This window comes from Lutibaculum baratangense AMV1 (genome assembly GCF_000496075.1).
Taxonomy (GTDB): domain Bacteria; phylum Pseudomonadota; class Alphaproteobacteria; order Rhizobiales; family Tepidamorphaceae; genus Lutibaculum; species Lutibaculum baratangense.
Window position 1 is genome coordinate 55731 of sequence record NZ_AWXZ01000017.1, and the last position, 55692, is coordinate 111422.

A 55692-nucleotide genomic window follows, 5' to 3' on the forward strand; every position below is an offset into this window, starting at 1 on the left:
ACACCCAGGCGAGCGGCCGTCCCTTCACGACGTAGTCGCCGGAGCGTCGGTCGAGCCGGATGACGAGATCCTCGTCGCGCGCGAGATCGAGCAGGTAGCCGTGATCGACGAAGCGCACGTAGCCGTTCACCGGTGAGGGCACCGGCAGAGGTTCGCCTTGGGCCGCCTCTGCGGCCCTCTCGCGATCCGGCGCATCCTCCTGCTCCTGCGTGTCCTCCGGGAAGAGACCGGCGATCTCCTTCAGGAGCTGGTTCCCCGTGTCGGAGACGATCCTCATGAGCCGGATCGATTCCGGCGCGTGGTGGAAGAAGAACAGGAGCGCCATCACGCAGGCGACCGCGGAAGCCAGAGCGATCAGCACGGACAGGCCGGGCACGGAGTCCTCCCCGACCAGGCGAAGCACGAGCACGCAGTAGAGGAAGGTCGAGGAGAAAATGCCGAGGACGACCTGGTTCGCACGGTCGCGCATGAAGTTCGAGAGAATCCGGGGCCCGAACTGGCCCGACGCGAACACGAAGGCGGCAACGAGGATCGAGAAGGACACGCCGGCGACGCTCAGCATCGCGGTGGCGACGGTCGTGAGCACGGCGCGGGCGCTGTCGGCGCCGACCGTTTCCGCGAGGCCGAGCCGGGCCAGCGCGTCGTAGTCGCCCGTCGCGTCGAGATAGGCCGCGACGAAGGCGGTCGAGACCGCCGCGAGCGACAACGCCGCCGGCCAGAACCAGTAGCTTTCCCGGATGCGGTCGACGAGGTTCGCGATCCGGGCGCGCGCACCCGTGAACCGGCGGCGCCTTCGGCTCATCGCCCGCTCACAGCATCGAGGGCAGGATGCGGTTCGGCGGGCGGTGGCCGTCGGCGAAGGTCTTGATGTTGATGATGACCTTCTCGCCCATGTCGATGCGCCCCTCGATCGTGGCGGAACCCATGTGCGGCAGGAGAACCACCCGCTCGTTCTTCAGGAGCTTCGGGTTCACCGACGGCTCGTGCTCGAAGACGTCGAGCCCCGCGCCGGCGAGCTCCCCCGCCTCGATCATGCGCGCGAGCGCGTTCTCGTCGATCACCTCGCCGCGCGCCGTGTTGACCACGTAGGCTTCCGGCCGCAGCAATTTCAGCCGCCGCGCCGACAGGAGATGATAGGTCGCCGGTGTGTGCGGACAGTGGATCGAGATCACGTCCATCCGGGCGAGCATCTGGTCGAGGCTGTCCCAGTACGTCGCCTCGAGCTCCTCCTCGGTTTCGGCCGCCACCCGGCGCCGGTTGTGATAATGGATCTGCATCCCGAAGCCGCGGGCGCGCCGCGCGACGGCCTGGCCGATTCGCCCCATCCCGATGATGCCGAGACGCTTGCCGTTGATGCGGTGGCCGAGCATCCAGTTGGGCGCCCAGCCCTTCCACTTGCCCTCCTCGAGGACGCGCATGCCCTCCGCGAGGCGCCGCGGGACGGCCAGCATCAGCGCCATCGTCATGTCGGCCGTGTCCTCCGTGAGGACGCCGGGGGTGTTGGTGACGGTGACGCCCTGGTTGTTCGCGGTCTCGACGTCGATATTGTCGACGCCGTTGCCGTAGTTCGCGATGAGCTTGAGCCGGGGCCCCGCGTGCCGGAGCACCGCGGCGTCGATGCGGTCGGTGACCGTCGGCACGAGCACGTCCGCCTGCCCCGCCGCCTCGATCAGCTCATCCTGCGTGAGCGGGCGATCCTCGATGTTCAGCCGCGTGTCGAAGAGCTCCCGCATGCGGGTCTCCACGACGTCCGGCAGCTTGCGCGTCACGATGACCACCGGCCTCGTCTTAGACATCAGCGCCGCGCCTCTTCCCGCTGTTCACACACCGTTTACCCTACTCGCGCTTATGTGGCCTCGATGTTCAGGCACGCGTACCGCTACTCCTTAGCAGACCGGAATCCGAACGCAAATGACCGCCGCAGCGGGGGCGCGGCATCCAGGACGAACTGGATCCATCGCACCCGCACGGCAGAGACGGGAACGATGTCAAGCCGCGTCACACGACTGATCCTCGCCGCCCTGGTGGCGGCGGTGCTCGCACTCCCCGCTGTGCCTGCCGCGGCCCAGGATGGCATGCGCACCGGTCCGAGCGGGCTGCCGCTGCCGCGCTTCGTGAGCCTGAAATCGGATCGCATCAACCTTCGCGGCGGGCCGGGCCAGGACTATCAGGTCGAGTGGATCTACAATCGCGAGGGCCTGCCCGTCGAGATCGTGGCGGAGTACGACAACTGGCGCCGGATCCGCGACAGCGAGGGCGACGAGGGCTGGGTGTTCCACTCGCTCCTTTCCGGGCGCCGCACGGCACTGATCACACCCTGGATCAGGGACAAGGAGACCCGCGCCGAGCTTCACCGCTCCGCCAGCAACACCGCGAAGCCGACGGCGATCCTCGAGCCGAACGTGCTCGTCGACGTGCGCGAATGCGACGGCAGCTGGTGCCGGGTCAGGGTGCAGGACGTCGAGGGATGGATCGAGCAGGAGCGCCTGTGGGGCGTCTATCCCGGAGAAACGATCAGGCCCTGAGGCTCAGTCGTCCTCGCCGGCCTCGGGCGCTCTCGCGCCGGGGACGTCCTTCGAACGCCGCAGGCGCACCACGACATCGACGAAGGTGACCTCCATGCCGTCGGGCGCGTCGGGCACGCCGCTGACGCTGATCTGCCCCCCCTCGATGTCCATGAGGTGGTTGTCGTCCTCGACGTAGAAATGGTGATGGTCGGACGTGTCGGTGTCGAAGTAGGACTTCGTGCCGTCGACGGCGACCTCGCGCAGGAGCCCGGCCCGCGTGAACTGGTGCAACGTGTTGTAGACGGTCGCGAGCGAGACCGGCACCTGTGCCCGCACCGCGCGCTCGTGCAGTTCCTCGGCGCTGACGTGGTGGTCCTCGCCGGTGAACAGGAGGCTGGCGAGCGCCTGCCGCTGCCGCGTCGGCCGCAGCCCTGCCTCGCGCAGAAGCGTCGTGATGTCGGTGTGGTCTGGCCGCGTCAAGTCTCGAAACCTCGCCGCATGCGGCCTTCCTCAAGGTCATACGAGAGGCCAGCATGAAGAAAATGCTTATGCGGCAGGAATATATGCATCCCCACTCGCTGCGGCAAGCGGCACCTCGCCCTTGACTCCGGGCCCGCCCGCCCTCTTTCGACACGGGAACGGCTGTGTTACCTAACCGCGCCCGCCGCTGCAGCGCAGGCCCAACCCCCAACACCTCCCGGACGAGAGATCAGGTGTCTTTCCTCCGGAGACAGCAGAAGGGACCGCAAGGGAAAAGGGAATGAACGAGAGGCAATCCAGCTACGAATATGAAGAGCTTCTCGCCTGCGGTCGTGGTGAATTGTTCGGGCCGGGCAACGCCCAGCTGCCGCTGCCGCCCATGCTGATGTTCGACCGCATCTCCGAGATTTCCGAGGAGGGCGGCCCTCACGACAAGGGTCTGGTTCGCGCGGAGCTCGCCATCCGCCCCGACCTCTGGTTCTTTCCCTGCCACTTCAAGGGCGATCCGGTGATGCCCGGCTGTCTCGGGCTCGATGCGCTCTGGCAGATGGTCGGCTTCTTCCTCGGCTGGGGAGGCGGCAAGGGCCAGGGTCGCGCGCTCGGTGTCGGGGAAGTCAAGTTCTCCGGTATGGTGCTTCCGAGCGCCAAGCGCGTCGAGTACGGCGTCGACCTCAAGCGCGTGATCCGCCGCAAGCTGACGCTCGGCGTCGCCGACGGCTGGCTGAAGGTCGACGGAGATGAAATCTATCGGGCGCTGGACCTCCGGGTCGGCCTGTTCACGCCGGAATCGGCGGAGATGAAGGTCTGAGGCGGCAGTCGCCGCCATCGCAGCAGGAACGCCCGGCCCAGTGGAGAAAGACCCTTCGATGAGACGTGTCGTCGTGACTGGCATTGGCATCGTGTCGAGCATCGGCAAGACGGCCGACGAGGTCACCGCATCGCTGCGCGAAGCCAGATCCGGAATCGTGTTCGCGGAGGACTACGCTCAGCGCGGCTTTCGCTCGCAGGTGCACGGCGCTCCGGCGGCGGATGCGGCCGATGGCGTGGACCGCCGGGCGCTGAGGTTTCACGGCGGGGGCACCGCGTGGAACCATGTCGCGATGGAGCAGGCGATCGCGGACGCCGGCCTCGAAGACGGCGACGTGAAGAACGACCGGACCGGCATCATCATGGGCTCGGGCGGCCCCTCCACCCGCACGATCGTCGAGGCCGCCGACATCGTGCAGGAGAAGGGCAGCCCCAAGCGCATCGGCCCCTTCGCCGTCCCCAAGGCGATGTCGTCGACGGCGTCCGCGACCCTCGCGACCTGGTTCGGGATCCGCGGCGTCAACTACTCGATCTCATCCGCCTGCGCGACGTCCTCGCACTGTATCGGCAACGCGGCCGAGCAGATCCATTTGGGCAAGCAGGACATCGTCTTCGCCGGCGGCTGCGAGGAGCTCCACTGGAGCCTCTCGATGCTGTTCGATGCGATGGGCGCGATGTCCTCGCACTTCAACGACACGCCGGCGACGGCGAGCCGGGCCTATGACGCCAATCGCGACGGGTTCGTGATCGCCGGCGGGGCGGGCGTCCTCGTCGTCGAGGAGCTCGAGCACGCGAAGGCGCGCGGCGCGAGAATCTACGCCGAGCTCCTGGGTTATGGCGCGACCTCCGACGGCTACGACATGGTCGCGCCGTCCGGAGAGGGTGGCGAGCGGTGCATGCGCCAGGCGCTTGCGACGCTGAATGGCCGCAAGATCGACTACATCAACCCTCATGCGACCTCCACCAAGGTGGGCGACGGGGTCGAGATCGAGGCGATCCGCAACATCTTCGGCGCCGGCGAGTCCTGTCCGCCGATCTCGGCGACGAAGTCGCTGACCGGCCACTCCCTCGGAGCGGCCGGTGTGCAGGAGGCGATCTACTCTCTGCTCATGATGCAGCACGGCTTCATCTGCGAATCAGCCAATATCCAGGAACTGGACCCGGCCTTCGCGGACGTTCCGATCGTGCGCGAGCGTCGGGACAATGCCGAGATCAACACCGTCCTGTCGAACAGCTTCGGCTTCGGCGGGACGAATGCCAGCCTTGTGTTCGGCCGCCTCGACGGCTGATCGTGCGGCGTATTGGAGGTCGCTATGGCTGAACGACTGATGGAAGGTCGCCGCGGCGTCGTGATGGGGGTGGCCAACCACAACTCCATCGCCTGGGGGATCGCGAAGACGCTGGCCGAGCACGGCGCGGAGATCGCCTTCACCTATCAGGGCGAGGCGTTCGGCCGCCGCGTCAGGCCGCTGGCCGAATCGGTCGGGGCGAAGATTCTCGTTCCGTGCGACGTCGAGGATATCGGCACGGTCGACAACCTCTTCGCCACTCTCAAGGAGGAATGGGGCTCGATCGACTTCGTCGTCCACGCCATCGCCTTCTCCGACAAGTCGGAGCTGAAGGGGCGCTACGCCGACACGACGCGCGAGAACTTCGTCCGCACGATGCTGATTTCCTGCTTCTCCTTCACGGAGATCTCGAAGCGGGCGGTCGAGATCATGAACCCCGGCGGCTCGCTCCTCACCCTGACATACGCCGGCTCGACACGCGTCATGCCGAACTACAACGTGATGGGCGTCGCGAAGGCCGGACTGGAGGCGAGCGTCCGCTACCTCGCCTCGGATTTCGGGCCGAACGGCGTGCGTGTGAACGCGATCTCCGCCGGACCCGTCCGGACGCTCGCCGGCGCGGGCATCACCGACGCGCGCACGATGTACACCTACCACCGCCAGCACGCGCCGCTGCGGCGCGCCACCTCGCTCGACGATGTCGGCGGCGCGGCGCTCTACCTCCTCTCGCCGCTTTCCGGCGGCGTGACGGGAGAGGTCCACTTCGTGGATTCGGGCTACCACGTCCTCTCGATGCCGAAGCCCGAGCATCTGCGCTCGGAGGCCGTGCAACAGGAGCTGAAAGCGGCCGAGTGAGCGCGCCTCCTCCGCGGAGGGCGGCTCAGCGCGTGATCGTCCGGCACAGCTTCCGCAGGCCCGCAACCTGCTCCGGCGGCACGTCGGCGGCGCTACGGATGACGGTCGAGACGGTGACGGCCCGCGGGAGTTCCGACACTTCGCGCATGGCCGGCGTCACCTTGCTCTCCGGCAGAAGCGATATGCCGAGCCCCGCTTGCACGGCAGACGTCGCGCCAGCGAGGCTGCCGCACTCCAGAACGACCTCGAGGCGCCGGCCCGTCTCGCGCAGGGTGGTCTCGGCCCAGTCGCGATAGAAGCACTCGCGGTCGAACGAGACGTAGGGGATCTCGTCCTGGACGCCTCCCGGGGAATCGGCGGAAGCGACCCACACGAGGCGCTCCTCCCACAGGGTCTCATCCCCCGGCTCGAGACGATCCGTGAATGCCTGCAGGAGAGCCAGGTCGAAGCGACCCTCGCGCAGCCCCTGCGCGAGCAGCTTGCTCGTGTCGACGCGGCACCGCACGTCGACCTGGGGATAGAGCCGCCGGTACTGGCCTAGGACGCCCGCCAGATCCCCGCTGACGATCGCTTCTGTGAGGCCGAGTTCCACGACGCCGCTATAGGCGCCGCGTTGGAGGCTCTGCACCGCCTCGTCGTGGAGGGCGACGATGCGCTCCGCATAGCCGGCGAGGTCCGCACCCGCCCCCGTCAGCGACAGGGGACCATGGCCACGGAGCACGAGCGTCTGCCCGATCGCCACCTCGAGCCGCCTCAACCTGTGGCTGACCGCCGGTTGCGTGAGATGCAGCCGGGCCGCGGCGGCGGCGAAACCACCCGCGTCGCGCAGCGTGATCAAGGCCCTCAGTGACTCCACGTCCAACCGCAGGGGTTTCTCCTGATGCTCGTCATCGACGCGAACATGACAGTTCGTCATGCAACACGGGCAGATTGTCATTTGATGTCATGTCGGGCGCGGGAGCACAATCCCTCAATAGCCAAGGAGGTGGTGATGAGAACTCTCGTACCTGAAGACGCTCTGATAGGCCGTCAGCGCATCGCGCACGGGGTTCACGGAAGCGGCCACCCGCTCGTGCTGATCCACGGCACGCCGTCCTTCTCCTACGCCTGGCGCAAGGTCTTGCCGAAGCTGACCGGAGCGGGCTTTCGCCCGTATCTCTTCGACCTGCTGGGCTACGGACACTCCGAGCGGCCGCTCGATCCCCTGGTGGACACATCGGTCTCGGCCCAGGTGCCCATTCTCCTCGAGCTTCTGGACCATTGGGGGCTCGAGCGCGTCGACATCGTGGGCACCGATATCGGCGGCGCGATCGCCATGCGGCTCGGCGTGTTCCACCCGGAACGCGTGCGCAGCCTGACGATCATCGACACGGTCAGCTACGACAGCTGGCCCTCGCCGCGGACGCGCCGGCAGATCGCCGATGGCCTCGATGCGATCCGGGAGGCGCCGGAGGATCGCCACCGGGTGCACTTCGCGGAATGGCTGCGAACGGCCGTCCGGGAGGGGGAGACGATGCCGGAGGCAACGCTCGAGGCCTATCTCGCGATGATCTCGGGGCCGATCGGCCAGGCGAGCCTCGTGCAGCACCAGATGCGCCACTACGACGCTCGTCACACGATGGAGATCGTCGGCCGCCTCCACGAGCTGGGGGCGATGCCGGTCCAGTTCATATGGGGCGCCGACGACGCCTGGCAGCATGTCGACTATGGCAGGCGGCTGAACGCCGACGTCCCCGGCTCGGTGCTGCACGTACTCGAGGACTGCGGCCATTTCGCCCTCGAGGATCAGCCGGAGCGGATCGCGGAGCTGATCGAGGGCTTCTTGCCCCGCGAGTCCTGAGGCCTCGGGAGAGAGGCTCCCTCAAAGAAATCGGGCCCGGAGTCGCCTCCGGGCCCGGAATTCGCGCGACCAGGCGCGGGCGTCAGCGGCGAGCGATCACTCGGCCGCTTCCTCGCCCGGCTTGACCTCCTCGCCGGTCTCCTGGTTCACGACCTTCATCGAGAGGCGGACCTTGCCGCGCTCGTCGAAGCCCATGAGCTTGACGTAGACCTCGTCGCCTTCCTTGACGACGTCCGTCGTCTTCTGCGGCCGGCCGGTGGAGAGCTGCGAGATGTGCACGAGGCCGTCGCGGGCGCCGAAGAAGTTCACGAAGGCGCCGAAATCGACCGTCTTCACGACCTTGCCGCGGTAGATCTCGCCGATCTCGGGCTCCGCCACGATCGACTTGATCCAGTCGAGCGCCGCCTTGATCGCCTTGCCGTCCGCCGACGCGACCTTGATCGTGCCGTCGTCCTCGACATTGATCTTCGCACCGGTCTTCTCGACGATCTCGCGGATCACCTTGCCGCCCGAGCCGATCACATCGCGGATCTTGTCGACGGGGATCGTGATGACCTCGATGCGCGGCGCGAACTCGCCGAGCTCGGCGCGGGCGCCCGAGATGCCCTTGGCCATCTCGCCGAGGATGTGCATGCGGCCGCCCTGAGCCTGGCTCAGGGCCAGCTTCATGATCTCCTCGGTGATACCGGCGACCTTGATGTCCATCTGCAGCGAGGTGATGCCGTTCTTCGTGCCGGCCACCTTGAAGTCCATGTCGCCCAGATGGTCCTCGTCGCCGAGGATGTCGGAGAGGACCGCGAACTTGCCGTCCTCCTCGAGGATCAGGCCCATCGCGATGCCCGCGACCGACTCCTTCAGCGGCACGCCGGCATCCATCAGCGCCAGCGACGTCCCGCAGACGGTCGCCATCGAGGAGGAGCCGTTCGACTCCGTCACCTCGGAGACGACGCGCAGCGTGTACGGGAACTCCGTCGCCGCCGGAAGCATCGGCCGGATCGCCCGCCAGGCGAGCTTGCCGTGGCCGATCTCGCGGCGGCCGGGAGTGCCCATGCGGCCGGCCTCACCCACCGAGTAGGGCGGGAAGTTGTAGTGGAGCAGGAAGCGCTCCTTGTACGTCCCCGTCAGCGCGTCGACATACTGCTCGTCCTCGCCGGTGCCGAGCGTGGCGACGACGAGCGCCTGGGTCTCGCCGCGCGTGAAGAGCGCCGAGCCGTGGGTGCGGGGCAGGAAGCCGACCTGCGACTCGATCGCGCGGACGGTCGAGAGGTCGCGGCCGTCGATCCGGCGACCGGTCTCGATGATCGAGCCGCGGACGACCTTCTTCTCGACCTTCTTGAACGCGCCGGAGACGAGCTGGGGGTCCTCGCCGGACCCATCCTCGGGGCAGAGCGCCTCGATGACCTTCTTCTTGGCGGCCGCCACGGCCTCCTGGCGCTCGGTCTTCTGGGCGATCCCGTAGGCCGCCTTCAGCTCCTCGGTCGCGAGCTCGGCCACCTTCTTCTCGACCGCCTCGGTGTCGGGCAGCTTCAGCTCGCGCGGCTCCTTGGCGCAGCGCTCGGCCAGGCGGATGATCGCGTCGATCACCGGCTGGAAGCCCTTGTGGCCGGCCATGACGGCGCCGAGCATGACGTCCTCGGACAGCTCGTGGGCCTCGGACTCCACCATCATCACGGCGTCTTCGGTGCCGGCGACGATCAGGTCGAGCTTGGATTCCGGCAGCGAGTCGACTTCCGGGTTGATGACGTACTCGCCCTCGATATAGCCGACGCGCGCGGCGCCGATCGGCCCCTGGAACGGAATGCCGGAAATCGTCAGCGCGGCGGAGACGGCGACCATGGCGACGATGTCGGGATCGTTCTCGAGGTCGTGCGACAGGACCGTCGCGATGACCTGCGTCTCGGACTTGAAGCCGTCGACGAAAAGCGGGCGGATCGGGCGATCGATCAGGCGCGAAGTGAGGGTCTCCTTCTCGCTCGGCCGCCCCTCACGCTTGAAGAAGCCGCCGGGGATCTTGCCCGCAGCATAGGTCTTCTCCTGGTAGTGGACCGTCAGGGGAAAGAAATCGAGGCCGGGCTTGGGCTCCGGTGCGGCCACCACGGTGGCCAGAACCGTGGTGTCGCCGTACTGGGCGACGACGGAGCCGTTCGCCTGGCGGGCGATCTTGCCGGTCTCGAGCACGAGCGGGCGCCCGGCCCACTCGATCTCTTCTCTGTGAATCTTGAACATTGCTAGCCCTTCATATGGCTTGAGGAGCACCAGCCATGGGCAAGATGGCGGGGTTCTCCGGCGGGCGCGGAGAAACCGGCTATCCTCCCCATGGCGTGGCAGGTCTCCTTCTCAAAGTTTCGGCGCGGTCGACTTTCGACCGCGCCGGAGGAGTTCACGTCAGCGGCGGATGCCGAGACGCTGGATGAGGTCGCGGTAGCGGCCCTCATCGTGCTTCTTGATGTAGTCGAGCAGGCGACGGCGCTGGCTGACCATCTTGAGAAGCCCGCGCCGGGAATGGTTGTCCTTGGCGTGGGACTTGAAGTGCTCGGTCAGGTTCGTGATCCTCTCGGTGAGGATCGCGACCTGCACGTCCGCGGACCCGGTGTCGCCGTTTCCGCGGGCGAATTCCTTGATCAGTTCCTGCTTGCGCTCGGGAGTGACCGACATCGATGGGATCTCCAAAGATTGAAAGCCCGGGGGTTACCCAGGCAGGTTGAACACGCGCTTTGGGTGCAGTTCGCCCCGTTCGGCCTCGGCGAGGGCTACGAGCCTTTCGCCTGACGTCGCATAGACGAGACCTTCGAGAACGGGCGCATCCCGCCCGCGCAGCAGCACCGACTGCCCGTTTCGCAGCCGTGCCGCATCCGATGCCGTCACGGCCAGCGCCGGGATGTCGTCCAGCGCGGTCTCGACGGGTCGGAGGGAAGCGGCCAGGTCCTCCTGGCCGCCGGCACTATGGCGCAACTCCTCGAGCCGCGCCAGAGAAATCATGTCGCTTTCGGCAAAAGGACCGACCCTCAGCCGTCTCAACGCGACGACGTGCCCGCGACAGCCGAGCTTGCGGCCGAGGTCGCGGGCGATGGCCCTTACGTAGGTGCCCTTGCCGCATTCGCAATGGAACTCGGTGACCCCGTCGGCGGTCGGCCCGGTGCGCTCGAGCGTGAGGATCTCGACCTGGCGCGAGCGCAGATCGAGCACCTCGCCTTCGCGGGCGAGATCGTAGGCGCGCGCGCCGTCCACCTTCACCGCGGAAAACTGCGGCGGCACCTGGTCGACGATGCCGATGAAATCCGGCAGCTCACGGTCGATCTCGTCGTCGGTCGGCCGGAGCTCGGAGGTCGCGGTGATCTCGCCTTCCGTGTCGTCGGTCGAGGTCTCCTCGCCCCACTTCACGGCGAAGCGATAGGCCTTCTCCCCGTCGACCACGTAGGGAACGGTCTTCGTCGCCTCGCCGAACGCGATCGGCAGGCAGCCGGACGCGAGGGGGTCGAGCGTTCCGGCGTGCCCCGCCTTGCGGGTGCCGAACAGCCGCCGCGCGCGCGACACCGCTTCCGTGGAGGTCAATCCGGCCGGCTTGTCGAGCACGAGCCAGCCATGCACCGTCGCCTTCTCGCGCCGTCCCATGATGCGCCGTTCAATCTCCGTCTTGATCGAGATCGCGCGCGACCTTGGGCGAGCGCAACAGGTCGTCGATGTGCTGCGCCTCCTCGAAGCTCGGATCGAGCTCGAAGCGCAGGTCCGGCATGTACTTCACCTCGACCTTCTTCGCGAGGAGGCCGCGAAGGTAGGCCCGGTGACGGATCAGCGCCTGCACGACGGCCTCCTGGTCGCTGCCCCCGAGGGGCATCACGTAGGCGGTCGCGTGCTTGAGATCGGGACTCATGCGGACTTCGGGGACCGTGACGGGATGCGTCTCGAGCACAGGATCGGGGATGTCGCCCCGCTGCAGGATCTCGGAGAGCGCGTGCCGCACCAACTCGCCGACGCGCAGCTGACGCTGGCTCGGGCCGCCGCCGGCCCGGCTCGGGCTGCGTGCTGCCATGTCTCAATTACCTCGGAATATGGCGGCTCCGGACGTCGTGCGCCCGGAGCCTCGTCACTATAGCGTGCGCTGGACTTCTTCGACCGTGTAGCACTCGATCACGTCGCCAGGCCGCATGTCCTGGTACGACTCGAACGCCATGCCGCACTCCTGGCCGGCATTGACCTCGCGCACCTCGTCCTTGAAGCGCTTGAGCGTCGAGAGCTTGCCCTCGTGAACCACGACGTTGTCGCGGATCAGGCGGACATGGGCGCCGCGCTGGACGACGCCGTCGGTCACGCGGCAACCGGCGACCTTGCCGACCTTGGAGATATTGAACACCTCCAGGATCTCGGCATTGCCGAGCATCGTCTCGCGGAGCGTCGGCGACAGCATGCCGGAGAGGGCCGCCTTCACGTCGTCCACGAGGTCGTAGATGACGTTGTAGTAGCGGATCTCGATGCCCTCGCGCTCGGCCGCCTCGCGGGCCTGCCGGTTGGCGCGGACGTTGAAGCCGACGATGATGCAGTCGGACGCCTGGGCGAGCGCCACGTCGGACTCGGTGATGCCGCCGACACCCTGGAGGACGACGCGTGCGGCGACCTCCTCGTTGCCGAGCGCCTCGAGCGCGCCGGTGATCGCTTCCGCGGAGCCCTGCACGTCGGCCTTCACGACGAGCGGGAACTCCTTCGTGCCGGCCTCCTTGATCTGGCTCATCATCTGCTCGAGCGTCGTGCGCGACCCGGCCCCACGGGCCTGCAGCCGCTCGCGCCGCTTGCGCTGACGATAGTCCGCGATCTCGCGGGCGCGGGCCTCGCTGTCGACGACGGCGAGAAGATCGCCGGCTTCCGGCGTTCCGTTGAGACCCAGCACCTCGACGGGCGTCGAGGGGCCGGCTTCCTTCACGTTCTCGCCCTTGTCGTTGATCAGCGCGCGAACCTTGCCCCACTCGGCGCCTGCGACGACGATGTCGCCGACCCGCAGGGTGCCGCGCTGGACGAGCACGGTGCCGACCGGGCCGCGGCCCTTGTCGAGCTGCGCCTCCACGAGCACGCCCTCGGCGGAGCGGTTCGGGTTCGCCTTCAGCTCGAGAACCTCGGACTGCAGCTGGATCGCCTCGAGAAGCTCGTCGAGGCCGATATGCTTCAGCGCGGAGACCTGGACCTCCTGCGTGTCGCCGCCCATCGCCTCCGTCACGACCTCGTAGCGCAGGAGGTCGTTGCGGACGCGGTTGGGATCGGCATCCGGCTTGTCGATCTTGTTGACGGCCACGATCATCGGGACGCCCGCCGCGCGGGCGTGGTTGATCGCCTCGATCGTCTGCGGCATCACGCCGTCATCGGCCGCCACGACCAGGATCACGATGTCCGTGACCTTGGCGCCGCGGGCGCGCATCGAGGTGAAGGCCGCGTGGCCCGGCGTGTCGATGAAGGTGATCGTCTCGCCGTTCGGCGCCTGCGCCTGATAGGCGCCGATGTGCTGGGTGATGCCGCCGGCCTCGCCCTGCACGACCTTCGCCTTGCGGATGGCGTCGAGCAGCGACGTCTTGCCGTGGTCGACGTGGCCCATGACGGTGACGACCGGCGCGCGCGGCTTCAGATCCTCATCGCGGTCGGCCTGGCCCACGAGCCCCTCCTCCACGTCGGATTCCGAGACGCGCTTCGGGGTGTGGCCCATCTCGGCGACGATCAGCTCGGCGGTGTCGGCGTCGATGACGTCGTTGATCTTCATCATCTGCCCCTGCTGCATGAGGAGCTTGATGACGTCGACCGCCCGCTCGGCCATACGGTTCGCGAGCTCCTGGATCGTGATCGTATCCGGGATCGTGACCTCGCGCGTGACCTTCTCCTGAGGCCCGCTCTGGACGCCGCGGCGGTCGCGCTCGCGGCGGCGCTTCATGGAGGCGAGGCTGCGGCCGCGCGCGTCGTCTCCGCTCAGGGCGTTCGACACGGTCAGCTTGCCCCGGCGACGGTCATCGCCGCGACGTGCGGGCTTCGCCTCGGCGGCGCCGCGGCGCTTCCCGCGCTCCTCCTCGTCGGTGGCCGCCGCGCCGCGCGGCGTCGTGCGGGCCGCGAGGGCGCCCTTCGCCGGCGCCTCGTCGGCAGCCGCCGGCGCCGCGGCGGCCGGAGCCTCGCGGCTCAGGCGCTTCTGCGCGGTCTCCTCGGAACGCTTGCGGGAGGCTTCCTCGGCCTGACGGCGGGCTTCCTCCTCCTGGCGGCGGCGCTCGGCCTCCTCACGCTCGCGGGCGAGGCGAACCTCCTCCTCGGCGCGACGCTTCGCGTCGATCTCCGCCTGGCGACGCTCCTCGACCTCGCGGACACGGGCCTCAGCGAGCGCCCTGGTGCGCGCGTCCTTCTCCTCGTCGCTCAGCGACTTCAGGACGACGCCACCGCGTCCGCCCGGCTGCTGGCCGCCACGGCCGCCACGGCGCGGCTGTTCCTGCCGGCGCGGCTGCTGCTGACGATCTCCCTGGCGCATCACGCGCTCGGGCGCCTGCGGCGCCACGCGGGACGAGGCCTGCGGCTGCGAGACGGTCGGCTGCGCGGGCCGCGCGGCGGCGGCCGGGGCCTCAGGCTTCGGCTGGGGCGCGGCTGCCGGCTCCTCCGCGGGCTCGGCCTCGACCTCGGGCGCCGCCACGGGCGCCTCGGCCACGGGCTCCGCAGCCTTCGCCTCCGGCTCGGCCGCGGCGCTGGGGGCCTCGGCGGGCGCCGGTGCCGGCGCCTCCGCCTCGACCTGCGGTGCGGGCTGCGGCGCGGCCTTCGCGGGCTCTGCCGGCTCCTCCGCCACGGGCTCGGGCTGCGGCTGGGCCGCCTCGCCCGGAGACATCAGCGTGCGCCGCTTCTTCTTCTCCACGACGACGGACTTCGAGCGTCCGCGCGGGAAGTTCTGCTTCACCGTGCCGGACTCCACAGTCCGGCGCAGGCTCAGCGTCTTGCGCGATCCCAGGCTCAGAGTCTTGTCTTCGGGCTCTTTGGTATCCGTCATTCCGTCCGTCCTGCGACATCGCGCGCGACGCCGCGCTCTTCTGTGTAATTCTCGAACAGGCGGGTGCGCGCCACGACCGCCTCGCTGCCCGGGCTCGCTTCGAGGGCAGCATGTATCACATTCCCTCGACCGAAGGCCAAACTCATTTCCCGCGCGGTAAACGAGCGCGAGACGAAAGGTGTGGTCCCGCCGCTATGGGCGGCCTGATCGAGCTTCCTGATCCCGTCCGCGGCCGCTCCCGCCGCATGAAGGAGGAGCACCGCCCGCCCCTTCCGGAGTAGCGCCTCGCAGTCGGCGAAGCCCACAGCAAGCCGCCCCGCGCGCCTCTCCAGCCCGAGCGCCCCCAGAGCGGCGCCAGCCAGCCGGTCCCGGACCTGGTCGTCGAGATCCGCGGGCGGAACCGACCTGGCCTTGAACGCTCTTGCAAAATGGTTCTTTCGCGCGGCGATTGCAACCGACTCCGCGCGCGCCTCCACCCAGGCACCCCGTCCGGGCAGGCGCCGCTTGAGATCGAAGACGACGGCTCCGTCCGGCGCGCGGACGAAACGCAGCAGGCCGTCCGCCGGACGGCTCTCCCGCGTCACGATGCAGCGCCTGAACGGACCGCGGTCCGTCGGGCCCTCGTCGGTTTCGACGGCGTCTTCGATGTCGGTCTCGGATTGCGTCACGCTTCTCCCGCTTCGTCCACGTCGTCCGCTTCTTCCTCGTCCTGCGCGGCGGCCGCTGCGAGCTCCTCCTCCGTCACCCATCCCGCCTTCAGGCGGGCGGCCATGACGATGGCCTCCGCCTCGTCGCGCGACAGGTCGAAGCCCTCGAGGAAGCCCGGCTCCCGCTTCGTCTCGCCGTTCACGCGCTCGGTCCACCCGGTCAGGTCGTCGGTGGCGCAACCCGCCAGGTCCTCGAGCGTCTTGACGTCGTTCTCGCCGAGCGTGACGAGCATCGCCGTCGACAGGCCCGGGACGTCCTTCAACTCGTCGGCGACGCCGAGCTCCTTGCGCTTGGCGTCGAGCTCGGCCTCGAGATGCTCGAGATATTCGCGCGCCCGCGTCTGGATCTCCTCGGCCGTCTCCTCGTCGAAGCCCTCGATCGCCGAGACCTCCCCGAGGGGCACGTAGGCCACCTCCTCCATCGAGGAGAAGCCTTCCGACACGAGGAGCTGGGCCACGACCTCGTCGACGTCGAGGCCTTCCATGAACATCTCCGTGCGCTCGGCGAACTCCTTCTGCCGCCGCTCCGACTCCTCCTGCTCCGTCAGGATGTCGATGTCCCAGCCGGTGAGCTGCGAGGCGAGGCGCACGTTCTGGCCGCGCCGGCCGATGGCGAGCGACAGCTGGTCGTCCGGCACCACGACCTCGATGCGGTTCGCGTCCTCGTCGAGCACGACCTTCACCACCTCGGCGGGCTGCAGCGCGTTCACGATGAAGCTCGCGGCGTCCGGCGACCACGGGATGATGTCGATCTTCTCGCCCTGGAGCTCGTTGACGACCGCCTGGACGCGGCTGCCGCGCATGCCGACGCAGGCGCCGACTGGGTCGATCGAGGAATCCTTCGAGATGACGGCGATCTTCGCGCGCGACCCCGGATCGCGGGCGACCGACTTGATCTCGATGATCCCGTCATAGATCTCCGGCACCTCCTGGGCGAAGAGCTTCGCCATGAACTGCGGATGCGTGCGCGACAGGAAGATCTGCGGCCCCCGCTGCTCGGAGCGCACGTCGTAGACATAGGCGCGCACGCGGTCGCCGGGGCGGTAGGTCTCGCGCGGCACGAGCTCGTCGCGGCGGATGATCGCCTCGCCGCGGCCGAGATCGGTGATCACGTTGCCGTACTCGACACGCTTGACGACGCCGTTCACGACGTCGCCGATGCGGTCCTTGAATTCCTCGTACTGGCGCTGGCGCTCGGCGTCGCGCACCTTCTGCACGATGACCTGCTTGGCCGACTGGGCGGCGATGCGGCCGAAGTCGAGCGGGGGCAGCGGCTCGGAGATGAAGTCGCCGATCTCGGCGGCCGGGTTGCGCTCCTGCGCCTCCTCGAGCGAGATCTCGGTGACCGGGTTCTCGACCGCCTCCACCGTCTCGCGCAGCCTGTAGAGCCGGATCTCGCCCGACTTCGGGTTGATCTCCGCCTTCACGTTCGTCTCGCTGCCGTAGCGCGAGCGCGCGGCCTTCTGGATCGCGTCCTCCATGGCCGCGATCACGATCTGCCGGTCGATCACCTTCTCGCGGGCCACCGCGTCGGCGATCTGCAGAAGCTCGAGCCTGTTGGCGCTGACAGCCGTTGCCATACGTCTAAGCCTTCCCGTTCTCCGCCCCGTTCTCGGGCGCGTTTTTCTCGCGGGCCTTGCCCGCGCGGAGTGAATCCTCGACGAGCGCGTCTGTCAGCACCAGCCGCGCCTCGGACATGTCCTCGATCAGCAGAATCGCCACGGGCGGCTCCGAGCCCGACGGCAGGATCAGCGCGACCGCGCCGCCCTCGATGCCCCGGACGTGCCCGCGGAAGCGCTTGCGCCCCTCGACCGCCACCGCCATCTCGACCTTCGCCTCGTGTCCCGCCCAGCGCTCGAAATCCGACGCGCGCACCAGCGGGCGGTCGATCCCCGGCGAGGAGACCTCGAGATTGTAGGCCCCCTTGACGGGGTCCTCCACGTCGAGCGCGGGCGAGAGCGCCCGGCTCAGCTTCTCGCAGTCATCCACCGTGAAGGTGCCGTCCGGCCGCTCGGCCATGATCTGCACGGTGCAGCCCTCGCGGCCGCTGATCGTCACGCGCACCAGACGGAAGCCCAGATCCTCGGCCACGGGCTCCGCGATGGCGGCGACGCGCGCGGCGAGGCCCGTCTCCGTCACGAGCCGCGGTTCGTCCTGGTCGAGGTCCTGAATCATCAACTAGCCTCTTGCCGGCATCCTGTGGCGCGCCCAAGGCGGCCGCGACCGCTGGCACAAACAAAAAAGAGCGGGCCCGGCAGGCCCACCCCCCACGATCGATCCGAGAGAGTACCCGAACCGACGATGACGGTTCGGATGCCACGTATATACGCGCTTCACCCCGAACGGCGCAAGAGGCGGCTACCCCCGGCGGAAGGTCAGGTAGGCCGGAATCCGCCCCGCCGCCCCGGCCTTCGCCTCGTAGCGGGTGCCCGGCCAGCCCTCCCACGGCTCGCGCCAGTCCGACGGCCGCTCGGCCGTCCACTCGAGTTCCGGCACCCGGGCGACACGCCTGAGCGTCCAGTCGGCGTAGTCGGGGATGTCCGTCGCAAAGCGCAGCTCGCCGCCGGGCTTCAGGACGCGCGCCATGTGCGGCGCGGTGTCCTCGTTCAGGAGGCGCCGCTTGCGGTGCCGCGTCTTCGGCCAGGGGTCGGGGTAGAGCATCCAGATCCGGTCGATCGACGCGTCCGGCAGCCCGGCCAGCAGCAGCCTCGCGTCGCCGTCGGAGACGCGGACATTGTCGAGTTCCCCCTCCTCGACGGCGACCAGGAGCTTGGCGACGCCGTTCACGAAGGGTTCGCAGCCGATGAAGCCGACGTGGCGCTCCGTCCGGGCCCGGTGGGCGAGATGCTCGCCGCCGCCGAAGCCGATCTCGAGATGGACCTCGCTCACGGCCCGCGGAAAGAGGTCTGCGAGATCCCCGGGCAGCCGGTCCGGCTCGACGCGAAGCCGCGGCAGCAGGTGGTCGATGAGATCCTGCTGCCTCTGGCGGAGCGGGTGGCCCTTGCGGCGTCCGTAGAAGCGCTGGCGCTGTTCGGTCTGGTCTGAGCTCACGGGCGCCGTGCTTGTCTCACCCGAAGACCCGCTTCAGCTCGTCGACGAGGTCGGTGCGCTCCCAGGAGAAGCCGCCGTCGGGCTCCGGCGCCCGCCCGAAATGGCCGTAGGCGGCCGTGCGGGCGTAGATCGGGCGGTTCAGGTGGAGATGCTCGCGGATCCCCCGAGGCGACAGGTTCACCATGTCGTAGAGGACCTTCTCGAGCTTCGCCGCGTCGACCCGGTCGGTGTCGTGGCAGTCGACGTAGAGCGAGAGGGGCTTCGAGACGCCGATCGCGTAGGAGACCTGGATCGTGCACTTGTCGGCGAGGCCGGCGGCGACGACGTTCTTCGCGAGGTAGCGGCAGGCATAGGCGGCCGAGCGGTCGACCTTCGTGGGGTCCTTGCCCGAGAACGCGCCGCCGCCGTGCGGCGACGAGCCACCATAGGTGTCGACGATGATCTTCCGCCCGGTCAGGCCGCAGTCGCTGTCGGGGCCGCCGATGACGAAGCGACCGGTCGGGTTGACGTAGAACTCCGCCTCATCGCACATCCACCCTTCGGGCAGGACATCGAGGACGTAGGGCCGCACGATCTCGCGCACCTCGTCCGTCGAGAGATCGGCGCTGTGCTGCGTCGACACCACGATCGAGGTCGCGCAGACCGGCTTGCCTTTCTCGTAGCGAAGCGTCACCTGGCTCTTGGAGTCGGGCTCGAGGCCCGGCTGGGCGCCCGAATGGCGCGCCTCCGCCAGCGCCTTCAGGATGTTGTGCGAGTAGTAGATCGGCGCCGGCATCAGGTCCGGCGTCTCGGTGCAGGCATAGCCGAACATGATGCCCTGGTCGCCCGCACCCTCGTCCTTGTTGCCCGACGCGTCGACGCCCATCGCGATGTCGGCCGACTGCTGGTGGACGAGAACGTCGACCTTCGCCTTCTCCCAGTGGAAGCCTTCCTGCTCGTACCCGATCTCCCTCACCACGCGGCGCGCGACGTGCTCGATGTGGTCGGCATCGATCGAGGCGGGGCCCCTCACCTCGCCGGCGATCACGATGCGGTTCGTCGTGGCCAGCGTCTCCACGCCGCAACGGGCATCCGGCTGCGCGGCCAGGAACGTGTCGACCACGGCGTCGGAGATCTTGTCGCACACCTTGTCGGGATGGCCCTCCGACACGGACTCGCTCGTAAAGAGGTAGGAGGCTCTGGCCACGACCGTTTCCTTCACGGATATAAAGAAAAGCGAATGTCTTTCTATCGCTCTTCTGACAGCGCGCGCGGAGACCGTCAAGCGGTATGACCGCCGTCTTCGGGGGTAGGTCGAGAAGGGGTCCGGGGGCGTCACCCGCTCTTCGCGGCGAGGCTCTCCACGAGGTCGATGATGCGACGCCTCACGCGCGGGTCCTCGATCGCCATGAAGGCCTTCATAAGCTGCAAGCCTTCGCGGCTGCCGATGAAGTCGGAGACGTAGGTGTCGCCGTCCGCCTCCGCGAGACCCGCGGGGCTCGGTTGGCCTGTCTCTGCCATTTCACCGTAGAAGAACGAGACCGGCACGCCGAGCACCTGGGCGGCCTCCCACAGCTTGCTCGCGCTGATGCGGTTGGTGCCCTTCTCGTATTTCTGGACCTGCTGGAAGGTGATGCCGAGATGCTCGGCCAGCTTCTCCTGGCTGATGCCCATCAGCATGCGACGCAGGCGCACCCGACCCCCGACATGGATGTCGATGGGGTTCGGAGCCTTCTGCGGCGTTTCGGAGTCGGCGTTCCTCTGAGGCATCCCCGGGAGACCCTAACGGCATGCAATGGCTTCTACATATACTATTTTCCGTGAGACGCAGCCCCAAAGGAGCCGCTTCGAGCGGCGATCTCAGCGCCGCCGTGCGACGGCGCCCGCGGCTGCCACCAGGAGACAGAAAGCCATGAGGCCGAGGAACGGCATCTCGCGGTAGCGTGCGTAGAGCGTCGGCGGGGCCGCGGCTGGCAGGCCCGCGTCGATGACGCCCTTCTCGCCGAGGCCCAGCCGTCTCACGACCCTCCCCTTCGCGTCGATGACGGCCGAGATGCCGGTATTCGCCGCTCGCACGACCGGCAGCCCTTCCTCGACCGCCCGCACGCGCGCCTGCCGCAGGTGCTGCCACGGGCCCGGGCTGTCGCCGAACCAGGCATCGTTCGTGACGTTCAGGATCCACGCGGGTCGGGGCAGGTCGGGCCCGACGAGCCTGCCCGGAAAGATGATCTCGTAGCAGATGAGCGGCAGGAAGGGCGGTGCCGACCCGCTCGTCAGGAGATCACGCACCTCGCCGGCTTCGAACCCGCCGATCACCTGCGTCAGCTGCCGCAGACCGACCGACTCCAGCGTCGACTGCCAGGGGAGAAACTCGCCGAACGGGACGAGCTTCACCTTGTCGTAGACGTCCTCCACCTCGCCGCGGTCGTCGATCACGAAGATCGAGTTGTAGACGCGGTAGCCATAGGGGCGGGTGTCGTCGGGCTCGACCCGCTGCAGGCCGCTGACGAGCGAGGTGCCGGCGGGCAGCATCGCCGCGATCGCCGGCAGCGCCACGGTCTCGAAGTCGAACACGAAGGGGATGGCCGATTCGGGCCAGATCACGAGGTCGGCGTCCCCCGCCCCCATCGCGTCGGGCGAGGCGCTGCGGTCGGACAGCTCCAGATATTCGGCGAGGATCGCGGAGCGGTTCTCCGCGAGCCATTTCTGTCCCTGCGGGATCGACGGCTGGACGATCCTGAGGCGGACCGCCGGGTCCGGCCCGACCTCCCCCTCGCGCAGATGCCAGTGGCCGAAGCCGAAGATCCCGGGGATGAGGATCACGGCGAGCGCGCTCGGGAGAGCGCGGGCGAAGCCTTCGCCGGAACCGCTGAGAGCGGCCGGCGCGGCAAATAGGACGCAGGCGAGGACGGCGAGACCGTAGGTGCCGACGGCGGACGCCGCCTGCATGCTCGCCTCCGTGGCGGCGAGCGCGTAGCCGAACCCGTTCCAGGGAAACCCGGTCAGCACCGTGCCGCGGACGAACTCGGCACCGGCCATTCCGAAGGCGAAGGCGAAGACCCGCGCGGGCCCGCGCGACCAGAGGAGCCGCGCCACCGCCGCGCCCAGGCCGGTGAAGAGCGCAAGGCCGGCGGGCAGAAGCAGCATCGCGAAGGGGATCATCCAGGCGAAGGTCTCCGCCTCGACGAGGAAGGCGGAGCCGATCCACCACAGGCCGGCGAGGAAATAGCCGAACCCGAAGGCCCAGCCGGTGAGCGCGGCCGGAAGAAGCGACTTCAGCCGGCGCGCCCGCCCTGCCGCGACCGTGCCGTCCATGAGCCAGACGAGCGCCGGGAACGTTATGAACAGGATCGGGAAGACGTCGTATGGCGCCATCGCCAGCGCGGACGCCGCGCCGAGGAGGAAGGCCACGAGCAGCCGGCGCCATCCCCACAGAAGCGCGAGCCGTCCGGCGAGGCTGTCGACGAAATCGCTCATCCGCGAGACGCTCGCCCGTTCCGGGGCGCGTCAGCTCCGATAGCCACTGCTCTGTCAGCCCCCGAATCGACCGCTTCCGCCGCCTTCATACGCCGTCTGGCCGCGGCCGGTCGAGCCGATCCGAAGCCACGGCCGGACAAAGGCACCTATGCGGCATCGGAGCGTTCGGAGCGCATCGTCGCCTGCGGCCTCGTCTGCTCGGGCGGCTGGCGGCGATGGATGCGCACCCGCTTGATGCGCCGGGGATCGGCGTCGAGGATCTCGAACTCGAAGCCGCCCTCGAACGGGACGAGCTCGCCGCGCACCGGCACGTGGCCGGCACGGTTGAACACGAGGCCCGCCAGAGTGTCGACTTCCTCCACGAGGTCGCCGAGCTCGAGCTCGTCTCCGAACAGGGCAGAGACTTCCTCGATCGGTGCGCGCGCGTCGGCGATGAACCCGCCGTCTCCGGTCGGCTCGATCATCGGCGCCGATTCCTCGTCGTGCTCGTCCTCGATGTCTCCGACGATCTCCTCGACGAGGTCCTCGATCGTCACGAGCCCGTCCGTGCCGCCATATTCGTCGACGACGATCGCCATGTGCGCGCGGGTGGCCTGCATCTTCACGAGGAGGTCTCCGGCCGGCATGGACGGCGGAACGTAGAGCACCTGCCGGATGAGCCCGGTGCGGTTCAGCGGCGTGGTGAAGTCCACCTTCTCGAAGTGGATGCCGCCCGCCTTCAGCTGCGGCTGGCTCGCGACGTCGGCATCCGTGACGAGCGCCTGGTTCATCACGTAGCCCATCACGTCCTTGACGTGGACCATGCCGGCGGGGTCGTCGAGCCCTTCGCGGTAGACCGGCATGCGCGAATGGCCGGCCTCGCGGAACTCCTGGAGAAGCTCGCCTATGGGGGCATCGGCCTCCACGGCGTCGATGTCGGCCCTCGGCACCATCACGTCCTCGACGCGCAGGTCGCGCAGGCTGAGGACGTTGCGGAGCATCGAGCGCTCCTTCGGAGACAGCACGCTCGCAAGCTGCCTCGCGTCGGCATCGAGGACGTCCTCGAGATCGTCGCGCAGGGAGCCGCTCGTGCGGCCGGCGAACAGTTCCTTCAGGCGGGCGAAGAAGCCGTGCTGGAGGTTTGACTGGTCGCCGGCGGCGCTACTCGAGGGTTCTTCGGTGTTACTTCGGCTTTCTTCTGACATGTCGGCTCAGTTTCGGGTGGAACTCGCGAAGGCGGCGCCCGCCTCGGTTTCGGCATAGGGATCGGGAACGCCCATCTCCGCGAGGATCGCGACCTCGAGCGCCTCCATGCGCTCGGCCTCGTCATCCTCGATGTGGTCGTGCCCCAGAACGTGCAGTATGCCGTGGGCGACGAGATGTATGAAGTGGTGTTCCGGCTTCTTGTTCTGCTCGGCCGCCTCCCGCCACAGCGTCTCCCGCGCCAGGATCACGTCTCCCAGATGGTGGTCCTCACCGCCGACGCCAATGCCGGCGGCCGGAAAGGACAGCACGTTCGTCGGCCTGTCCTTGCCGCGGAAGCGGGAATTCAGATCGCGCAGCGTCGCGTCGTCGGCGAGCGCCACGGTCACCACGCCGTCGGCCCGCTCGTGGGCGGCGACGGCTGCCGGCAGACCCGCGAGGAGCGCCTCGGCGTCGAATTGCGACCAGTCGCCGGCCTGCTCCACGAGCTCGATCTCGAGCGGCGTGCTCATGCGCCGCCCCTGCGTGCGCCCTGCGCCGCCTCGGCCTTCTCGTAGGCCCGCACGATGCGCTGGACGAGGGCGTTGCGCACCACGTCCTGCTCCATGAAGGCGATATGCGCGACGCCCTCCACGGAGGCGAGGAGGTCGATCGCCTCCCGGAGGCCCGACTTCTGTCCGGGCGGCAGGTCGACCTGGCTGGGGTCGCCGGTGATGATCATCTTCGAGCCCTCGCCCAGGCGGGTGAGGAACATCTTCATCTGCATGGTGGTGCAGTTCTGCGCCTCGTCGAGGATCACGGCCGCGTTCGACAGGGTCCGGCCGCGCATGAAGGCGAGCGGCGCGATCTCGATGACCCGGTTCTGCACGCCCCGCTCGACCCGGTCTGTCGGCATCATGTCGTAGAGCGCGTCGTAGAGCGGACGTAGATATGGATCGACCTTCTCCCGCATGTCCCCCGGCAGGAAGCCGAGGCGCTCGCCGGCCTCGACGGCCGGCCGCGACAGGATGATCCGGTCGACCATGCCCTTTTCGAGCAGCGAGGCCGCGTAGGCCACCGCGAGATAGGTCTTGCCGGTGCCGGCGGGGCCCGCGGCGAAGACGAGGTCGTTCTCGTTGAGCGCGCGGAGATAGCGGTCCTGGGTGACGGTCCTGGCCGTCACGGTCTTCTTGCGCGTGCCGATCTGCGCCAGAGAGGAGAGCCCCGGCAGCACGGCCTGCTGCTCGCTGACGGCCGTCGCGACCCGGATCGCCCCGTCGACGTCGCCGGGCCCGATATCCTCGCCGCGCAGCAGGCGCTGGTAGAGGCCCTCGAGCACCTCGGCGGCCGTCGCACATGCGTCCCGGTCGCCGCGCAGGCTCACATAGTTGCCGCGCGCCGTCGCCTCGATGCCGAGCCGCTGCTCGATCAGCGCGAGATGCTGATCGTACTGGCCGTAGAGATCGCTCGCCAGCCGGTTGTCCTCGAATCCGACCACGCGCTCGCTCGTCCGAGCCGGATCGTCCTGCCGCCGGCCGGCGCGGGGCCGGCTGGACTGGGGCGTTTCGTTCAAAGAGGCGCCTCCGCCAGCGTTGCGCTCGTTGCATGAAGTGTCGGGACGGCGAGGCGGCCGCCCACGCTGTTCTGGCCGGCACTCTCGATCGCGACCTCCGTGATCGCGCCCATCATCGCCGCGGGCACCTCGGCGTGCACGGGGACGAGATAGGGCGAGCGGCCGATCAACTGCCCCTCGCGCCGGCCGGGCTTCTCGAACAGCACGGGCAGCGTCATGCCGACCAGGCCCTCGTTGAAGCGCCGCTGCCCGTCCGCGAGCACCGCCTGCAGCCGCTGCAGCCGCTCCGTCTTCACGGCCTCGGGCACGTGCCCGTCCATCTCCGCCGCGGGCGTGCCGGGGCGGGGGCTGTACTTGAACGAGAAGGCGTGGGCGTAGCCGACGCGGCGCACGAGATCGAGCGTGTCCTCGAAATCGGCCTCCGTCTCTCCGGGAAAGCCGACGATGAAGTCTCCGGAGATCGCGATATCGGGTCGCGCCTCGCGAATGCGGGAGATGATATCGAGATAGGTGTCGCGCGTGTGACGGCGGTTCATGGCCGCGAGCATCCGATCCGATCCCGACTGCACGGGCAGGTGGAGATAGGGCATCAGACGGTCGAGGTCACGGTGCGCCGCGATCAGGTCGTCGTCCATGTCGCGCGGGTGGCTCGTCGTGTAGCGCAGGCGATCGAGCCCCTCGATCTCGGTCAATTCGAAGAGCAGGCGTGCAAGGCTCCACTCGCGGCCGTCGAGACCCTCGCCGTGATAGGCGTTGACGTTCTGGCCGAGGAGCGTGATCTCCCTCACGCCCCGGTCGACGAGGCGCCTCGCCTCCTCGACCAGCGCACCGGCCGGGCGCGAGGCCTCGGCACCGCGCGTGTAGGGCACCACGCAGAAGGTGCAGAACTTGTCGCAGCCCTCCTGCACGGCGAGAAACGCCGTCGCGCCGCCGGAGCGGACGCGCTTCTCGCTCGCGGCCGGCATCCGGGTGAACTTGTCCTCCGGCGGAAAGTCGGTGTCGACCGCCTTCTCGCCCCGTGCCGCCTTGTCGATGAGGTCCGGCAGGCGATGATAGGCCTGCGGCCCCACCACGAGATCGACCACCGGCGCCCGCCGCACGATCTCCTCGCCCTCGGCCTGTGCGACGCAGCCCGCGACACCGATCATCGTCGGTTGGCCGCGCGCCTCGCGCTCGTCCTTCAGCGCGCGGATGCGGCCGATCTCTGAGAACACCTTCTCGGCGGCCTTCTCGCGGATGTGGCAGGTGTTCAGGATAACCAGATCGGCGTCTTCGGGCGTCTCGGTCGGCTCGTAGCCGCGCGCCGACAGCACGTCGATCATACGGCCCGAATCGTAGACGTTCATCTGGCAGCCGAACGTCCGGACGAAGAGCTTCTTGGAAGCTGTCATCAGCTGGTGAAACAATCGCTTTGCGTGGCGGCGCCCACCCTTCCAGGGCACCGATGTCATCGTCGAAGCCCGCGCCCTCCATTCCGTAGGGCTCGCCCGGGCCTCCTCGCTCCTTTCCTCTTTACCGGTTTTGCCGCCTTTCGGAAAGGGGAGCCAGCAGACCCTCGCCCGCGTGCAGGGCACGCATCGCGGCCGCGCGCACCGTCTCCTCGGCGAGCCGCGCCACCTCCTTGCGGCCGCGGCCTTCCTTCAGGGGGATCGGCTCGCCGAACACGACGACCGCGTCGAGCGGGCCCGTCCGCAGCAGTTCGAGCACATGGGGTGCGAGATCCTTGTCGCCGTGCCAGGCGACGAGCGGGCGGTGCTGCCGGCCCATCGCCACCCCGTTCACCCGCGTGTAGGCGATCGACACCGGCTGCACGAGAAGAGGCCTCTCGTCTTCGGCCCGCCCGTCCGGCACGGCACCGAACAGAGCCGTCTTGAACGCGAGCACCCTGTTCCCGTCATTCGACGTGCCCTCCGCGAACAGCACCATGACGTCGCCGTCCGAGAGGCGGCCGGCGATCTCCTCGCGCGTTCCGCCGGTCGCGCTCCTGCGCTGGCGATCGACGAAGACCGTGCGCTGGAGACGCGCGAGCGTCTTGACGACCGGCCAGGTTCCGACCTCGCTCTTGGCGACGAAGGACAGAGGGCCGATCGCGCTCAGGAGCGGGATGTCGAACCAGGAGACGTGGTTCGCGACGAGCAGGAGCGGCCGGCCGGGCGCCGGACGGCCGACGATCGTCAGCCTGGTGCCGAGAAGGCGCAGGAGGATCCGGTGATAGAGGACCGGGATTCGGCGCGCCGCAGGGCGGCTGACCCGGAGGGCCGCCCACTGCACGGGCAGGCCGACGAGCGTGACGGCAGCGAGTGCGCCAAGTATCCAGACGGCCCTCACCCTGCCCATGGAAACGTCACGCCCCGATGCCCGAGGAGGCTCTATCGCACGTCACGCGGCGGAAGTCGAAGCCTGGAGGTCGAGGCGCATGAGGATCGCGTCGGCGCCGTTGCTCGAGCGGTAGTAGTTCTTGCGGCGGCCGACGGAGACGAAGCCCAATCCGCGATAGAGGGCCCGCGCCCCCGCGTTGCCCTCGTCGACCTCGAGGAAGACCACCTCCGCGCCGCGCGACCGCACTTGGGAGAGACCGTGGCGCAGGAGCGCGCTCGCCAGCCCCTCGCGACGCCGAGCCGGCGCGACGGCGACCGTGTAGATCTCCGCCTCGCCCGGAAGCGCCCGGATGAGAAGCAGGGCGTCGAGGCCGCTCCCGTTCCGGCGAAAGCCGTGGCCGAAGAGCGTCGGGCTCTTCAGGAGCTCGCGGAAGGACTCCGCCGACCACGGCGCCGCCATCGTCTCCGCGTGCAGCCGCGACGCACATTCGGCATCGGCGGCGGAAAGGGTGACGCGCTCGCCGATCATCGCCTCGCCAGCACCTTTGCGCCCTGTGGCTTCGCGTCCGGCGCCCGCAGGTAGAGCGGCCGCGCGGGCAGCCCGCCGGGCTCGGCCGCCGCCGCGACGCTGCCTGCCGAAGGCGCCGCCTGGAGACCGATGATCTCGAGTCCCCGTCCGGCCTTCCCCGCGGCCGAGCACAGAAGCTCCGCGCCCGAGCCGTAGACCTGCCGCACGTCGGGATCGAGCGCCGCCACCGCCTCGTCGACGCGCACGATGCGCGGCTCGCCCGTCTCGATGCCCGAGGCGGAGAAGTCCTGCAGGTAGATCTCCTCGCGACGCGCGTCGATCGCCACCGCGAAGGGACGCGTCGCCACGCCATCCTCGAGTGCCGTCAGTGCCAGGCAGCGGAGCGTCGTCACGCCGACGGCAGGTGCACCCGTCGCGAGCGCGAAGCCGCGGACGGCGGAGACACCGACGCGCACGCCGGTGAAGCTGCCGGGCCCGACGGTCGCGGCGAAGAGGTCGATCTCGGCAAGACCGAATCCGGACGCATCGAGGCAGCGCTCGACCATCGGCATCAACGCTTCCGCGTGGCCGACCGGCATCGATTGGCTTTCTGATGAGAGGAGCCGTCCCGCCGCGCGATCGAGAACCGCGACCGAGCAGGCGGGCAGGCTCGTGTCTACTGCGAGGACGCGCATGAAAAAGGCCCCGCCGGACGCTCCGGCGAGCCTCCCGTTGAGAAACCGCCCCTGACCGGGAACCGGCGGCCGATCAGATCGGCCGCACCTCCTGAACGTCCGGCACGAAGTGGCGGAGCAGGTTCTCGATCCCGTGCTTGAGCGTGGCCGTGGAGCTCGGGCAGCCGGAGCAGGCGCCCTTCATGTGCAGGAACACGATGCCCGAGCGATAGCCCTGGAACGTGATGTCGCCGCCATCGGACGCCACGGCCGGACGCACGCGCGTGTCGATCAGTTCCTTGATCGTCGCCACCGTCTCGGCATCGGCCTCGTCGAAATCCTCGACGTCGGCCGCTCCCTCGCCGCCGTCCACGAGCAGCGGCTGGCCGGAGAGATAGTGCTCCATGATCGCGCCGAGAATCGCCGGCTTGAGGTGCTGCCACTCCCCGTCCGCCTTCGTCACGGCGACGAAGTCGGCGCCGAAGAAGACGCCGGTCACGCCGGGCACCTCGAACAGGCGCTCGGCGAGAGGAGAGGCCGACGCGTCCTCGCGGCTGCGCAGGTCCATGGGCTCACCCGGAAGCACCGGGCGGCCGGGAATGAACTTCAGGGTCGCCGGATTCGGCGTCGCCTCGGTCTGGATGAACATCGCTGTCTTTCCTGTCTCTCAAAAGACATCCTACAGCAAAAGGATGCCGGCCGCAGCGTCGAATGCACCGCGATTAGAATGATTCCATAGATGGCGATCCCGACGTCGAGGTCAAGCGGCAGGTCGCCGTGCCTCAGGAAACGCCGTCGATCTCCTCGTCCGACATCGAGCCCGGCACGATCGTGATCGGGATCGGGAAGGTCGTCGCGGTGCGCGAGGCGATCGACGAGACGAGCGGCCCGGGCCCCTCCTTGCCGGTCCCCGCGGCGAGCACCATGATCGCGATATCCTCGTCCTCCTCGATGACGCGGAGGATCTCTTCGGAGCGCTTGCCCTCGCAGATCACGAACTCGGGCTCGGTGCCGGTCCATTTCCGCATCTTCTCGGCGAACTCGCCGAGCACCCGCCGCGCCTCGTCCTGAGCTTCGGCCCGCATGACGGCCTCGACGCCGAGCCAGTGCTGGAAGTCGCCCGGCTCGATCACGTAGAGCATCACCACGATGCCGTTCGTGTGGAGCGCGCGCCGGGCGGCGAAGTAGACGGCGCGCTCGCATTCCGCCGTGTCGTCGATGATCACCAGGAACTTGCGCCGGTGGCCCGGCTGTGCGCTGCGTCGCAATGTGATCTCGCCCCGCGTGATGTCGCCTACGACACGTTACCGAAGAGCGCCCGCTCGTCCACCGTCGATCGCACGAAACCCACGACGTCCTTCACATCGTCCAGGATCGGGCGTGCGATGGCCCGGGCGCGCTCCGCGCCGTCGGCGAGGATGGCGTCGATCTGGTCGGGCTCGGCCGTCAGGCGCCGCATCTCGGCCGTGATCGGCGAGAGCTTTTCCACCGACAGGTCGGCGAGCGCCTGCTTGAAGCGCGAGAACGGCCCCGCGAACTCGGCGAGAACCGCCTGCTCGTCCGTGTCGGCAAGGCCGGCATAGATGCCGACGAGATTCGCAGCCTCCGGCCGCCCCTCGAGCCCGGCGACCTCGCCCGGCAGCGGCTCGGGGTCGGTCTTCGCCTTCCGGATCTTGAGGGAGATCGTGTCGGCGTCGTCCATCAGGTTGATGCGCGAATAGTCGGACGGGTCGGACTTCGACATCTTCTTCTGCCCGTCGCGCAGGCTCATCACGCGCTTCGCCGGCCCCGCGATCAGCGGCTCGGTGAGCGGGAAGAACTGCTCGCCGTGGCCGAGCTCCGCGATGCGTTCGGCATAGTCCATGTTGAACTTCTGCGCGATGTCGCGCGCGAGCTCGAGATGCTGCTTCTGGTCCTCGCCCACCGGCACGTGCGTCGCCTTGTAGGCGAGCACGTCGGCCGCCATCAGGTTCGGATAGGCGAACAGGCCGACCGAGGCGTTCTCCTTGTGCTTGCCCGCCTTCTCCTTGAACTGCGTCATGCGGTTGAGCCAGCCCATTCGGGCGACGCAGTTGAACACCCAAGCGAGCTCGGCGTGCTCCGCGACCTGGCTCTGGTTGAAGACGATATGGGCGCGCGGATCGATGCCGGCGGCGATGAAGGCCGCGGTCACCTCGCGCGTCGCGCGCGACAGGTCCTTGGGCTCCTGCCAGACGGTGATCGCGTGCAGGTCGACGACGCAGTAGATGCACTCGTAGTGGTTCTGCAGCTCGACGAAGCGCTTGATCGCGCCGAGATAGTTGCCGAGATGCAGGTTCCCCGTCGGCTGCACGCCAGAGAACACGCGCTGGTGAAAGCCCGTCATGAAACCCGTTACCTCGCCTCCAGAAAGCCGGCGCGTTATGGCCGATCGTCACTGCGCTTTCAAGTTTTCCGGGCGTCCCCGCCGAACGGCGCCCATGATCTCGCGCCGGTCGAGCACGCCGAGCATCACGGCCAGCCCGCCATAGACGAAGAGCCCGGTGCCCACGAGCAGGACGAGGAGGATCGCCTTGTCCCCGGCCATGCCGGCGAGCGCCGGCTCCGCCAAGACCCGCACACCCACGAGCGCCGCGCCCATGACCGCGCTCGCGACGACGAGCCGCGCGACTCGGGAGCCGAGGCGGTCGTCGAAGGCGAGGCCGCCGCGACGCCTGAGCACGATGGCGAGGAGGGCCGCGTTGACCCATCCCCCGACGGAGGTCGCGATGGCGATGCCGACATGGGCGAGGAAGGGAAAGAGCGCCAGGCTCAGAACGATGTTGATGGCGGCGTTGACGCCCGCGAACCACATCGGCGTCCTCGTGTCCTCGCGTGCGAAGAAGCCCGGCTGGAATACCTTGATCATGACGAAGGCGGGGAGGCCGAGGCCGAAGGCCGCGAGCGCACCGGCGGTCGCGGCGGCGTCCGCCTCCGTGAAGGCACCGCGCGCGAAGAGCCCCGAGATGATGGGCCCCGGCACGGCCGCCAGCGCCACGGCCGCCGGCACGGTCAGCGCCAGCGCGAATTCGAGCGCCCGGTTCTGCTGGTGCATCGCGGCCCCGTCCTCGCCCGCGCGGAGACGGCGGGCGAGCTCGGGTAGGAGCACGACGCCGATCGCCACGCCGACGAGGCCGAGCGGTAGCTGGTAGATGCGGTCGGCATAGTAGAGATAGGAGACGGCCTGCGGCGCCATCGACGCGATCATCGTGCCGATGACGATGTTGATCTGGGTGATGCCGCCCGCGAGAACGCCCGGCACGGCGAGCGCGACGAGGCGCTTCACGCCGGGCGTCAGGCGCGGTCGGACGAGGGCGGGCGCCATGCCGGCCCTCCGGGCCGCGAAGATCAGCATCAGAAGCTGCGCGATGCCACCGAAGAACACGGCCCAGGACAGCCAGACGCCCGCTGTCGGGGTCTCGGCATGTCCCGACCACACGATGAGCAGGAGCGCCCCGATGAAGACGACGTTGAGGAGCGTCGGGGCGAACGCGGCCACCGCGAAGCGGCCGAGAGCGTTGAGGAGCCCCGAGAACAGTGCGACCAGCGACACGAACAAGAGGTAGGGGAAGCAGATCCGCGTCAGCTGGACAGCGAGGTCGAACTTCTCCGGATCGCTCGCGAAGCCCGGGGCGAGCACGTACATGACCAGTGGCATGGCCAGTTCCGCCACGATCGTCAGCACGAGGAGCGTCAGCGTCAGTGCCGCCAGCGCCTGCTGGGCGAAGCTCCTGGCCGCCTCCTGCCCCTGCCCCTCGAGCTCGCGCGCGAAGAGCGGCACGAAGGCGGAGTTGAAGGCGCCCTCGGCGAAGATACGCCGGAACAGGTTCGGCAGGCGGAAGGCGACGAAGAAGGCGTCGGCCACCGGTCCGGCGCCGAGCGCGGCCGCCATCAGCATGTCGCGGCCGAAGCCGAGGATGCGGCTCGAGCCGGTTCCGCCGCCGACGAGCAGGAAGTTGCGAATCAGGGACATGGGCGAGGCTTTCCGCCGGATGGGAGCGGCATCGTTATCCGGCCTTCGACCACCGCGCCAGCGGCGGCATCATGCGGCGAGACCCGCTTCCTTGCCGCCGAAAGCGGCCAGCAGGTTGCGCTTGATCGCGTTCTGCCGGCTCTGATTGACGATCTTGTGGTTCATGAGATCGGTCACGTAGAAGACGTCGACCGCCCTCTCGCCGAAGGTCGCGATATGCGCCGAGGCGATGTTGAGGTTGAGCCGGGCGAGGACGTCGGTCAGGTCGAAGAGGAGCCCGGGCCTGTCGAGGCCGGAGACCTCGATCACCGTGAAGCGGTCCGACCAGCTGTTGTTGACGTGCACGTCCGGCTCGACGGAGAAGGCGCGCATGCGCCGCTGCTTCGGCGAGGGCGGGCGCCGCTTCACCATGTCGCGCAGCATCGCCTCGCCCGTGAGGGCCTTCTCGATCGTCTTGCCGATGCGCTCCGCGCGCCGCCGCTCGTCCTCGGGCTCGGGCAGTTCGCGCGACACGAAGATCGTGTCGAGCGCGTAGCCGTCGCTCGTCGTGAAGATCTGCGCGTCGACGATGTTGGCGTCCGACGCCGCGCACGCGCCCGCGAGGATCGACAGGAGGCGCGGGTGGTCGGGGGCGAAGACAGTGATCTCCGTGATGTCGGTGAAGCTGTCCGTCTTCACCTTCGTCGCGAGCCGCACGCCCTTCTCGTGCACCTCCTGCAGGAAGCGGGCGTGCTCCACCTGGCGATCGAGATCGGTGCGCAGCCAGTAGGCCTCGTAGTGGCGCTCGGCGAGGCGCGCGAAGGTCTCGTCATCCCAGTCCGACAGCTCGGCGCGCAGAAGCTCCCTCGCGTGCGCGATCCGCAAGGGGCGGTGCGACTGGCTGTGGCCGCCGGCGAGCACCGGCTCCGTCTCGTGGTAGAGCGTTCGCAGGAGCTGGCCCTTCCAGCCGTTCCACACGCCGGGGCCCACGGCCCGGATGTCGCAGACCGTGAGGATCAGTAGGAGCTTCAGGCGCTCGAGGCTCTGGACCGTGGCGGCGAAGTCGCCGATCGTCTTGCGGTCCGCGAGATCGCGGGACTGCGCCACCATCGACATGTCGAGATGGTGCTCGACGAGCCAGGCGACCGTCTCGACGTCGGCGGCGGAGAAGCCGAGCCGCCGCGCCACGCGCCGCGCGGCCTTCGCGCCGGCGATCGAATGGTCCTCCGGACGTCCCTTCGCGATGTCGTGCAGGAAGAGCGCGAGATAGAGCACCTCCCGGTTCGAGATCGTGTGAACGATCTCGTTCGCCAGCGGGTGGTTGTCGGCGCACCTTCCCTGCTCGATGTCGGCCAGGATCCCGATCGAGCGCAGCAGGTGCTCGTCCACCGTGTAGTGGTGGTACATGTTGAACTGCACCAGCGAGACGATGCGGCCGAAATCGCGGATGAAGCGGCCGAGCACGCCCGCCTCGTTCATCCGCCGCAGCACGATCTCGGGGTCGTTCTTGGAGGTGAGGATGCGCATGAAGAGGCGGTTCGCCTCGGGATCCTCGCGCAGCCGCTGGTCGATGAGCGACAGCGACCGTCGGGTGAGCTTCAGCGCATCAGGGTGGAACGACAGGTTGTACCTGTCGGCGATGTGGAACATCCGGATGAGGTTCACCGGATCCCGCTCGAAGGCGCCCTCGTCGACGACGTTGATGCGGCTCGCCTCGACGACGAAGTCGTCGGCACCCGCGATGTCGCCCTGCTTGCGCGGCCGCAGGCGCTCCATGAAGCGCGACAGCGGATGCGCCTTCTTCACGTGCTGCACCTCGAGTGCCGCACAGAAGATGCGCGTGAGGTCGCCGACATCCTTCGCCACCAGGAAATAGTGCTTCATGAAGCGCTCGACGTCGCGCTGGCCGGGATGCGGCATGTAGCTCAGGCGCTGGGCCATCTCGCGCTGCACGTCGAAGCTGAGGCGGTCCTCGAGCCGGCCCGTCATGAAGTGCAGGTGGCAGCGGACCGCCCAGAGGAAATCCTCGCATTTGCGGAAGAGCCGGTACTCGTCGCGCTCGAACACGCCGGCCTTGACGAGCTCCGCGCCCGTCTTCACGCGGTAGAAGTACTTGCCGATCCAGAACAGGGTCTGGAGGTCTCTCAGCCCGCCCTTCCCCTCCTTCACGTTCGGCTCGACGACGTAGCGCGACTCCCCGCCGCGCAGGTGGCGCGTATCCCGCTCGGCGAGCTTGGCCTCGATGAACTCCGGGCCGGTGCCCTTGACGACCTCCTGGTCGAACCGCCGCTCGAGCTCGGCGAAGAGCTTCTCCTCGCCGCAGATGAACCGGGCGTCGAGGATGGCGGTGCGGATCGTCAGGTCCTCGCGTGCGAGCCGCAGGCAGTCGTCGGTCGTGCGGACGGCGTGGCCGACCTTCGTCTCCATGTCCCAGAGGAAGTAGAGAAGGTGCTCGACGACGCTCTCGCCCCACGCCGTCTTCTTGTAGGGCATGAGGAAGAGGAGGTCGACGTCGGATGCCGGGGCCATGGTGCCGCGGCCGTAGCCCCCCACCGCGGCGACGCAGAGCCTCTCGCCCGACGACGGATTGTCGACCGGCTGGAGAACCTCCACCGCGAACCGGAACAACGCCTGCACGATCACGTCCTGGAGGTGGGACAGGCGCTCGGCGCAGTCGAGCCCCCGCCCGTCGGCCAGCAGGCGCTCTTCCGCCAGCCGGCGTTCTTCGGCCTTCACCCTCTTGAGCAGCGACAGGGCCTCCGGCCGGTAGGAGGCCTTGCCGCGGGTGTCGTAGAGGCCCTTCAGCTCCCCGAGCAGGCCGTCGACCGTCGGGAGGCCCTCGGCAATCTTCTTCGGCGTCACGTTTCCTCCGCCAACCGCTTGAGCTCGTAAAGCGCGGCGAGAGCATCCCGCGGCGTCATGTCGTCGGGCGCGAGATCCCTCATGCGCAGCCGCAGCGCGTCGTCCTTCGCCGCCGGCGCCGGCTTCGCCTCGCGCGCCAGATGCACGGCGAATAGCGGCAGATCGGAGACGAGCCCGGCGGCGCCGGACTTGCGTTCCGTGTCCTCCAGCCGCTCGAGCACCTCCTTCGCGCGGCTGAGAACGGCTTCAGGCAGGCCCGCGAGCCGCGCGACCTGCACACCGTAGGAGCGGTCGGCGGTGCCCGAGACGACCTCGTGCAGGAACACGACGTCGCCCTGCCACTCCTTCACCCGAAGCGTCGCGTTGAACACGCGCGGCAGCGTCTCGGCGAGCGCCGTCAGCTCGTGGAAGTGGGTCGCAAAGAGCGAGCGACAGCGATTCACCTCGTGCAGGTGCTCGATGGCAGCCCAGGCGATGGACAGCCCGTCGAAGGTCGCCGTCCCCCGCCCGATCTCGTCGAGGATGACGAGCGATCTCGGCCCCGCCTGGTTCAGGATCGCCGCCGTCTCGACCATTTCGACCATGAAGGTCGAGCGCCCGCGCGCCAGATCGTCGGCCGCACCGACGCGGCTGAACAGCCGATCGACGATGCCGATCCGCGCCCGTCTCGCCGGAACGAAGGAGCCGGCCTGCGCAAGAAGCGCGATCAGCGCGTTCTGCCGGAGGAAGGTCGACTTGCCACCCATGTTCGGGCCGGTGATGACGAGAAGACGCCCTGCATCCTGACCGTCGGCCGGACCGAGCACGCAGTCATTCGCGACGAACGGGCCCGACCGTTCGGCCTCGAGCGCCTGCTCGACGACCGGATGCCGGCCGCCCTCGATGTCGAAGGCGATGCCGTCCTGAACCTCCGGCCTCACGAAATCCCGCTCTGCCGCGATCTCCGCGAGGGAACAGAGGACGTCGAGCTCGCCGAGCGCCTCTCCGGCCGCGTCGAGCCTCTCGCCCTCCTCGGCGATCGCGTGGCACAGCGTGTCGAATATCTCGTTCTCGAGCGCCATGGCGCGATCGGCAGCGCTGGCGATGCGGCCCTCGAGGTCGGCGAGCTCGTTCGTGGAGAAGCGGATCTGGTTCGCGAGCGACTGGCGGTGGAAGAACTCCCCCGACAGAGGCTCCGCGCGCATCTTCGCCTCGTGCTGCGCCGTCACCTCGACGAAGTAGCCGAGCACGTTGTTGTGCTTCACCTTGAGCGACCTGACGCCTGTCCGGTCCTGGTAGGTCGCCTGGAGGCCTGCGACGACCTGGCGGCTCTCGTCGCGAAGGGCACGCGCCTCGTCGAGCTCGGGCCGGTAGCCGTCGGCGATGAAGTTGCCGTCGCGCCGGTTGAGCGGGGGTCGCTCGACCAGCGCCGTGGCGAGGGCGCCCCGCAGCTCATCGCTCAACGCGCCGAGGCGCGCGCTGATCTCTTCCAGCGCGGCTGGCAGTCCGCCGACCGCGAGGATCGTCGCCAGCTCGCCGGCCGCCACGACGCCGTCGCGGACGCAGGCGAGGTCGCGCGGGCCGCCGCGCATCAGGGCGAGCCGCGCCCGCGATCGCGCGAGATCGGGCGCCGCCTTCAGCGCCTCGCGGAGCGAGGCACGCATCTCGCGCGCCTCGACGAGATGCCCGACCGCGTCGAGCCGGCGGGTGATCTCCTTCAGGTCCGTCAAGGGCGCGGACAGGCGCTTCGCGAGCTCGCGCGCGCCGGCGGAGGTGACGGTGCGGTCGAGCGCCCAGAGAAGGCTCCCCTTGCGTTCCCCGGACAGGGTCTGCGTCAGCTCGAGATTGGCCCGTGTCGCGGGGTCGATCGAGACGACCGCGCCGCTCGGCTCGGGCCGCGGCGGGCGAAGCGGCGGGCGCCCTCCCTTCTGGGTCCGGTCGACATAGGCGACGAGGGCGCCGGCCGCAGCGACGTCGGCTCGCGACAGGTCGCCGAAGCCGTCGAGGCTCGCCACGGCGAAGAAGGAGAGAAGCCTGCGTTCGGCGGCCGTGGAATCGAACATCGCCGAGGGGAGCGGCGTCACCGACGTCTTCGCCTCGCGCAGGGCCTGGCGGTACTCCGGCGAATCGTAGAGCGCGTCCGAGACCAGGAGTTCCCCCGGCGCGACGCGGGCGAGCGCGGCGGGCAGCTCGCCGGCCGTGACGGCCATCAGGCGGAATTCGCCGGTCGAGATGTCCGCCCAGGCGAGCGCCAGCTCGTCTCCGCCAGCGCCCTTCACCCGACCGAGCGCGGCCAGGAAGTTGTTGCGGCTCGAATCGAGAAGCCGCTCCTCCGTCAGCGTGCCGGGGGTCACGAGGCGCACGACGTCGCGCTGCACGACGGACTTCGAGCCGCGCTTCCTGGCCTCCGAGGGATCCTCGAGCTGCTCGCACACGGCGACGCGGAACCCGCCGGCGATCAGGCGCTGCAGATAGTCGTCGGCCGTGTGGAGCGGCACGCCGCACATCGGGATGTCGCGGCCCAGATGCTTGCCCCGGACCGTCAGCGTGATGCCGAGGGCCCGGCTCGCCGCCTCCGCGTCCTCGAAGAAGAGCTCGTAGAAGTCGCCCATACGGTAGAAGAGCAGGCAGTCTGGATTGGCCGCCTTGATCTCCAGGTACTGCCGCATCATCGGGGTGACGCGCGGATCGTCCAGCACGTCTGCGTCGTCCGCCCGGGGCTCTTCGAGGGTCATGGCATTCATGGGCTCAGACGCTAGCAGATCGCGCAGGCGCTTTCACGGGCGCGGCCCGAGGAGCTCCCGATATATCCCCAGCGTCTCGGCCACCATCCTCTCGAGCGAGAACAGCGACAGGACATGCGCCCGGCCCCGCGCGCCCATCGCCCGCGCCGCCTCCGGCTCGAGGTCGAGCGCCTGGTTCAGCGCCTGGGCGAGCCCGAGGGCGTTGGACGGTGGCACGCGCCATCCCGTTCGCGCCTCCTCCGTAGCCTCCGGAGGCGCCAGAACCGTCTCGCGCACCGCGCCGATGTCGGAAACGACGACCGGCTTTCCCATCGCCTGAGCCTCGGCGGCCGAGCGGCCGAAGGCTTCGGGCTCCGTCGACGGCGTGGTCACCACGTCGGCCGCCGCGAGGGCCGCCGGCACGTCCTCGACATGCCCGACGATACGGACCCGGTGGCCGAGGCCCGCCTTCAGCATCCGGTCGACGAGTCGGTCCCGGTAGCCGGTGCGGCCCTGCTCGTCGCCGGCGAGCACGACGTCGAAATCCATCCGGCCCGCCGCCGCGAGGTTGCCTGCAGCGTCGATCAACACCTCCTGGCCCTTCCACGACGTCAGCCTGGCAGGCAGAAGGACGACCTTCCGGTCCGCGGCGACCCCCCAGGCGCGACGCATCGCGGCGACGCGTTCCGGCGCGACGGCGGCGGGGTCGAACCGTGAGAGGTCGGTGCCGCGATAGACGACGCGCGTCCTTCCCTCCGCCTGGGGGTGCCGCTTCAGGATCAGCGCCTGGGTGAACCCCGAGTTGGCGATGACGACGTCGCCGCGCGCCATCACACCGTTGTAGAAATTCTTGAGCCGGCCGACGCTGCGATAGGCGCCGTGATAGGTCGTGACGAACGGCACGCCGGTCCGCCGCGCCGCGATCAGCCCGCTCCACGCCGGCGCCCGGCTGCGCGCGTGGACGAGGTCGACGCCCTCTCGCCGGATCAACCGCGAAAGCGCGCCCGCATTGGCCAGGATCCTCGCCGGGTTCTTCGTCGCTGCGGGGAAGGCGATGTGGGTGCCGCCCGCCGCCTCGAGCTCCGGCACGAGCCTCCCGCCCGTCGTCGCCACGAGCGCCCGCGCCCCCGCCTTCACCAATGCGGCGGCGATGTCGACGGTGGTGCGCTCGGCGCCGCCCGCCTCGAGGTCGGGCACGATCTGCAGCACGGTGCGGCCGGCAAGGACCGGCGGGTTCTCCGACGGCGCCCGCGTCATGATCCGCGTACGGCTCCCGGTCGGATCGCGCGCCAGGCCGCCATCGCCATGGCGATTGCGAGGACGGCGGCGAGCGGGCTCAAGGCGAGAAACAAGACGGGCCCGAAATCCGGCACGAGCCAGGCGATCGTGAGCCCGCAGGCGGCCGCGCCGAGCGCGCCGGTGACGACGTTCGCGATGAGGAAGTACATGCCGTCCTCGGTGTAGAGCGCGACCGTCCAGGCGACGACGTTGCCGATGCACATGGACAGGATGATGGTGACGAGGTCCAAGCTGGGAATATCCGGGCCCGAGGGATTGCGCCCGCGATTGATAGCACGAAACGGAGCGATGAGGGGCGGCGCCCTTTTGTCCGTTGCCCCCGGAACGTCCCTTCGCACTTGCCCCCGTGCAGGCCCCCTGTCAGGTTCGCGACGCCTTCACGAAGAGCCGAGAGGAGGGACCAGATGGCCGAAGCCGAATATCACGAGATCCCGCTCGGGGAGGGGGAGAACGCCCGCCGCATCGCCCTGAAGCTGCGTCGCGGCAAAGGGCCGACACTGGTCTGGCTCGGCGGCTTCCGCTCGGACATGGCCGGCACGAAGGCGACGCGGCTCGACCAGTGGGCCGAGGCGCATGGGCGCGCCTGCCTCCTCTTCGACTATTCCGGCCACGGCCAGTCGAGCGGCCGGTTCGAGGATGGCACGATCGGCACCTGGCTTCATGATGCGGCCGAGGCTGTGGCGCAGTGCGCGGGGCAGTCGCCCCTGCTCGTCGGATCGTCGATGGGAGGTTGGATCGCGAGCCTGCTCGCGCTTCGCATGAAGGTCGAGGGTCATCCGCCGCACGGGCTTGTGCTGATCGCGCCGGCGCTCGACTTCACGGAGCGGCTGATGTGGGACCTGTTCTCCGAGGAGCAGAAGCGCGAGATCATGGAGACCGGCCAGTGGATGCGTCCGTCGGAGTATGATGGGCCCTACCCGATCACGCGGAAGCTCATAGAGGAGGGGCGCCGCCACCTGCTTCTCGATCGCGACCTGATCGAGTTCGGCTGTCCTGTCCACATCCTCCAGGGCCGCCTCGACGAGGACGTCCCGCTCGACCACACGCTCGACATCGTCACGAGGCTCGCCTGCGACGACGTGACGGTCAGCATCGTCCACGACGGCGATCACCGCCTGTCGCGCGAGCAGGACATCGCGCTGCTGCTCGAGAGCGTCGAGACCATGATCCGCGGAGATCACATGCCGGCGTGAGGCGGCACCCACCGCCCGGCCCACGCTCTCTGGCGCACGCATGAGTTGTGCTACCCTTGCGTCATGCTAAGGGGAGGGCCGGCGATGGCCGAGATCAGGATCACCAACTGCCACATCCACACTTTCACGGCGGAGCATGCGCCGCGGTACTATCCGGCCTGGCCGGTCGTGATCTTCCGGTGGTGGCCGTGGCTCCTTCGCGTGGTCCGCTTCCTCTTCTGGTTCTCGCCCTGGCAGGGCGTCTACCAGCGGCTCGTCCGGCTCGAAGCCTTCCACGACACCGGGCGGCGCACGCATCAGGAGGAGATCTTCCGGGAGGTCCGGCGCCACTACCCCCGCGACACGCGCTTCGTCGTTCTGCCGGTCGACATGACGCCGATCGGGCACGGCCCGGTGAACCGCGACATCGTCGCGCAGCACGACGAGCTTCACCGCCTCGCCGGGCACTACCGAGACAGCATCATCCCTTTCGGGACCGTCCATCCCGACACGCCGGGCTCGGCGGCCGAGTTCCGTCGCTGCGTCGAGGAGCTCGGCTTCCGTGGGCTGAAGCTCTACCCGAAGATGGGCTTCAGGCCCGACCATCCCGTGCTGATGAGCGAGGTCTATCCGCTCTGCGTCGACCGCAACCTGCCGGTCATCACCCACTGCTCGCGCGGCGGCGTCCGCCGCAAGGGGTGGAGCCAGGAGGAGGCCGACCGGGTGACGGCTCCGGAGGCCTACCTCCCGGTGATGGAGGCCTTCCCGACCTTGCGCATCTGCCTCGCCCATTTCGGCGGCGACCGCGACTGGCGCGCCTATCTAGACGAAGGGTTCGACCCGGATCGGCCGGAGGAGAAAGAGAGAAACTGGGTCTCGAGGATCGAGACGATGATCCGCGGCGAAGGTTGGCCGAACCTCTGGACCGACATCTCCTACACGCTGTTCAACTTCCAGGAATACGCGCCGCTCCTGCGCCTCTTCCTCAAGGAGAAGGACAGCCGGCTGTGCCAGCGCGTGCTCTTCGGCTCCGACTTCTACATGACGCGCCAGGAGCGACTTTCGGAGAAGGCCGTCTCGATCCTCCTGCGGGACACGCTGGGCGAGGACCTCTTCCGGCAGATCGCCGAAACGAACCCCCATGAGTTCCTGACGGGGGATGGGGCGTCCGGCGAGCTCGTCGCTGTGGCCGCCTCACCCTCGGCTCTCCCGGGGACCTAGGCCCCCTCGCCCGCGGCCGCGAGCGCCGTCAGCCCCTCGCGGTAGGTCGGATATCTCAGCTCCACGCCGAGCTCCTCCTTGATGCGGCGGTTCGAGACGCGCTTCGACGAGGCGTAGAAGCTGCGGGCCATGGGCGACAGCTCGGCCGTCTCGAAGGGGACCTCCGGCGGCGGCTCGACGCCGAGGAGACCGGCGGCGAACGTCACGACGTCCTGCGGCGGCATCGGCAGGTCGTCGGCGAGGTTGTAGACGCGGCCCTGCGCGGGCCTCGCCATCGAGGCGGCCACCGCCGACGCGATGTCATCGACATGGATGCGGTTGAAGACCTGGCCGGGCTTCACGAGCCGCTTCGCCGTGCCCTCCTTCAACTGCCTCAGCTGGTTGCGGCCGGGCCCGTAGATGCCGGCGATGCGGAAGACCGCCGTCGGCACGCCGATCGCGCGGCCGAGGGCGAGCCACTGCGCCTCCGCCTCGACCCGACGCTTCGTGCGCGCGTTCGGCGGCTCGGGGCTCGTCTCCTCGTCGATCCACGCCCCGCCCGCATCGCCGTAGACGCCGATTGTCGAGAGGTAGCCGATCCAGCGCAGCGTCTCCGCCTGCGCGGCGATCGCGTCGCGGTGCGTGAGGAGCACCGGGTCACCCTCCTCGCCGGGCGAAATCGAGGTCAGGAGGTGCGACGCGCCTGCCATGGCCTCGGCCGCGACGGCAGACCCGTCACGCCCGCCGTCGAAGACCACGGCCTCCACGCCCTCATCCTTGAGCGCCGCGGCCTTCTCCTCCGAGCGAACAGTGCCGCCGACCCGCCATCCCCCCGCCAGCAGCCTGCGGGCGAGCGTCGTCGCGGAATATCCAAGGCCGAAGACGAACAGCCTGTTCATGCCGCTGGGGCTCCGTCCGCCAATGCCATTCTCCACTCCTCCAGCACGTCCGCGTCGGTCTCGCCGCCCATCCTTAAGCCCGCCAGCGCGCGCAGTTCGTCGCCCGGCATCAGCCGCGAGAGTGCCCAGACCGCCGCACCTCGCACGAGCGGGCTCTCGTCGTCCAGCCGCCGGCGCGCCGTCCGGACCAGCGCCTCGTCGCCGGAGTTGCCGATCGAGATCAGGACGTTGCGCAGGAAGCGCTTCACGCCGATCCGCTTGATCGGCGACTTCGTGAAGAGCGCCCGGAAGGAGGCATCGTCCAGCTCGGCGAGGTCCTCGAGGTCCGGCATGTTCAACGTGTCGCGCGCCGCGAGCTTCGCCTCCCGGCCCTCTTTCGCGAACTTGTTCCACGGGCAGACCGCCAGGCAGTCGTCGCAGCCATAGATGCGGTTGCCGACCGCCTCGCGGAACTCGCGCGGGATCGGGCCCGAATGCTCGATCGTGAGATACGAGATGCAGCGCCTGGCGTCGAGCTGATAGGGCACGGGAAAAGCGTCTGTCGGGCAGGCGTCGAGGCAGGCGCGGCACGAGCCGCAATGGTCGGACTCCGGCGCGTCGGGCTCGAGCTCGGCATTGGTGAAGATCGCGCCGAGGAAGAGCCAGTTGCCGTAGGTGCGCGACAGGAGATTGGTGTGCTTGCCCTGCCAGCCGAGGCCCGCGGCGGCGGCGAGCGGCTTCTCCATCACGGGGGCGGTGTCGACGAACACCTTCACGTCGGCTCCGGCCGTCTCGGCGAAGCGGCGGGCCACCGACTTCAGCCTCTTCTTGATGAGGTCGTGATAGTCGTCGCCGCGGGCATAGACGGAGATGTATCCCTTCGCGCGTTCCGCGAGTTGCGGCAGCGGATCGCCCTCGGGCCCGTAGTTGAGGCCGAGCATCGCGACCGACCGAGCATCGCCCCACAGGGCGGAAGGCTGCCGCCGCCGATCCGCCGTGCGGGCCATCCATTCCATCTCGCCGTGCCGACCTTCGCGGAGGAAGTGGTCGAGCCGCGCCGCCGTCTCCGGCACCGCGTCGGGGCGCATGACCCGGACGAGGTCGAAGCCTTCCGCCAGCGCGTCCTCGATCAGGCGCGCCTTGAGAGCGTCTCGGTCGATCGTCTCAGAAGTCGAGGTCGGCATACGTCCTGGACGGCGTCATTCCGGGGATGCTGTCGGCGAGTATGGGCCGGAATGATGGCCGGGACTTGATGCGGGCATACCAGTGGCGGGCCCACTCGTAGTCGTCCCACGGCACGTCGCCGAGATAGTCGATGCACGAGAGGTGCGCCGCCGCCGCGAGGTCGGCATGGGTCAGCTGGTCACCGGCGAGCCAGTTGCGACGCTCGGCGAGCTTGGAGATGTAGTGCAGATGGAAGCGAAGGTTCTCCCGGCCGGTCCGGATCGCACCGGCACTCGGCGGACCGCCGCCGTGCTCGACGCGCATGAACCGCTTGTAGATCCGCTCCTTCAGCAGGAGCGCCGAGACATCGGCATGAAACTTCAGATCGAACCAGTCGAGCAGCCGGCGCACCTCGGCGCGGCCATAGGGGTCGTCGGGCATCAGCCGCCGTGCGCCCGGGTCCGCGCCCGCCGTCTCGTTGATGAACTCGATCACCGCCCGCGCGCCGCAGATCGGGCGGGCCGCGTCACGGTCGATCAGCACCGGCAGGCTGCCGGCCGGGTTGACGATCAGGAACTCCTTGCGCTTCTCCCAGAGACGCTCCTCGACGAGCTTGGCCTCCAACCCGTACTCGGCGAGCGCGATTCGCGCCGCGCGCGAGAAGGGACAGAAGGCGTGGTGATAGAGCGTCAGCATGGGGGGCAAAGTCGGTCCAAAAAAGCGAGGCCGCCACTCGATCACGAACCGCGCCGCCCGACGGGGAAGCCGGATCGCACGGCCCGACTCCCTCCGAACGCCGGCAGGGCCGCCGGCGTTGCGGCCGTGCCATAAGATCTCGTGGCGGTGAACAAGCGGTTAGCGAGGCAGCCTGCTTCGCGTCGCCAGCACCAGACCCTGGCGCCTAGATCAGCCTCTGGGTCGAATTGTGGCGAAGAGCGGTCAATGGCCGGGCCTTGTGCGGAAGCGCGCCCAGTGATGCAGCCGGAGCACTGCCCGCCCGGCCGACCTCAGGGCTGAAGTCTCGGCGTGTCGACGTTGTTCGTGAACTGCCCGGCGCGGCGGAAGCGCTGCAGGTAGGTCGGCAGGATCGCCTCCATGCCGACCGGGTCGATGCCGAGAGCCTCGATGGTGCGGCCTTCCTCGATCGCCGCCTGCGACACGACGTTGTCGTGCCTGAGCTGGATCACCTGGTCCGTCGTGAGGAGGCGGCCCGGCAGGGCGCCGAGGACGCCCGCCAGCCTGTCGGCGGCGCCGAACGGCACGTTGAGGAGCACCCGCTTGCGGCCGATCACGTGGAGCATCAGCTCCATGAGCTGCCGGAAGGTGCGGATCTCGGGCCCGCCCAGTTCGTACGTACATCCGGGCGTCGCCTTGCCGTCGACCGCGCGGGCCACCGCCTCGCCCACATCGCCGACGAAGACGGGCTGGAAACGCGTCTGGCCGCCACCGATCAGCGGCAGGAACGGCGACATGCGGGCCATCGCCGCGAAGCGGTTGAAGAACTGGTCTTCCTGACCGAACATGATCGAAGGGCGGAGGATGACCGCGCCGGGCACGGCGTCGCGAATGGCGGCCTCGCCGGCGGCCTTCGTGCGGGCGTAGTGCGATTCGGACTGCTCGTCGGCACCGATGGCGGAAACGGCCGTCAGCCTGGTGATACCTTCCTCGGCCGCGGCCCGCGCGATCAGACCTGCCCCTTCGGCATGAACCTTGGAGAAGCTCTGCCGGCCGCCCTCGGCGAGTATGCCGACGAGATTCACGACGGCGTCGGAGCCTTGCACCGCGCGCCTGACCGAATCCTCGAAGCGCAGGTTCGTCTGTATCGCCTGGATCTGGCCGACGCTGCCATAAGGCTTCATGAAACCTGCCAGCTCCGGCCGGCGGACCGCCACCCGAACCCGGTAGCCGCGCACAGCCAGCGCCCGCACGACGTAGCGCCCGATGAAGCCGGAGCCTCCGAACACCGTCACGAGCTCGTAGCGCATGTTTCGCCCCGCCATGGCGGCCCTTCTCCCAAGATCTTGCCGGTCGTGCCCTCCATAACGAAGCCCGATGGGCCTGTACAGGTTCACCGCCGTCGCAACGCCATTGACAAGCCGCGGACGGGCCAATAACTGTCTCGCGCACTTGCCCAGGTGGCGGAATTGGTAGACGCGCTAGCTTCAGGTGCTAGTGCCCGAAAGGGCGTGGAAGTTCGAGTCTTCTCCTGGGCACCATCGAACATGATGGTCATCTCGCACCGGCCTCCCCCGCTTCGGGGTCGAGCCTCCGGCACTCTCTGTCGAATCTCCGGTTCAGTTGCCGTAGCCGAACGTGGCTGTTAAACACTGCCGCCGAAGGCTCGGCCATCAATCTATACTGCGACAGGCGCGGACCGGGTCCCCGGGGCTCGGACCGCTGTTGATGCCGAGGCAGCGCCGGGCCCACGTCATGACAAGCGGAGGTCCCGTCCATTGACCATCACCCTGCACCGCGGCGACCTTCCGGCCGATCTCGACCTCGGTCCGGTCGTCGCCGTCGACACCGAGACGCTGGGCCTGAGCCTCGTGCGCGACAAGCTGTGCCTCGTGCAGCTGTCCGCGGGTGACGGAACGGCGCATCTGGTGCAGGTCGACCGCGGCACCTACGACGCTCCGAACCTGAAGCGCCTCTTCGCCGACCAGGGCGTGACGAAGATCTTCCACTACGGCCGCTTCGACATCGCGATGATCGCCCGGCATCTCGGCGTGATCGCGCAGCCCTGCTACTGCACGAAGATCGCCTCGCGGCTGACGCGAACCTACACGGATCGCCACGGGCTGCGCGACCTCGTGCGGGACATGCTCGAGATCGAGATCTCGAAGCAGCAGCAGAGCTCGGACTGGGGGGCGGACACCCTGACCGACGCGCAACTGTCGTACGCCGCCAGCGATGTTCTTCATCTCCATGCCCTCAGGGCGAGGCTCGACGCGCTGCTCGTGCGCGAGGCCCGGATGGACCTCGCCGAGGCATGCTTCCGTTTCCTTCCCGCTCGCGCGTTGCTCGACCTCGCGGGGTGGGACGAGGAAGATCTGTTCGCACATTCTTGACGGCTCCGGCGCTAGGATTGGCGCCGTTTTTCGATCAAATTCTTCGGACTACGTGCGCCGATGACCAGACAGGACAACGACAGGGTGGAGAGCATCGCAACCAGCTCCGGCATGCGGGACGTCCCGCATGACACGGCTGCCGTGCGCCACTCGACGTGGCAGCGCGCGCAGCGGCACTCGAGGCGGGTCCGGCGCCTGCGCGTCGTTCTTCCGGTCCTCGGCCTCCTCCTCGCACTGGGCCTGTTCGTTTCCTTCCAGTCGATCCCGTCGCCGATCGGCGACGTCGAGCTGAGCTCGATCGGCGTGGAGGGCGACACGGTCACGATGGAGGCGCCGAAGCTCACGGGCTACGGCGAGGAAGGGCTCAACTACGCGGTGAGCGCCGACAGGGCACAGCAGAATCTCTCCAGCCCGAACGTCGTTCGCCTCCAGGGGATCGACGGCCGCCTGGACGAGGAGGGAGGTCGCTGGACCGCGCTGCGCGCCGCGGAGGGCACGCTCGACACGGACGCCGAGACGCTGCGGCTCGACAATTCGATTGAGCTCACGACGAATGACGGCAAGCGGGCGACGCTGCAGTCCGCCGACATCGACTTCTCCCGCCGGACCGTCTCGAGCGAGGAGCCGGTCGAGCTCGAAATGGACGTGGGTCGCGTCGCAGCCGGATCAATCGAGGTCAGCGAGGGCGGCAAACGCATCGTCCTGCGCGGCAACGTCAAGGTCGACATGCGCATGAACGGGAGCTTGGAAAATGCCTTGGGCACACCTGAGTAAAGCGGCCGCCCGCCTGGCTGCCGCGGCGGGCCTCGCTCTCGCGATTGCCGCACCGGCCTCGGCCCAGAACGACGGCAATCCGCTACAATCTTCCGACAGGCCGGTGCAGATCGAGGCCGACATGCTCGAGGTGCTCGACGACCAGAGCATGGCCGTCTTCACCGGCAACGTCGTCGCGAAGCAGGACGGCACCACGCTGCAGACAGCCAGCTTGAAGGTGTTCTACGCCGGCGGCTCTGTCATGCAGCAGGCGGCCGCCCAGTCCGAGAACAACAATGGCGGCGGCGGTGGTGACGGGCAGAGGATCACGCGGCTCGAGGCCGAAGGCAAGGTCGTGGTCACGACGCGCGAGCAGAGGGCGACGGGCGACAGGGCCATCTTCCAGATGGACACCAACACGGTGACGCTGACCGGCGACGTCGTCCTGTCCCAGGGCCAGAACGTGCTGAACGGCACGGAGCTCGTGGTCAACCTTGATACCGGGCGCTCGCGGCTCGTATCCAACAGGTCTGGAGGGGCCGGCCGCGTCAGGGGCGTCTTCCAGCCGAGCGGCCGGGCGCCCGCAGGCCAGTAGGTACAGGCGCGAAGGACAGCGTCGCCGGGAGGAATGGAACGCGTGAGCCGTCATTCGCGCCTCGAGAGGCGCCGGGGAGAGCCCCAGCACGGTGAGCCGGTCGACGTCGCCGCCGGATCCCAGGACGTTCCGTGGGACCAGTACGCGGCCGAGGCGGGAGCCGACGAAGCCCTCCTGAGCGCGGGCACGAGCCACGAGAGCTGGCTCGAGGTCGCGGACATCCGCAAGTCGTTCAACCGGCGCCCCGTGGTCAAGGGCGTCAGCCTCTCCGTGAAGCGGGGGGAGGTGGTGGGTCTGCTCGGACCGAACGGCGCCGGCAAGACCACGGTCTTCTACATGGTCACCGGCCTCATCCGCCCCGATGCCGGGAGGATCGCCTTCGAGGGAAACGACATCACGCGCCTGCCCATGTATCGGCGGGCGCGCCTCGGCATCGGCTATCTCCCGCAGGAGGCCTCGATCTTCCGCGGGCTGACGGCGGAGGAGAACATCCGCGCCGTTCTGGAGATCATCGAGCCGGACCGCAAGGTGCGCGAGAAGGAGCTCGAGGAGCTGCTCGAGGAGTTCGACATCGCGCGCCTGCGCCATCAGCCGGCCATCGCGCTGTCGGGGGGCGAGCGGCGGCGGGTGGAGATCGCGCGGGCCCTGGCCTCTCGGCCGGTCTTCATGCTGCTCGACGAACCCTTCGCCGGCATCGATCCGATCGCGGTGGGCGACATCCGGATGCTCGTCCGCCACCTGTCGCGGCGCGGGATCGGCGTCCTCATCACCGACCACAACGTGCGCGAAACGCTGAGCCTGATCGACCGGGCCTACATCATCCACGACGGCCGCCTCCTGATGGAAGGATCGCCTCAGGAGGTCGTGGCGAATGTGGATGTCCGCCGCTACTATCTCGGCGACGAGTTTCGCCTTTAGAATCAAGGTCGGCGGTTGATGGCACTTGCGCCAAAGCTTCAGCTGCGCCAGTCGCAGTCGCTGGTGATGACGCCGCAGCTGATGCAGGCGATCAAGCTCCTGCAGCTGTCGAGCCTCGACCTGGCGAGCTACGTGGAAGGCGAGCTGGAGCGAAACCCGCTCCTGAAGGAGGCCGAGGCGGAGCCGGCCGTTCCGGGCGATGACACGGGCGAGACCGCAGCCCCCGAGGCCGCCGTGATGGATCTCGTGGCGGCCTCGAAGGACGCGGCCCTGCCGGCGGTCGCGGCCGATCTCGACGGCGACACCTCGAACGTCTACGACGCCACCGACGCGTGGGCGACGGCGTCTGTCTCGCAGGGTCCGGGACCGGCTTCTCGTGGCGAGGGACGCCAGTTCGACGGCGACGAGAACCTTCTCGAGACGACGGTGGCCGAGCGCGGCTCGCTCCAGGACCACCTCAAGGCCCAGCTGTCTCTCGTGCACTGCTCGGAGCGCGAGCGGGTGATCGCGCGCCATCTCGTCGACCTCCTCGACGAGTGCGGCTACTTCAGGGAGGATGTCGGCGAGGTCGCCGACCGGCTCGGCGCGCCGGAGGAGGACGTCCTGGACGCGCTCGAGATCGTCCACACCCTCGAGCCAACGGGGATCGGGGCCCGCGACCTGGCGGAGTGCCTGGGCCTTCAGCTCCGCGAGCTCGACCGGCTCGACCCGGCGATGCAGAGCCTCCTCGACAATCTCGACCTGCTGGCGCGACGGGACCTCGCGCGCCTGAGGCGTGTCTGCGGGGTCGACGAGGAGGACCTGGCCGAGATGCTCGCGGAGCTCCGCCGCCTCGATCCCAAGCCCGGGGCGGGATTTGCGTCCGACCTGATACAGACCGCGATCGCCGACGTCGTCGTCCGCCCGAACCCCGACGGCAGCTGGCACGTCGAGCTCAATCCCGAGACGATGCCGCGCGTGCTGGTCGATCGCAACTACCACGCGCGCGTCTCGGGTGGGCCGCGGAGCGATCGCGACAAGACGTACATCACCGAGTGCCTGCAGCAGGCGAACTGGCTGGTGCGAAGCCTCGAACAGCGCTCGCGCACGATCCTCAAGGTGGCGAGCGAGATCGTCCGGCAGCAGGACGCCTTCCTGTCGCGGGGCGTGAGGCATCTGAAGCCGCTGACGCTGCGAATGGTCGCGGAGGCGGTCGAGCTGCACGAATCGACGGTCAGCCGCGTGACGGCCCACAAGTACCTCGCGACGCCCCGGGGCCTCTTCGAGTTCAAGTACTTCTTCACGTCCTCGATCGCCGCGACGGAGGGCGGAGAGGCTCACTCGGCCGAGGCCGTGCGCGACCGCATCCGCGAGCTGATCGCGGCCGAAGCCCCGCAGAACATCCTGTCGGACGACACGATCGTGAAGATGCTGCGAGATTCGGGAGTCGACATCGCGCGCCGGACGGTGGCGAAATACAGGGAGTCGCTCCGGATTCCGTCGTCTGTCCAGCGCAGGAGGGAGAAGCAGGCGGGCCTTTGAACGAGGCGGCGGAGAGACGATTGACTTGCCCAGGGAGGCTACGTAGGTTCCGCCGCACTGTTGAGCCTGATGCCGGGAGGCACGCCCCGGCGGAGGGATCCGGTTCGGCAGCCGGGACGTTGAGCCTTTTTCGGTTCAGGATTGGTGCACTCGGCGGAAAGACATGCAGCTTCGCGTTACGGGAAAGAACATCGACGTCGGCGACGCCCTTCGGGATCAGGTGCGCGACCGCCTCGATTCCGCGCTCGGCAAGTATTTCGACGGCGGCGCCTCGGTGAACGTCACCGTCGAGCGCGAGCGCAGCGGCTTCAAGACCGACTGCCGCGTTCACCTCGACTCCGGGATGGATCTGCAGAGCACGGGCCAGGCCGGCGACGCCTATCAGAGCTTCGACCAGGCCGCGGTGAAGCTCGAGAAGCGGCTCCGCCGCTACAATCGCCGGCTGAAGGACCACCACAAGGAATTCAACGGCGCCGAGGCCGTCCAGGCGGCGAGCTATGTGATCGCCTCGGGCGACGAGGAGACCGAGGAGGACGAGACGCCCCTCGAGGACAATCCCGTCGTCATCGCGGAGAGCCAGACGGCCATCCGCTCGATGACTGTGGGTATGGCCGTGATGTCTCTCGATCTCAGCGACGCGCCGGTCTGCGTGTTCCACAACGTGGCGAGCGGCCGGCTGAACATCGTCTACCGTCGATCCGACGGCCATGTCGGTTGGATCGATCCGCCCCACGGCAGCGAACAGGGGGCACGCGGCTGAAGGCTCCTGCGTCGACGACGCAGGCGAGCTTCGGGGGCGTGGCGCACGAGGTATGGATGTAGGCGAACTCATCCGGCAGGACGCCGTCATCGCCTCGCTGAAGGCGAATTCGAAGAAGCAGGTGATTCAGGAGATCGCCGAGCGTGCGGGTCCGCTGTTGGGCCTGCCGTCACGCGACATTTTCGATCATCTGCTTCAGAGGGAGCGGCTGGGCTCGACGGGCATAGGTCACGGCGTGGCCATTCCTCACGCCAAGCTGCCGACGATCGAGAAGCTGTTCGGCCTGTTCGCCCGACTCGAGAAACCGATCAATTTCGAGGCGATCGACGACGAGCCGGTCGATCTCGTCTTCGTGCTTCTCGCGCCCGAGGCGGCCGGCGCCGACCATCTGAAGGCGCTGGCACGGATCGCCCGGCTGATGCGGGAACCGGGGCTTGCGGCCAAGCTGCGCAGCGCCCGCGACGCCGGCGCCGTCTATACCATCCTCAGCCAGGCAGCCGAACCCAACGCCGCCTGACCGCGTCTTGAGCGCCGGGCAGGAAGCTCAGTGAACGCTGAGCATATCGAGTTCCTGCTGCCGCGCCCCAGCCAGGGCTGATTCCCGGCTGTCCGTCAGCATGATCGGCGTCCCGTCCGCCGCATGCAGCGCGAACAGGCGGATACCCGGCGCCATTTCCGGGGCCTGAGGAAAGAGCTCCTTCAGGTTGTCGGACATGATCGGCTTCAGATACGCGATCTCGCTGTCCCCCAGTCGGGCCAGGTCTTCCTGCGAGATCGCGTGCGCCTCGTCTTCGAACAGGACGTGATCGATCATTCTCATACTCCTCACTGACTGCTGCCGGCCACAGAGGTCGGCGTCGTGATGTCGATCCGCTTCACGATGCGCTGCGGCTCCGGGCGGACGAGGTCCACGACAAGCAGGCCGTTGTTGAGGCTCGCCTGGTCCACCTCCATGCCCTCCGCAAGGACGAAGCTGCGCTGGAACTGCCGCGCGGCGATGCCGCGATGCAGGAACTCCCGCTCGCCCTCTTCCTCCGCCTGCCGGCCGCGAATGGTGAGCTGGTTGTCTTCGAGGGTCACTTCGAGTTCGCTCGAGGAAAACCCCGCCACCGCGAGCGTGATGCGCAGGCGGTCGGACTCGCCCTCGCCGCGAATACGCTCGATATTGTAGGGCGGGTAGCCGTCGCCGGCATTGCGCACGGCGCGGTCGAGAAGCCGCTCGAGGCCATCGAAGCCGACGAGGAACGGGCTGTTGAAGCTTGGGACGCGGGACACCGGATCAAGATCCTTCTCTTCTGAAAGCGACCTTGGACGCGGGCCCGTCGCGGCGCCCGCACGCTGAGTTCGTTGCCGGTGCACATGGCCGCCGGCTTGGCTGTGATATGGTGCTCGGGAGGGGTGCGATCAAGCGAGGCATAAGGCGCCGCACATCTTCCACTCCCCGGGTCGCGGGCGGAAGAACGCACCTAGCCAGGCGCCTCGACGATGGTAGAATTGCCGCTGTCCCGGGCGGGCAGAGGGAAGAGCCAGCCGATGGCGCCCTTGTGATTGCCCGCCCCGAGAGGACATGTCTCGAGAAGGTCCAAACCAAATGTGGCTCACCAGAGTCGCGCTCGTCGCAGGTGCGGTCGTCGCACTGGCTTCCGCCGCCCATGCCGACACGATCACCGGCCGCGTGGTCGAGTGGAGGCCCGCCGCCAAGATGCTCGTCATGGAAGACAGGACGCGCATCTATGTCGATCCGAAGCTCATCCCGTCGGATCCGACCAACAAGCGCGTCGTCATCACCTATGCGGCTCCGAAGGCATAGCCAAGATCCTCGACGTCAAGATCTTGAGGTAAGGCGCCGGCGCCTCGCGGCCGCAAAGAGGTCCACCCTGCCAGGTGGCCCCCATTGCTCCAGGCGATGTCGCTCCTCACGGAAACTCACCTCGATATGCGGATGTCCTGGAACGACGCCGTCATCTGCTGGAACGCCGCCGCGAGCTCCTGACTGTTGCTGGCGTCGAAGTAGTTGGAATCGCTGCTGGCGCAGCCTTGCAGGACATTCTTGATGTTATTGTCGTCGACCTCGAAGGCGACGGTGAATATCTCGATATTCTGTCGCTTGACGTTTTCGCAGATCTTCTTCACGTATTCGTCTGATTTATTGATCGACTCCTTGCCGCTGCAACCGGACCCCGGCATATGATAAGGGAAATTGTCGGTCGTCATCGTGTTCGCGCCGTCGCTGAGCAGGACCAGCACCTTCCGGGGATCCCGGTTCGCCGCGTCGTAGGCAGCTCCTTCGCCGAACGGCGCCCCCGGCGACAGGACCCGCCAGCCCCAGGCCAATCCCGCCGGGATATAGGTGCAGCTGTCGGCGCTCATCGACGAGATCGCGCTCGTCACTTCCGAGAACCGGTCGCTGAGCGGGGAGATGCTCTTGCCGCACTTCGGGACGTCGAGGGCGGGGATCTTCTTCGTCGCGTAGTTGTCGTCGGTGATGTTGAGCGCGTCGCCTCGCGATCCCACGCAGCCCTTCCATGTGGACTTGCTTGCGATGAGCGAGGTGTCGAGCCAGCTCGCGTTCACCATCGCTGGTCCGACATTCACGTACTCGGCGAAGGGCACGAGGGCGAACTTGGCCTTGAGATCCTTGTTGGAGGAGACGTCGTCCACGAGTTTCGTCGCGACGTCCTTCAACGAGGCGAGCTTCTGCCCTCGCATGGACCCCGTGTTGTCGAGCACGAGGGCGACCTCGAGCGACCCTTTCGAGCCGCGCATCACCTCGGAGGCAACGCTGATGTCCATCTCGCGGATTCCGACGACATTCGTCAGCGTGGTTTCGACGGACCCGTCGATGACCACACGAACGGCGTTGTCGGCGGTGAAGGCGATGTCGACGCGCTTCATCTGCGAGCGCAGCTGCGGCGGCACGTTCGCGTCGATGTAGTTCTGTGCCGCGGCCTTCACGGCCGCCAGGTCTTCCGAGTTCTCGCGGGCACCGGCGAGAGCCGCGGCGTCGGCGACCTCCTGGAGATGCGAATGCGCCGACGAGGCGCGGGAATAGTCGATCGCCGCGCCCACGCCGACCACCAACGGGATGAAGGCGAGCCCGAAGATGAGGGCCACCGCCCCGCTTCTGTCATGTAAGAACCGGCTGAACATCCAAGCCCCTCCTGTCGAGAGCGGGGCGAGGATGCACAGAAAAAACCTTCAAATCCCTTGCTTCGATTGCCGAAACTCGGGGGCACCTCCGGAGGTCAGGCCGTCCGCTGCAGCTCGAAGCTCGCTCCGCTCGACTGGGTGCAGGACAGGCGCGCCTGCCCCTGGAAGCTGCAAGTCGCCGAGCGCCGCTCATTGGAGGAGGTCGACAGCCAGTCGAGCTGCGCCCTGCCGCCCGACATCGTGTACGAGCCGTTCGCCAGCACCGCACCCGTCTGCGCATCGACCGACTGGAACGAGCCGCCGCGGAAGTTTGCGACGAAGATGCCGTCGGCCGAGGCCCACCGCCCGTCCATCGGCGAGGGAGCGGGCGCTGCCGCGGGCGCGCGACCCGGCGCCATGGCCATCTCCTGGCCGCCGCCCTGGCAGGCTGCAAGGCCGGTGGCGAGGGTGACGAGTGCTGCGAGCGTGCTGATCTGTTTCTTCATGGGTTGCCTCCGAAAACAACGGAACTCTGCCATTGTGCGGCGGTTCCAAACTTACACCATGCCACTGGCGCGGGACGCGGGGAATCGGCTGGCCGTGGCTATCACACCACAACCGGTTGGGCCATGAAGCCGCTCGGCCCGAACACTCTCTGATACCGGGCCAGCGCCTCGGCCTCGCCGCTCGCCTTCGAGGGATTGTCCGAAAGCTTCACGGCCGGGCGGCCGTTGGCCTCGGTCACCTTGCAGACGATCGAGATCGGATCGAGCCCCTGCAACGGCTCCGGCATGCACCCGCGGAAATCGGCGGTGAGGTGCGTCCCCCAGCCGAAGCTCGTGTTCACCCGCCCGCGGAAGTGGCGGTGGATCTCCTCGATGCTGTCGACGTCCATCCCGTCGGAGAAGATCAGGAGCTTGTTCGCCGGATCCTGGCCCTGGCTCTGCCACCACCTGAGGATCTCCTCGCCGATCGGAATGGGAGGCGCCGAATCGGGCCTGAAGCCCGTCCATCGCGACAGCCAGTCCGGCGCGTGGCGCAGGAAGGTCCGCGTGCCGTAGGTGTCGGGCAGGACGACGAGAAGGTTCCCGCTGTAGAGCTTCTCCCAGTCCTGCAGCACCCGGTACGGCGCCTCGAACAGCTCCTCGTCCGTCTCCGCCAGCGCCGCGACCACCATCGGTAGCTCGTGGCCGTTCGTGCCGATCGCCTCGAGATCGTTCTCCATGGCGAGAAGCACGTTGCTCGACCCGATGAAGGACTGGCCCAAGCCCTCCTTGAGCGCCTCGATGCACCAGCGCTGCCACAGGAAGCCGTGGCGGCGCCGCGTGCCGAAGTCGGCGAGCCTCAAGCCGTCGAGCTTGCGCAGACGCTCCACCTTGTTCCAGAGCTTCGCCTTCGCGTTCGCGTAGAGCACGTCGAGCGCGAACCGCCCCATCCCCTTCAGCGCGGCGCGCGAGCGGAGCTCGCTGACGATCGCGAGC

General features: G+C 68.5%; 55 protein-coding genes and 1 tRNA gene (2 of these 56 running past the window's edge). 16 read left to right on the top strand and 40 right to left on the bottom strand.

Going from position 1 to position 55692, the window contains the following annotated elements; translation table 11 throughout:
- Both N177_RS05825 and N177_RS05830 read right to left on the bottom strand, forming a co-directional pair.
- A protein-coding gene (locus tag N177_RS05825) for a DUF2254 domain-containing protein (RefSeq protein WP_023431334.1) crosses the window boundary here: on the bottom strand, positions 1–802 show its 5' portion. It extends 575 nt beyond the left edge of the window; only the first 802 of its 1377 coding nucleotides appear in the window; its start codon is at positions 800–802; its stop codon lies off the left edge, out of view.
- A 7-nt stretch (positions 803–809) separates the two neighbouring features.
- Positions 810–1796, bottom strand: coding sequence for a 2-hydroxyacid dehydrogenase (locus tag N177_RS05830; RefSeq protein WP_040485232.1), 987 nt, complete (start codon positions 1794–1796; stop codon positions 810–812).
- A 189-nt stretch (positions 1797–1985) separates the two neighbouring features.
- Here N177_RS05830 and N177_RS05835 point away from each other — a divergent pair, with 189 nt between their 5' ends.
- Complete coding sequence (locus N177_RS05835; RefSeq protein WP_081718393.1) at positions 1986–2525, top strand: SH3 domain-containing protein; 540 nt, start codon at positions 1986–1988, stop codon at positions 2523–2525.
- A 3-nt stretch (positions 2526–2528) separates the two neighbouring features.
- Here the strand turns inward: N177_RS05835 and irrA are convergent, their stop codons facing one another.
- A complete protein-coding gene (gene irrA, locus N177_RS05840) occupies positions 2529–2987 on the bottom strand; it encodes an iron response transcriptional regulator IrrA (RefSeq protein WP_023431337.1) in 459 nt (152 codons plus the stop codon).
- A gap of 280 nt (positions 2988–3267) precedes the next feature.
- Here irrA and fabA point away from each other — a divergent pair, with 280 nt between their 5' ends.
- The 3 genes from fabA to fabI are packed head-to-tail and all read left to right on the top strand — an operon-like array spanning position 3268 to position 5938.
- Complete coding sequence (gene fabA / locus N177_RS05845; RefSeq protein WP_023431338.1) at positions 3268–3795, top strand: 3-hydroxyacyl-[acyl-carrier-protein] dehydratase FabA; 528 nt, start codon at positions 3268–3270, stop codon at positions 3793–3795.
- A 58-nt stretch (positions 3796–3853) separates the two neighbouring features.
- On the top strand, positions 3854–5083 hold the full coding sequence (fabB, locus tag N177_RS05850; RefSeq protein WP_040485233.1) for a beta-ketoacyl-ACP synthase I: 1230 nt from the start codon (positions 3854–3856) through the stop codon (positions 5081–5083).
- Positions 5084–5107: 24 nt separating this feature from the next.
- A complete protein-coding gene (fabI, locus tag N177_RS05855) occupies positions 5108–5938 on the top strand; it encodes an enoyl-ACP reductase FabI (protein WP_023431340.1) in 831 nt (276 codons plus the stop codon).
- A 25-nt stretch (positions 5939–5963) separates the two neighbouring features.
- Here fabI and N177_RS05860 read toward each other — a convergent pair whose 3' ends face one another.
- Positions 5964–6794, bottom strand: a complete 831-nt coding sequence (locus N177_RS05860) for a LysR family transcriptional regulator (RefSeq protein WP_244444242.1) — start codon at positions 6792–6794, stop codon at positions 5964–5966.
- A gap of 135 nt (positions 6795–6929) precedes the next feature.
- On the opposite strand from N177_RS05860, the gene N177_RS05865 reads away from it, so the two are divergent.
- Positions 6930–7778 (top strand): alpha/beta fold hydrolase, encoded by an 849-nt coding sequence (locus tag N177_RS05865; RefSeq protein WP_040485234.1) that lies wholly within the window; start codon positions 6930–6932, stop codon positions 7776–7778.
- A gap of 96 nt (positions 7779–7874) precedes the next feature.
- Here N177_RS05865 and pnp read toward each other — a convergent pair whose 3' ends face one another.
- The 27 genes from pnp to N177_RS06000 form a co-directional block, all read right to left on the bottom strand.
- Positions 7875–10004 carry a polyribonucleotide nucleotidyltransferase gene (gene pnp / locus N177_RS05870; RefSeq protein WP_023431344.1) on the bottom strand — a complete coding sequence of 710 codons (2130 nt, stop codon included), beginning with the start codon at positions 10002–10004 and terminating at the stop codon, positions 7875–7877.
- A 159-nt stretch (positions 10005–10163) separates the two neighbouring features.
- Positions 10164–10433: a 30S ribosomal protein S15 gene (gene rpsO / locus N177_RS05875; RefSeq protein WP_023431345.1), complete on the bottom strand. Its 270-nt coding sequence runs from the start codon at positions 10431–10433 to the stop codon at positions 10164–10166.
- 33 nt (positions 10434–10466) lie between these two features.
- Entirely contained in the window at positions 10467–11390 is a 924-nt protein-coding gene (gene truB, locus N177_RS05880; protein ID WP_023431346.1) for a tRNA pseudouridine(55) synthase TruB, read from the bottom strand.
- A gap of 10 nt (positions 11391–11400) precedes the next feature.
- Positions 11401–11808, bottom strand: coding sequence for a 30S ribosome-binding factor RbfA (gene rbfA, locus N177_RS05885; RefSeq protein WP_023431347.1), 408 nt, complete (start codon positions 11806–11808; stop codon positions 11401–11403).
- Between the two features lie 57 nt (positions 11809–11865).
- Positions 11866–14772, bottom strand: coding sequence for a translation initiation factor IF-2 (infB, locus tag N177_RS05890; RefSeq protein ID WP_023431348.1), 2907 nt, complete (start codon positions 14770–14772; stop codon positions 11866–11868).
- Positions 14769–15521 carry an RNA-binding protein gene (locus N177_RS05895; RefSeq protein WP_081718396.1) on the bottom strand — a complete coding sequence of 251 codons (753 nt, stop codon included), beginning with the start codon at positions 15519–15521 and terminating at the stop codon, positions 14769–14771. Before N177_RS05895 ends, infB begins: the two co-directional genes overlap by 4 nt.
- Entirely contained in the window at positions 15437–17059 is a 1623-nt protein-coding gene (gene nusA / locus N177_RS05900; RefSeq protein ID WP_023431350.1) for a transcription termination factor NusA, read from the bottom strand. The genes N177_RS05895 and nusA overlap by 85 nt, the downstream gene beginning before the upstream one ends.
- 4 nt (positions 17060–17063) lie before the next feature.
- Positions 17064–17654: a ribosome maturation factor RimP gene (gene rimP, locus N177_RS05905; protein WP_023431351.1), complete on the bottom strand. Its 591-nt coding sequence runs from the start codon at positions 17652–17654 to the stop codon at positions 17064–17066.
- A 183-nt stretch (positions 17655–17837) separates the two neighbouring features.
- On the bottom strand, positions 17838–18530 hold the full coding sequence (gene trmB, locus N177_RS05910) for a tRNA (guanine(46)-N(7))-methyltransferase TrmB (RefSeq protein ID WP_023431352.1): 693 nt from the start codon (positions 18528–18530) through the stop codon (positions 17838–17840).
- A 16-nt stretch (positions 18531–18546) separates the two neighbouring features.
- The gene (gene metK / locus N177_RS05915) at positions 18547–19716 is read right to left on the bottom strand and encodes a methionine adenosyltransferase (protein WP_023431353.1); all 1170 of its coding nucleotides are present in this window, start codon (positions 19714–19716) and stop codon (positions 18547–18549) included.
- Positions 19717–19844: 128 nt separating this feature from the next.
- A complete protein-coding gene (locus tag N177_RS05920; protein ID WP_023431354.1) occupies positions 19845–20279 on the bottom strand; it encodes a helix-turn-helix domain-containing protein in 435 nt (144 codons plus the stop codon).
- 90 nt (positions 20280–20369) lie between these two features.
- Positions 20370–21986, bottom strand: coding sequence for an apolipoprotein N-acyltransferase (gene lnt, locus N177_RS05925; protein ID WP_023431355.1), 1617 nt, complete (start codon positions 21984–21986; stop codon positions 20370–20372).
- 146 nt (positions 21987–22132) lie between these two features.
- Positions 22133–23170, bottom strand: coding sequence for a hemolysin family protein (locus N177_RS05930; protein WP_023431356.1), 1038 nt, complete (start codon positions 23168–23170; stop codon positions 22133–22135).
- Positions 23171–23176: 6 nt separating this feature from the next.
- Positions 23177–23680, bottom strand: coding sequence for an rRNA maturation RNase YbeY (gene ybeY / locus N177_RS05935; protein ID WP_023431357.1), 504 nt, complete (start codon positions 23678–23680; stop codon positions 23177–23179).
- On the bottom strand, positions 23677–24720 hold the full coding sequence (locus tag N177_RS05940; protein WP_425280792.1) for a PhoH family protein: 1044 nt from the start codon (positions 24718–24720) through the stop codon (positions 23677–23679). The genes ybeY and N177_RS05940 overlap by 4 nt, the downstream gene beginning before the upstream one ends.
- Positions 24717–26111: a tRNA (N6-isopentenyl adenosine(37)-C2)-methylthiotransferase MiaB gene (gene miaB / locus N177_RS05945; RefSeq protein WP_023431359.1), complete on the bottom strand. Its 1395-nt coding sequence runs from the start codon at positions 26109–26111 to the stop codon at positions 24717–24719. Before miaB ends, N177_RS05940 begins: the two co-directional genes overlap by 4 nt.
- Positions 26112–26232: 121 nt before the next feature.
- A complete protein-coding gene (gene olsA, locus N177_RS05950; protein ID WP_023431360.1) occupies positions 26233–27057 on the bottom strand; it encodes a lyso-ornithine lipid O-acyltransferase in 825 nt (274 codons plus the stop codon).
- 42 nt (positions 27058–27099) lie between these two features.
- The gene (locus N177_RS05955) at positions 27100–27567 is read right to left on the bottom strand and encodes a GNAT family N-acetyltransferase (protein WP_023431361.1); all 468 of its coding nucleotides are present in this window, start codon (positions 27565–27567) and stop codon (positions 27100–27102) included.
- Complete coding sequence (gene tsaB / locus N177_RS05960) at positions 27564–28241, bottom strand: tRNA (adenosine(37)-N6)-threonylcarbamoyltransferase complex dimerization subunit type 1 TsaB (protein WP_023431362.1); 678 nt, start codon at positions 28239–28241, stop codon at positions 27564–27566. The genes N177_RS05955 and tsaB overlap by 4 nt, the downstream gene beginning before the upstream one ends.
- A 73-nt stretch (positions 28242–28314) precedes the next feature.
- Positions 28315–28869, bottom strand: coding sequence for a NifU family protein (locus N177_RS05965; protein ID WP_023431363.1), 555 nt, complete (start codon positions 28867–28869; stop codon positions 28315–28317).
- A 133-nt stretch (positions 28870–29002) separates the two neighbouring features.
- Positions 29003–29494 carry a universal stress protein gene (locus N177_RS05970; protein WP_040485235.1) on the bottom strand — a complete coding sequence of 164 codons (492 nt, stop codon included), beginning with the start codon at positions 29492–29494 and terminating at the stop codon, positions 29003–29005.
- 20 nt (positions 29495–29514) lie between these two features.
- Positions 29515–30585 (bottom strand): tryptophan--tRNA ligase, encoded by a 1071-nt coding sequence (trpS, locus tag N177_RS05975; RefSeq protein ID WP_023431365.1) that lies wholly within the window; start codon positions 30583–30585, stop codon positions 29515–29517.
- Between the two features lie 48 nt (positions 30586–30633).
- Entirely contained in the window at positions 30634–32211 is a 1578-nt protein-coding gene (gene murJ, locus N177_RS05980) for a murein biosynthesis integral membrane protein MurJ (protein WP_023431366.1), read from the bottom strand.
- A 69-nt stretch (positions 32212–32280) separates the two neighbouring features.
- Positions 32281–35052 (bottom strand): [protein-PII] uridylyltransferase, encoded by a 2772-nt coding sequence (locus tag N177_RS05985; protein WP_023431367.1) that lies wholly within the window; start codon positions 35050–35052, stop codon positions 32281–32283.
- Positions 35049–37766, bottom strand: a complete 2718-nt coding sequence (mutS, locus tag N177_RS05990; protein WP_023431368.1) for a DNA mismatch repair protein MutS — start codon at positions 37764–37766, stop codon at positions 35049–35051. Before mutS ends, N177_RS05985 begins: the two co-directional genes overlap by 4 nt.
- 42 nt (positions 37767–37808) lie before the next feature.
- Positions 37809–39011, bottom strand: a complete 1203-nt coding sequence (locus N177_RS05995; RefSeq protein ID WP_023431369.1) for a glycosyltransferase family 4 protein — start codon at positions 39009–39011, stop codon at positions 37809–37811.
- Positions 39008–39283, bottom strand: coding sequence for a hypothetical protein (locus N177_RS06000; protein ID WP_023431370.1), 276 nt, complete (start codon positions 39281–39283; stop codon positions 39008–39010). The genes N177_RS05995 and N177_RS06000 overlap by 4 nt, the downstream gene beginning before the upstream one ends.
- A 174-nt stretch (positions 39284–39457) precedes the next feature.
- Here N177_RS06000 and N177_RS06005 point away from each other — a divergent pair, with 174 nt between their 5' ends.
- Positions 39458–40246: an alpha/beta hydrolase gene (locus N177_RS06005; protein WP_023431371.1), complete on the top strand. Its 789-nt coding sequence runs from the start codon at positions 39458–39460 to the stop codon at positions 40244–40246.
- A gap of 84 nt (positions 40247–40330) precedes the next feature.
- Positions 40331–41446 carry an amidohydrolase family protein gene (locus tag N177_RS06010; protein WP_023431372.1) on the top strand — a complete coding sequence of 372 codons (1116 nt, stop codon included), beginning with the start codon at positions 40331–40333 and terminating at the stop codon, positions 41444–41446.
- Here the strand turns inward: N177_RS06010 and N177_RS06015 are convergent.
- From N177_RS06015 to N177_RS06030, 4 genes are all read right to left on the bottom strand, one after another.
- Positions 41443–42324, bottom strand: coding sequence for an SDR family oxidoreductase (locus tag N177_RS06015; RefSeq protein WP_023431373.1), 882 nt, complete (start codon positions 42322–42324; stop codon positions 41443–41445). The two genes, N177_RS06010 and N177_RS06015, sit on opposite strands and share 4 nt — an antisense overlap.
- Positions 42321–43487 carry a tRNA epoxyqueuosine(34) reductase QueG gene (gene queG / locus N177_RS06020; RefSeq protein WP_023431374.1) on the bottom strand — a complete coding sequence of 389 codons (1167 nt, stop codon included), beginning with the start codon at positions 43485–43487 and terminating at the stop codon, positions 42321–42323. Before queG ends, N177_RS06015 begins: the two co-directional genes overlap by 4 nt.
- Positions 43468–44163, bottom strand: a complete 696-nt coding sequence (locus N177_RS06025; protein WP_023431375.1) for a glutathione S-transferase family protein — start codon at positions 44161–44163, stop codon at positions 43468–43470. The genes queG and N177_RS06025 overlap by 20 nt, the downstream gene beginning before the upstream one ends.
- Positions 44164–44474: 311 nt before the next feature.
- The gene (locus N177_RS06030; RefSeq protein WP_023431376.1) at positions 44475–45467 is read right to left on the bottom strand and encodes a complex I NDUFA9 subunit family protein; all 993 of its coding nucleotides are present in this window, start codon (positions 45465–45467) and stop codon (positions 44475–44477) included.
- Positions 45468–45596: 129 nt separating this feature from the next.
- Here N177_RS06030 and N177_RS06035 point away from each other — a divergent pair.
- The 8 genes from N177_RS06035 (at position 45597) to ptsN (ending at position 51599) form a co-directional block, all read left to right on the top strand.
- Positions 45597–45683: transfer RNA gene (locus N177_RS06035), tRNA-Leu, on the top strand.
- A 237-nt stretch (positions 45684–45920) separates the two neighbouring features.
- Complete coding sequence (locus N177_RS06040; protein ID WP_023431377.1) at positions 45921–46535, top strand: ribonuclease D; 615 nt, start codon at positions 45921–45923, stop codon at positions 46533–46535.
- 60 nt (positions 46536–46595) lie between these two features.
- On the top strand, positions 46596–47309 hold the full coding sequence (gene lptC, locus N177_RS06045; protein ID WP_081718398.1) for an LPS export ABC transporter periplasmic protein LptC: 714 nt from the start codon (positions 46596–46598) through the stop codon (positions 47307–47309).
- The gene (locus N177_RS06050) at positions 47287–47883 is read left to right on the top strand and encodes an LptA/OstA family protein (RefSeq protein ID WP_023431379.1); all 597 of its coding nucleotides are present in this window, start codon (positions 47287–47289) and stop codon (positions 47881–47883) included. The genes lptC and N177_RS06050 overlap by 23 nt, the downstream gene beginning before the upstream one ends.
- A 42-nt stretch (positions 47884–47925) precedes the next feature.
- Positions 47926–48801 carry an LPS export ABC transporter ATP-binding protein gene (lptB, locus tag N177_RS06055; RefSeq protein WP_023431380.1) on the top strand — a complete coding sequence of 292 codons (876 nt, stop codon included), beginning with the start codon at positions 47926–47928 and terminating at the stop codon, positions 48799–48801.
- An 18-nt stretch (positions 48802–48819) separates the two neighbouring features.
- A complete protein-coding gene (gene rpoN, locus N177_RS06060) occupies positions 48820–50322 on the top strand; it encodes an RNA polymerase factor sigma-54 (protein WP_023431381.1) in 1503 nt (500 codons plus the stop codon).
- A gap of 163 nt (positions 50323–50485) precedes the next feature.
- Positions 50486–51082 (top strand): ribosome hibernation-promoting factor, HPF/YfiA family, encoded by a 597-nt coding sequence (gene hpf / locus N177_RS06065; protein WP_023431382.1) that lies wholly within the window; start codon positions 50486–50488, stop codon positions 51080–51082.
- A gap of 52 nt (positions 51083–51134) precedes the next feature.
- The gene (ptsN, locus tag N177_RS06070) at positions 51135–51599 is read left to right on the top strand and encodes a PTS IIA-like nitrogen regulatory protein PtsN (RefSeq protein WP_023431383.1); all 465 of its coding nucleotides are present in this window, start codon (positions 51135–51137) and stop codon (positions 51597–51599) included.
- Positions 51600–51626: 27 nt separating this feature from the next.
- On the opposite strand, the gene N177_RS06075 is transcribed toward ptsN, so the two are convergent.
- Both N177_RS06075 and N177_RS06080 read right to left on the bottom strand, forming a co-directional pair.
- Positions 51627–51896 (bottom strand): BQ00720 family protein, encoded by a 270-nt coding sequence (locus tag N177_RS06075; RefSeq protein ID WP_023431384.1) that lies wholly within the window; start codon positions 51894–51896, stop codon positions 51627–51629.
- An 11-nt stretch (positions 51897–51907) separates the two neighbouring features.
- Positions 51908–52357 carry an Hsp20 family protein gene (locus N177_RS06080; RefSeq protein ID WP_023431385.1) on the bottom strand — a complete coding sequence of 150 codons (450 nt, stop codon included), beginning with the start codon at positions 52355–52357 and terminating at the stop codon, positions 51908–51910.
- A 316-nt stretch (positions 52358–52673) separates the two neighbouring features.
- On the opposite strand from N177_RS06080, the gene N177_RS06085 reads away from it, so the two are divergent.
- Complete coding sequence (locus N177_RS06085) at positions 52674–52892, top strand: hypothetical protein (protein WP_023431387.1); 219 nt, start codon at positions 52674–52676, stop codon at positions 52890–52892.
- Between the two features lie 116 nt (positions 52893–53008).
- Here the strand turns inward: N177_RS06085 and N177_RS06090 are convergent, their stop codons facing one another.
- The 3 genes from N177_RS06090 to pncB form a co-directional block, all read right to left on the bottom strand.
- The gene (locus tag N177_RS06090; RefSeq protein ID WP_160170912.1) at positions 53009–54196 is read right to left on the bottom strand and encodes a vWA domain-containing protein; all 1188 of its coding nucleotides are present in this window, start codon (positions 54194–54196) and stop codon (positions 53009–53011) included.
- Positions 54197–54327: 131 nt separating this feature from the next.
- The gene (locus N177_RS06095; RefSeq protein WP_023431389.1) at positions 54328–54717 is read right to left on the bottom strand and encodes an Omp10 family outer membrane lipoprotein; all 390 of its coding nucleotides are present in this window, start codon (positions 54715–54717) and stop codon (positions 54328–54330) included.
- Positions 54718–54818: 101 nt separating this feature from the next.
- Positions 54819–55692, bottom strand: the 3' portion of a protein-coding gene (gene pncB / locus N177_RS06100; protein WP_023431390.1) for a nicotinate phosphoribosyltransferase. It continues 431 nt past the right edge of the window; the window shows 874 of its 1305 coding nt (coding positions 432–1305); the start codon falls outside the window, past its right edge; the stop codon is at positions 54819–54821.

What these genes read in the sequence shown, in the direction of transcription:
- N177_RS05930 (WP_023431356.1), bottom strand. Translation starts at nt 23,170, where the DNA reads ATGTCAGAAGAAAGCCGAAGTAACACCGAAGAACCCTCGAGTAGCGCC.
- infB (WP_023431348.1), bottom strand. Translation starts at nt 14,772, where the DNA reads ATGACGGATACCAAAGAGCCCGAAGACAAGACTCTGAGCCTGGGATCG.
- pnp (WP_023431344.1), bottom strand. Translation starts at nt 10,004, where the DNA reads ATGTTCAAGATTCACAGAGAAGAGATCGAGTGGGCCGGGCGCCCGCTC.
- mutS (WP_023431368.1), bottom strand. Translation starts at nt 37,766, where the DNA reads ATGACCCTCGAAGAGCCCCGGGCGGACGACGCAGACGTGCTGGACGAT.
- N177_RS06025 (WP_023431375.1), bottom strand. Translation starts at nt 44,163, where the DNA reads ATGCTGACGCTCTATCACCACGCCTTCTGTCCCTTCTCGCGCGCGGCG.
- N177_RS05965 (WP_023431363.1), bottom strand. Translation starts at nt 28,869, where the DNA reads ATGTTCATCCAGACCGAGGCGACGCCGAATCCGGCGACCCTGAAGTTC.
- N177_RS05865 (WP_040485234.1), top strand. Translation starts at nt 6,930, where the DNA reads ATGAGAACTCTCGTACCTGAAGACGCTCTGATAGGCCGTCAGCGCATC.
- truB (WP_023431346.1), bottom strand. Translation starts at nt 11,390, where the DNA reads ATGGGACGGCGCGAGAAGGCGACGGTGCATGGCTGGCTCGTGCTCGAC.
- N177_RS06005 (WP_023431371.1), top strand. Translation starts at nt 39,458, where the DNA reads ATGGCCGAAGCCGAATATCACGAGATCCCGCTCGGGGAGGGGGAGAAC.
- N177_RS05830 (WP_040485232.1), bottom strand. Translation starts at nt 1,796, where the DNA reads ATGTCTAAGACGAGGCCGGTGGTCATCGTGACGCGCAAGCTGCCGGAC.
- N177_RS05995 (WP_023431369.1), bottom strand. Translation starts at nt 39,011, where the DNA reads ATGACGCGGGCGCCGTCGGAGAACCCGCCGGTCCTTGCCGGCCGCACC.
- murJ (WP_023431366.1), bottom strand. Translation starts at nt 32,211, where the DNA reads ATGTCCCTGATTCGCAACTTCCTGCTCGTCGGCGGCGGAACCGGCTCG.
- fabI (WP_023431340.1), top strand. Translation starts at nt 5,108, where the DNA reads ATGGCTGAACGACTGATGGAAGGTCGCCGCGGCGTCGTGATGGGGGTG.
- fabA (WP_023431338.1), top strand. Translation starts at nt 3,268, where the DNA reads ATGAACGAGAGGCAATCCAGCTACGAATATGAAGAGCTTCTCGCCTGC.
- N177_RS05895 (WP_081718396.1), bottom strand. Translation starts at nt 15,521, where the DNA reads ATGGGTGACGGAGGAGGAGCTCGCAGCGGCCGCCGCGCAGGACGAGGA.
- N177_RS06015 (WP_023431373.1), bottom strand. Translation starts at nt 42,324, where the DNA reads ATGAACAGGCTGTTCGTCTTCGGCCTTGGATATTCCGCGACGACGCTC.
- miaB (WP_023431359.1), bottom strand. Translation starts at nt 26,111, where the DNA reads ATGACAGCTTCCAAGAAGCTCTTCGTCCGGACGTTCGGCTGCCAGATG.
- rbfA (WP_023431347.1), bottom strand. Translation starts at nt 11,808, where the DNA reads ATGGCAGCACGCAGCCCGAGCCGGGCCGGCGGCGGCCCGAGCCAGCGT.
- queG (WP_023431374.1), bottom strand. Translation starts at nt 43,487, where the DNA reads ATGCCGACCTCGACTTCTGAGACGATCGACCGAGACGCTCTCAAGGCG.
- rpsO (WP_023431345.1), bottom strand. Translation starts at nt 10,433, where the DNA reads ATGTCGGTCACTCCCGAGCGCAAGCAGGAACTGATCAAGGAATTCGCC.
- N177_RS06010 (WP_023431372.1), top strand. Translation starts at nt 40,331, where the DNA reads ATGGCCGAGATCAGGATCACCAACTGCCACATCCACACTTTCACGGCG.
- lnt (WP_023431355.1), bottom strand. Translation starts at nt 21,986, where the DNA reads ATGAGCGATTTCGTCGACAGCCTCGCCGGACGGCTCGCGCTTCTGTGG.
- hpf (WP_023431382.1), top strand. Translation starts at nt 50,486, where the DNA reads ATGCAGCTTCGCGTTACGGGAAAGAACATCGACGTCGGCGACGCCCTT.
- lptC (WP_081718398.1), top strand. Translation starts at nt 46,596, where the DNA reads ATGACCAGACAGGACAACGACAGGGTGGAGAGCATCGCAACCAGCTCC.
- N177_RS06030 (WP_023431376.1), bottom strand. Translation starts at nt 45,467, where the DNA reads ATGGCGGGGCGAAACATGCGCTACGAGCTCGTGACGGTGTTCGGAGGC.
- N177_RS05920 (WP_023431354.1), bottom strand. Translation starts at nt 20,279, where the DNA reads ATGCCTCAGAGGAACGCCGACTCCGAAACGCCGCAGAAGGCTCCGAAC.
- ptsN (WP_023431383.1), top strand. Translation starts at nt 51,135, where the DNA reads ATGGATGTAGGCGAACTCATCCGGCAGGACGCCGTCATCGCCTCGCTG.
- N177_RS06095 (WP_023431389.1), bottom strand. Translation starts at nt 54,717, where the DNA reads ATGAAGAAACAGATCAGCACGCTCGCAGCACTCGTCACCCTCGCCACC.
- N177_RS05835 (WP_081718393.1), top strand. Translation starts at nt 1,986, where the DNA reads ATGTCAAGCCGCGTCACACGACTGATCCTCGCCGCCCTGGTGGCGGCG.
- N177_RS06075 (WP_023431384.1), bottom strand. Translation starts at nt 51,896, where the DNA reads ATGATCGATCACGTCCTGTTCGAAGACGAGGCGCACGCGATCTCGCAG.
- tsaB (WP_023431362.1), bottom strand. Translation starts at nt 28,241, where the DNA reads ATGCGCGTCCTCGCAGTAGACACGAGCCTGCCCGCCTGCTCGGTCGCG.
- N177_RS05955 (WP_023431361.1), bottom strand. Translation starts at nt 27,567, where the DNA reads ATGATCGGCGAGCGCGTCACCCTTTCCGCCGCCGATGCCGAATGTGCG.
- rpoN (WP_023431381.1), top strand. Translation starts at nt 48,820, where the DNA reads ATGGCACTTGCGCCAAAGCTTCAGCTGCGCCAGTCGCAGTCGCTGGTG.
- N177_RS06085 (WP_023431387.1), top strand. Translation starts at nt 52,674, where the DNA reads ATGTGGCTCACCAGAGTCGCGCTCGTCGCAGGTGCGGTCGTCGCACTG.
- rimP (WP_023431351.1), bottom strand. Translation starts at nt 17,654, where the DNA reads ATGATTCAGGACCTCGACCAGGACGAACCGCGGCTCGTGACGGAGACG.
- olsA (WP_023431360.1), bottom strand. Translation starts at nt 27,057, where the DNA reads ATGGGCAGGGTGAGGGCCGTCTGGATACTTGGCGCACTCGCTGCCGTC.
- nusA (WP_023431350.1), bottom strand. Translation starts at nt 17,059, where the DNA reads ATGGCAACGGCTGTCAGCGCCAACAGGCTCGAGCTTCTGCAGATCGCC.
- N177_RS06050 (WP_023431379.1), top strand. Translation starts at nt 47,287, where the DNA reads ATGCCTTGGGCACACCTGAGTAAAGCGGCCGCCCGCCTGGCTGCCGCG.
- fabB (WP_040485233.1), top strand. Translation starts at nt 3,854, where the DNA reads ATGAGACGTGTCGTCGTGACTGGCATTGGCATCGTGTCGAGCATCGGC.
- ybeY (WP_023431357.1), bottom strand. Translation starts at nt 23,680, where the DNA reads ATGAGCACGCCGCTCGAGATCGAGCTCGTGGAGCAGGCCGGCGACTGG.
- trpS (WP_023431365.1), bottom strand. Translation starts at nt 30,585, where the DNA reads ATGACGGGCTTTCACCAGCGCGTGTTCTCTGGCGTGCAGCCGACGGGG.